This is a genomic window from Campylobacter concisus, from assembly GCF_003048445.1.
Taxonomy (GTDB): domain Bacteria; phylum Campylobacterota; class Campylobacteria; order Campylobacterales; family Campylobacteraceae; genus Campylobacter_A; species Campylobacter_A concisus_BF.
The window spans coordinates 55577-112357 of record NZ_PIQW01000007.1; the positions used below are offsets into that span (position 1 = coordinate 55577).

The 56781-nt window shown below is 40.1% G+C and carries 60 protein-coding genes (2 of these 60 only partly in view); 23 read left to right on the forward strand and 37 right to left on the reverse strand.

Going from position 1 to position 56781, the window contains the following annotated elements:
* A protein-coding gene (gene gmhB / locus CVT14_RS05440) for a D-glycero-beta-D-manno-heptose 1,7-bisphosphate 7-phosphatase (protein WP_413784377.1) crosses the window boundary here: on the reverse strand, positions 1-275 show its 5' portion. 298 nt of this gene lie to the left of the window's left edge; the window shows 275 of its 573 coding nt (coding positions 1-275); its start codon is at positions 273-275; the stop codon falls past the left edge of the window.
* Between the two features lie 35 nt (positions 276-310).
* Between gmhB and CVT14_RS05445 the strand changes: the two genes are divergently transcribed.
* The gene (locus tag CVT14_RS05445; protein WP_009294052.1) at positions 311-613 is read left to right on the forward strand and encodes a c-type cytochrome; all 303 of its coding nucleotides are present in this window, start codon (positions 311-313) and stop codon (positions 611-613) included.
* Positions 614-731: 118 nt separating this feature from the next.
* Here the strand turns inward: CVT14_RS05445 and CVT14_RS10835 are convergent, their stop codons facing one another.
* From CVT14_RS10835 to yajC, 14 genes are all read right to left on the reverse strand, one after another.
* Positions 732-1328: a hypothetical protein gene (locus CVT14_RS10835; RefSeq protein ID WP_021089574.1), complete on the reverse strand. Its 597-nt coding sequence runs from the start codon at positions 1326-1328 to the stop codon at positions 732-734.
* A 126-nt stretch (positions 1329-1454) separates the two neighbouring features.
* Positions 1455-2006: a serine O-acetyltransferase EpsC gene (epsC, locus tag CVT14_RS05455; RefSeq protein ID WP_009294053.1), complete on the reverse strand. Its 552-nt coding sequence runs from the start codon at positions 2004-2006 to the stop codon at positions 1455-1457.
* 4 nt (positions 2007-2010) lie between these two features.
* Entirely contained in the window at positions 2011-2916 is a 906-nt protein-coding gene (cysK, locus tag CVT14_RS05460) for a cysteine synthase A (protein WP_012139961.1), read from the reverse strand.
* Between the two features lie 93 nt (positions 2917-3009).
* Positions 3010-3678, reverse strand: coding sequence for an endonuclease III domain-containing protein (locus CVT14_RS05465; RefSeq protein WP_021089563.1), 669 nt, complete (start codon positions 3676-3678; stop codon positions 3010-3012).
* Positions 3675-4439, reverse strand: coding sequence for an ATP-binding protein (locus CVT14_RS05470; protein ID WP_021089571.1), 765 nt, complete (start codon positions 4437-4439; stop codon positions 3675-3677). Before CVT14_RS05470 ends, CVT14_RS05465 begins: the two co-directional genes overlap by 4 nt.
* The gene (mfd, locus tag CVT14_RS05475; RefSeq protein WP_021089594.1) at positions 4436-7381 is read right to left on the reverse strand and encodes a transcription-repair coupling factor; all 2946 of its coding nucleotides are present in this window, start codon (positions 7379-7381) and stop codon (positions 4436-4438) included. The genes CVT14_RS05470 and mfd overlap by 4 nt, the downstream gene beginning before the upstream one ends.
* On the reverse strand, positions 7362-8564 hold the full coding sequence (locus tag CVT14_RS05480; RefSeq protein WP_021089568.1) for a Mur ligase family protein: 1203 nt from the start codon (positions 8562-8564) through the stop codon (positions 7362-7364). Before CVT14_RS05480 ends, mfd begins: the two co-directional genes overlap by 20 nt.
* Positions 8561-10135, reverse strand: a complete 1575-nt coding sequence (locus CVT14_RS05485) for a GGDEF domain-containing protein (protein ID WP_021089566.1) — start codon at positions 10133-10135, stop codon at positions 8561-8563. The genes CVT14_RS05480 and CVT14_RS05485 overlap by 4 nt, the downstream gene beginning before the upstream one ends.
* Positions 10116-10655 carry an LPS assembly lipoprotein LptE gene (gene lptE / locus CVT14_RS05490; protein ID WP_021089555.1) on the reverse strand — a complete coding sequence of 180 codons (540 nt, stop codon included), beginning with the start codon at positions 10653-10655 and terminating at the stop codon, positions 10116-10118. Before lptE ends, CVT14_RS05485 begins: the two co-directional genes overlap by 20 nt.
* 3 nt (positions 10656-10658) lie before the next feature.
* Positions 10659-13124: a leucine--tRNA ligase gene (gene leuS / locus CVT14_RS05495; RefSeq protein ID WP_107849888.1), complete on the reverse strand. Its 2466-nt coding sequence runs from the start codon at positions 13122-13124 to the stop codon at positions 10659-10661.
* A gap of 8 nt (positions 13125-13132) precedes the next feature.
* Positions 13133-13471: a DUF6394 family protein gene (locus CVT14_RS05500; RefSeq protein WP_002942000.1), complete on the reverse strand. Its 339-nt coding sequence runs from the start codon at positions 13469-13471 to the stop codon at positions 13133-13135.
* A 9-nt stretch (positions 13472-13480) separates the two neighbouring features.
* A complete protein-coding gene (gene secF / locus CVT14_RS05505; protein ID WP_009294062.1) occupies positions 13481-14452 on the reverse strand; it encodes a protein translocase subunit SecF in 972 nt (323 codons plus the stop codon).
* Positions 14453-14454: 2 nt separating this feature from the next.
* Entirely contained in the window at positions 14455-16035 is a 1581-nt protein-coding gene (gene secD, locus CVT14_RS05510) for a protein translocase subunit SecD (protein WP_107849889.1), read from the reverse strand.
* On the reverse strand, positions 16035-16307 hold the full coding sequence (gene yajC / locus CVT14_RS05515) for a preprotein translocase subunit YajC (RefSeq protein WP_002941849.1): 273 nt from the start codon (positions 16305-16307) through the stop codon (positions 16035-16037). Before yajC ends, secD begins: the two co-directional genes overlap by 1 nt.
* Between yajC and CVT14_RS05520 the strand changes: the two genes are divergently transcribed.
* Positions 16283-17575 (forward strand): apolipoprotein N-acyltransferase, encoded by a 1293-nt coding sequence (locus CVT14_RS05520; protein ID WP_199907324.1) that lies wholly within the window; start codon positions 16283-16285, stop codon positions 17573-17575. The two genes, yajC and CVT14_RS05520, sit on opposite strands and share 25 nt — an antisense overlap.
* Before the next feature lie 43 nt (positions 17576-17618).
* On the opposite strand, the gene metK is transcribed toward CVT14_RS05520, so the two are convergent.
* On the reverse strand, positions 17619-18824 hold the full coding sequence (gene metK / locus CVT14_RS05525) for a methionine adenosyltransferase (protein WP_021084435.1): 1206 nt from the start codon (positions 18822-18824) through the stop codon (positions 17619-17621).
* A gap of 138 nt (positions 18825-18962) precedes the next feature.
* Between metK and sstT the strand changes: the two genes are divergently transcribed.
* The 13 genes from sstT (at position 18963) to CVT14_RS05590 (ending at position 30706) form a co-directional block, all read left to right on the forward strand.
* The gene (gene sstT, locus CVT14_RS05530) at positions 18963-20330 is read left to right on the forward strand and encodes a serine/threonine transporter SstT (RefSeq protein ID WP_413784376.1); all 1368 of its coding nucleotides are present in this window, start codon (positions 18963-18965) and stop codon (positions 20328-20330) included.
* Positions 20331-20418: 88 nt separating this feature from the next.
* Positions 20419-22140, forward strand: coding sequence for a M3 family oligoendopeptidase (locus CVT14_RS05535; protein WP_107849891.1), 1722 nt, complete (start codon positions 20419-20421; stop codon positions 22138-22140).
* A gap of 1 nt (position 22141) precedes the next feature.
* On the forward strand, positions 22142-22591 hold the full coding sequence (locus CVT14_RS05540) for a hypothetical protein (RefSeq protein ID WP_103601313.1): 450 nt from the start codon (positions 22142-22144) through the stop codon (positions 22589-22591).
* 51 nt (positions 22592-22642) lie between these two features.
* The gene (locus tag CVT14_RS05545) at positions 22643-24712 is read left to right on the forward strand and encodes an ATP-dependent helicase (protein WP_107849892.1); all 2070 of its coding nucleotides are present in this window, start codon (positions 22643-22645) and stop codon (positions 24710-24712) included.
* Positions 24709-25530, forward strand: a complete 822-nt coding sequence (truB, locus tag CVT14_RS05550) for a tRNA pseudouridine(55) synthase TruB (RefSeq protein ID WP_107849893.1) — start codon at positions 24709-24711, stop codon at positions 25528-25530. The genes CVT14_RS05545 and truB overlap by 4 nt, the downstream gene beginning before the upstream one ends.
* Positions 25524-25754: a carbon storage regulator CsrA gene (gene csrA / locus CVT14_RS05555; protein ID WP_002941828.1), complete on the forward strand. Its 231-nt coding sequence runs from the start codon at positions 25524-25526 to the stop codon at positions 25752-25754. The genes truB and csrA overlap by 7 nt, the downstream gene beginning before the upstream one ends.
* Positions 25751-26494 (forward strand): 4-(cytidine 5'-diphospho)-2-C-methyl-D-erythritol kinase, encoded by a 744-nt coding sequence (locus tag CVT14_RS05560; protein WP_107849894.1) that lies wholly within the window; start codon positions 25751-25753, stop codon positions 26492-26494. The genes csrA and CVT14_RS05560 overlap by 4 nt, the downstream gene beginning before the upstream one ends.
* Positions 26495-26508: 14 nt before the next feature.
* Complete coding sequence (smpB, locus tag CVT14_RS05565) at positions 26509-26961, forward strand: SsrA-binding protein SmpB (protein WP_035170093.1); 453 nt, start codon at positions 26509-26511, stop codon at positions 26959-26961.
* A gap of 8 nt (positions 26962-26969) precedes the next feature.
* Positions 26970-27566 carry a thioredoxin gene (locus CVT14_RS05570; RefSeq protein ID WP_012139980.1) on the forward strand — a complete coding sequence of 199 codons (597 nt, stop codon included), beginning with the start codon at positions 26970-26972 and terminating at the stop codon, positions 27564-27566.
* A 62-nt stretch (positions 27567-27628) separates the two neighbouring features.
* Complete coding sequence (gene flgB / locus CVT14_RS05575; RefSeq protein ID WP_107849895.1) at positions 27629-28063, forward strand: flagellar basal body rod protein FlgB; 435 nt, start codon at positions 27629-27631, stop codon at positions 28061-28063.
* A gap of 8 nt (positions 28064-28071) precedes the next feature.
* Positions 28072-28572, forward strand: a complete 501-nt coding sequence (flgC, locus tag CVT14_RS05580) for a flagellar basal body rod protein FlgC (RefSeq protein ID WP_009294076.1) — start codon at positions 28072-28074, stop codon at positions 28570-28572.
* Entirely contained in the window at positions 28572-28865 is a 294-nt protein-coding gene (gene fliE / locus CVT14_RS05585; protein ID WP_002941937.1) for a flagellar hook-basal body complex protein FliE, read from the forward strand. The genes flgC and fliE overlap by 1 nt, the downstream gene beginning before the upstream one ends.
* Before the next feature lie 8 nt (positions 28866-28873).
* Complete coding sequence (locus CVT14_RS05590; protein ID WP_012139982.1) at positions 28874-30706, forward strand: peptidoglycan D,D-transpeptidase FtsI family protein; 1833 nt, start codon at positions 28874-28876, stop codon at positions 30704-30706.
* A gap of 88 nt (positions 30707-30794) precedes the next feature.
* Here CVT14_RS05590 and CVT14_RS05595 read toward each other — a convergent pair whose 3' ends face one another.
* The 3 genes from CVT14_RS05595 to CVT14_RS05605 are packed head-to-tail and all read right to left on the reverse strand — an operon-like array spanning position 30795 to position 33126.
* The gene (locus tag CVT14_RS05595; RefSeq protein ID WP_009294079.1) at positions 30795-31256 is read right to left on the reverse strand and encodes a hypothetical protein; all 462 of its coding nucleotides are present in this window, start codon (positions 31254-31256) and stop codon (positions 30795-30797) included.
* A 47-nt stretch (positions 31257-31303) separates the two neighbouring features.
* Positions 31304-32257 carry a ferrochelatase gene (hemH, locus tag CVT14_RS05600; protein ID WP_107849896.1) on the reverse strand — a complete coding sequence of 318 codons (954 nt, stop codon included), beginning with the start codon at positions 32255-32257 and terminating at the stop codon, positions 31304-31306.
* Positions 32257-33126, reverse strand: a complete 870-nt coding sequence (locus CVT14_RS05605; RefSeq protein ID WP_103650620.1) for a Gfo/Idh/MocA family protein — start codon at positions 33124-33126, stop codon at positions 32257-32259. Before CVT14_RS05605 ends, hemH begins: the two co-directional genes overlap by 1 nt.
* Before the next feature lie 170 nt (positions 33127-33296).
* Here CVT14_RS05605 and alaS point away from each other — a divergent pair, with 170 nt between their 5' ends.
* From alaS to CVT14_RS05635, 6 genes are read left to right on the forward strand one after another with little or no spacing between them, the layout of a single operon-like run.
* The gene (gene alaS / locus CVT14_RS05610) at positions 33297-35855 is read left to right on the forward strand and encodes an alanine--tRNA ligase (protein ID WP_107849897.1); all 2559 of its coding nucleotides are present in this window, start codon (positions 33297-33299) and stop codon (positions 35853-35855) included.
* On the forward strand, positions 35852-36352 hold the full coding sequence (locus CVT14_RS05615) for a 3-isopropylmalate dehydratase (protein ID WP_107849898.1): 501 nt from the start codon (positions 35852-35854) through the stop codon (positions 36350-36352). Before alaS ends, CVT14_RS05615 begins: the two co-directional genes overlap by 4 nt.
* Entirely contained in the window at positions 36349-36891 is a 543-nt protein-coding gene (gene maf / locus CVT14_RS05620) for a septum formation inhibitor Maf (protein WP_107849899.1), read from the forward strand. The genes CVT14_RS05615 and maf overlap by 4 nt, the downstream gene beginning before the upstream one ends.
* Positions 36888-38816 carry a transglycosylase domain-containing protein gene (locus CVT14_RS05625; RefSeq protein ID WP_087580891.1) on the forward strand — a complete coding sequence of 643 codons (1929 nt, stop codon included), beginning with the start codon at positions 36888-36890 and terminating at the stop codon, positions 38814-38816. Before maf ends, CVT14_RS05625 begins: the two co-directional genes overlap by 4 nt.
* Positions 38817-38824: 8 nt before the next feature.
* Positions 38825-39139 carry a helix-hairpin-helix domain-containing protein gene (locus CVT14_RS05630; protein WP_107849900.1) on the forward strand — a complete coding sequence of 105 codons (315 nt, stop codon included), beginning with the start codon at positions 38825-38827 and terminating at the stop codon, positions 39137-39139.
* A gap of 57 nt (positions 39140-39196) precedes the next feature.
* Complete coding sequence (locus CVT14_RS05635; RefSeq protein ID WP_107849901.1) at positions 39197-40771, forward strand: phosphoethanolamine transferase; 1575 nt, start codon at positions 39197-39199, stop codon at positions 40769-40771.
* Positions 40772-40814: 43 nt separating this feature from the next.
* On the opposite strand, the gene glyS is transcribed toward CVT14_RS05635, so the two are convergent.
* The 16 genes from glyS to CVT14_RS05715 form a co-directional block, all read right to left on the reverse strand.
* Complete coding sequence (glyS, locus tag CVT14_RS05640) at positions 40815-42833, reverse strand: glycine--tRNA ligase subunit beta (RefSeq protein WP_107849902.1); 2019 nt, start codon at positions 42831-42833, stop codon at positions 40815-40817.
* Positions 42830-42982, reverse strand: coding sequence for a hypothetical protein (locus tag CVT14_RS10730; protein ID WP_162141910.1), 153 nt, complete (start codon positions 42980-42982; stop codon positions 42830-42832). The genes glyS and CVT14_RS10730 overlap by 4 nt, the downstream gene beginning before the upstream one ends.
* 3 nt (positions 42983-42985) lie before the next feature.
* The gene (locus CVT14_RS05645) at positions 42986-44368 is read right to left on the reverse strand and encodes an endonuclease/exonuclease/phosphatase family protein (RefSeq protein ID WP_107849903.1); all 1383 of its coding nucleotides are present in this window, start codon (positions 44366-44368) and stop codon (positions 42986-42988) included.
* Positions 44365-44844, reverse strand: coding sequence for a tRNA (cytidine(34)-2'-O)-methyltransferase (locus CVT14_RS05650; RefSeq protein WP_012139996.1), 480 nt, complete (start codon positions 44842-44844; stop codon positions 44365-44367). The genes CVT14_RS05645 and CVT14_RS05650 overlap by 4 nt, the downstream gene beginning before the upstream one ends.
* 74 nt (positions 44845-44918) lie before the next feature.
* Entirely contained in the window at positions 44919-46091 is a 1173-nt protein-coding gene (locus CVT14_RS05655; RefSeq protein WP_107849904.1) for a CCA tRNA nucleotidyltransferase, read from the reverse strand.
* On the reverse strand, positions 46051-46491 hold the full coding sequence (locus CVT14_RS05660) for a CiaD-like domain-containing protein (protein WP_199907325.1): 441 nt from the start codon (positions 46489-46491) through the stop codon (positions 46051-46053). Before CVT14_RS05660 ends, CVT14_RS05655 begins: the two co-directional genes overlap by 41 nt.
* Positions 46473-46718 (reverse strand): hypothetical protein, encoded by a 246-nt coding sequence (locus CVT14_RS05665; protein WP_002941772.1) that lies wholly within the window; start codon positions 46716-46718, stop codon positions 46473-46475. The genes CVT14_RS05660 and CVT14_RS05665 overlap by 19 nt, the downstream gene beginning before the upstream one ends.
* On the reverse strand, positions 46715-47782 hold the full coding sequence (gene leuB / locus CVT14_RS05670) for a 3-isopropylmalate dehydrogenase (RefSeq protein ID WP_107849906.1): 1068 nt from the start codon (positions 47780-47782) through the stop codon (positions 46715-46717). The genes CVT14_RS05665 and leuB overlap by 4 nt, the downstream gene beginning before the upstream one ends.
* Before the next feature lie 9 nt (positions 47783-47791).
* Positions 47792-48277 carry a 3-isopropylmalate dehydratase small subunit gene (locus CVT14_RS05675; RefSeq protein ID WP_107849907.1) on the reverse strand — a complete coding sequence of 162 codons (486 nt, stop codon included), beginning with the start codon at positions 48275-48277 and terminating at the stop codon, positions 47792-47794.
* Between the two features lie 98 nt (positions 48278-48375).
* Complete coding sequence (locus tag CVT14_RS05680) at positions 48376-49269, reverse strand: DUF4299 family protein (protein ID WP_107849908.1); 894 nt, start codon at positions 49267-49269, stop codon at positions 48376-48378.
* Between the two features lie 10 nt (positions 49270-49279).
* Positions 49280-49879 carry a LysE family translocator gene (locus CVT14_RS05685; protein ID WP_107849909.1) on the reverse strand — a complete coding sequence of 200 codons (600 nt, stop codon included), beginning with the start codon at positions 49877-49879 and terminating at the stop codon, positions 49280-49282.
* Between the two features lie 296 nt (positions 49880-50175).
* Positions 50176-50667, reverse strand: a complete 492-nt coding sequence (locus CVT14_RS05695) for a DUF1877 family protein (protein WP_107849911.1) — start codon at positions 50665-50667, stop codon at positions 50176-50178.
* Between the two features lie 83 nt (positions 50668-50750).
* Positions 50751-51797: a type II asparaginase gene (locus tag CVT14_RS05700; RefSeq protein WP_107849912.1), complete on the reverse strand. Its 1047-nt coding sequence runs from the start codon at positions 51795-51797 to the stop codon at positions 50751-50753.
* An 85-nt stretch (positions 51798-51882) separates the two neighbouring features.
* Positions 51883-52218 carry a branched-chain amino acid transporter permease gene (locus tag CVT14_RS05705; protein ID WP_002942137.1) on the reverse strand — a complete coding sequence of 112 codons (336 nt, stop codon included), beginning with the start codon at positions 52216-52218 and terminating at the stop codon, positions 51883-51885.
* Positions 52215-52877 (reverse strand): AzlC family ABC transporter permease, encoded by a 663-nt coding sequence (locus tag CVT14_RS05710; RefSeq protein ID WP_107849913.1) that lies wholly within the window; start codon positions 52875-52877, stop codon positions 52215-52217. The genes CVT14_RS05705 and CVT14_RS05710 overlap by 4 nt, the downstream gene beginning before the upstream one ends.
* A gap of 95 nt (positions 52878-52972) precedes the next feature.
* Complete coding sequence (locus tag CVT14_RS05715) at positions 52973-53824, reverse strand: MBL fold metallo-hydrolase (protein ID WP_087582419.1); 852 nt, start codon at positions 53822-53824, stop codon at positions 52973-52975.
* Between the two features lie 296 nt (positions 53825-54120).
* On the opposite strand from CVT14_RS05715, the gene CVT14_RS05720 reads away from it, so the two are divergent.
* Positions 54121-54864 carry a tetratricopeptide repeat protein gene (locus tag CVT14_RS05720; RefSeq protein ID WP_107849914.1) on the forward strand — a complete coding sequence of 248 codons (744 nt, stop codon included), beginning with the start codon at positions 54121-54123 and terminating at the stop codon, positions 54862-54864.
* A gap of 121 nt (positions 54865-54985) precedes the next feature.
* Here CVT14_RS05720 and flgG read toward each other — a convergent pair whose 3' ends face one another.
* Together flgG and CVT14_RS05735 are read right to left on the reverse strand one after the other, a co-directional pair.
* Positions 54986-55774: a flagellar basal-body rod protein FlgG gene (flgG, locus tag CVT14_RS05730; protein WP_002942100.1), complete on the reverse strand. Its 789-nt coding sequence runs from the start codon at positions 55772-55774 to the stop codon at positions 54986-54988.
* A 15-nt stretch (positions 55775-55789) separates the two neighbouring features.
* Positions 55790-56599: a flagellar hook-basal body protein gene (locus tag CVT14_RS05735; protein WP_103573002.1), complete on the reverse strand. Its 810-nt coding sequence runs from the start codon at positions 56597-56599 to the stop codon at positions 55790-55792.
* A gap of 150 nt (positions 56600-56749) precedes the next feature.
* Here CVT14_RS05735 and rpoD point away from each other — a divergent pair, with 150 nt between their 5' ends.
* Positions 56750-56781, forward strand: the 5' end (the start) of a protein-coding gene (gene rpoD / locus CVT14_RS05740; protein ID WP_087580910.1) for an RNA polymerase sigma factor RpoD. 1822 nt of this gene lie beyond the right edge of the window; the window shows 32 of its 1854 coding nt (coding positions 1-32); its start codon is at positions 56750-56752; the stop codon falls past the right edge of the window.

Below are 56781 nucleotides of genomic sequence, written 5' to 3' on the forward strand. Positions count from 1 at the left end.
AGAGCGTCAAACTGCTCCTGCGTGTAGTAGCCCCTGCCGATGCCTGATTGATTTGTCACGACAAAGAGCTTGTAGCCAGCCTTGGCAAATTCTTTTAGAGCGTCAAAAATGCCATCAATAAATTTAAAGTCTTTGATCTCGCAAACGTATCCAGCGTCTTCATTTATGACGCCATCTCGGTCTAAAAAAAGTGCTTTGTTGGCTGTTTCTTTTATCATTTGGTGATTATAGCCAAAATATTTTAACCCGCCCCTTGCAAATTTACATTTTTGTATTATAATGCCGGCACGTTTTTTAAAAAGGATGACAAATGAAAAAACTACTAATCGTTTCAAGTGTTGCAGCACTACTTTCAACTGCTGCTTTCGCTGCAGATGGCGCTACTATCTATAAAAAATGCGTTGCCTGTCATGGCGCTAAAGCTGAAAAAGTTTTCAATAACAAAGTTCCAGCTTTAACATCACTTGATGCAGCAGCTATCGAAGCAGCTCTAAAAGGCTACAAAACAGGAGCAAATAAATTTGGTCTTGGTGCTATGATGAAGCCTATCGCTACTCCAATGAGCGATGAAGATGCAAAAGCAGTAGCTGAATACATCCAAACTTTAAAATAATCACAGGGGCGCTCGCCCCTTTTTTTCTACAAATTTAAACTCACACCAAATTTCAAAAGCTCTTTTGGCAGATAGTCATCTAAATTACCGATTTTGTCGTTATCTATCTCTATTAAATTTAGATCATATTTTTATAAAGCTCTATCTTTTTCTCTTTTCTTTTTAGATATGCCTCGTCATCTTCCAAGCCCCAAAACTCAACATAGACCTTACCTTTTGGTATGTAAAAATCACAATAGACATCCTCTTTTATCGGCACTCTTTTTTCATAAGCCATGCCCTCAGCAAAAAGCCAGTTTGCTATAACTAGCTCTGCCCTACTTCTTACATAGTGACCGTCGTTTGTTCGGTATTCAGCCTTAAATTTCTCTCTAAAGTCTTCTTTTTGCTCTTTTTTGCTAGATTTTTCGCCAGCTTTTGTAATCTCGTCTATGAAATTTTCATTACAAAGTAGCCTCTCATCCCACCTAACGCTTGCCCTGCCCATGTAGAAATTTTGCATGCCGCCATAGTATCTGCCAACATCTGTCACGTTGTAGCCGTTGTCACATTTTTTTATAAAGCCTAAATTTAACAAAACCTCATTTACATCTTTTGCGTTTTTGCCAAATTTCTTTGCTATCTCTTTTGCACTAAACGTATCAGCTATATTTCTTTGATTAAATTTTACGTAAGATTTTTGGCGCAGCTTTTGTCTGATAAATTTTGTTATCAAATTTACTAAAATGACAAATATTATGATAGGTAGCGCAAAGCTAAAAACACTGGTAACATTATGGATAGTAAATTTGCCGTATCAAAAATTTGCTTTTTTATGGTGCAGTGGGAGTAAATTTAAATTTTAAATGATAAATTCTGGCTCAAATTTTGTCCCATTTACCCTGACAACTCTTGCAGGTATGCCAACTACGGTTGCGTTTGCTGGGACGTTTTTTAGCACGACCGAGTTTGCGCCGATCTTGGCATTTTCACCGATCGTTATAGCACCAAGTATCTTTGAGCCAGCGGCGATAGTCACGCCATTTTTAATGGTCGGATGGCGCTTGCCACACTCTTTGCCAGTGCCGCCAAGTGTCACTTGATGATACATCATCACATCATCACCGACCTCAGCTGTCTCGCCGATAACCACGCCCATGCCGTGATCTATGAAAAATCTCCTGCCGATCTTAGCGCCCGGGTGGATCTCGATACCTGTTAGAAATCTTGCGATTTGCGAGATGAGTCTAGCTAGAAAAAACCACTTTTTCTCATATAAAAAATGAGAAATTTTGTGAAATAAAACCGCATGGATGCCAGGAGTGTTTATAAGTATCGCCAAAAAGCAACAACTATGCACCGATGGGTCTTTTTCACGGACGGTTTGAACTAGCTCTTTTAGACTCTCCCACATAATTTTACGCTCCGTAAAGCTCTGTACTTAGGTATCTCTCGCCGTTATCTGGAGCTATGAAAAGCACTTTTTTGCCAGCGCCAAGTCTTTTAGCCACTCTTTTTGCAGCCACGTAAGAAGCGCCGCCACTTATGCCTATCATCAAGCCATCGCTCTTTGCGATCGCTCTAGCTGCGTTTAGTGCGTCATCGTTGCTTACTTTTTCTACTTCGCTAACTAGGCTCATATCCATTGTATTTGGTAAAAATCCAGCTCCGATGCCTTGAATTTTATGTGGTCCTGGGTTGCCGCCACTTAAAACCGGTGATGCCTCAGGCTCTACTGCGATGATCTTAGTGTCATAGCCTTTTTCTTTTAGAACTTTTGCCACGCCGCTTATCGTGCCGCCTGTACCAACGCCTGCTACAAAGGCATCAAGCTTGCTAAAATCAGCCACGATCTCAGCAGCTGTTGTTAGCTCGTGAGCTTGTGGGTTGTACTTGTTTTCAAACTGGCTTAGCATTACGTGATTTGGCTGAGAAGCTAGCTCAGTAGCTTTTGCGATCGCTGCTTTCATACCGCCAGCTGCAGGAGTTAGCTCAAGATGAGCACCATAAGCAGCAACGATCTTGCGTCTTTCGATGCTCATGCTCTCAGGCATGCAAAGGATCACTTTAAAGCCAAGTGCAGCACCGCACATAGCTACGCCGATACCTGTATTGCCACTTGTTGGCTCAACGATAGTGTCGCCATGTTTTAGCGTGCCATCAGCTAGCATTTTTGTGATCATATTAAATGCGATCCTATCTTTTACAGAGCCGCCTGGATTAAAAAACTCTAATTTTACGTAAATTTCAGCCTCGTCAGCACCTGTTTTAACCTTTACGATAGGTGTATTACCGATCGTTTTTACGATGTTATCGTAGATCATCACTCCTCCTAAAATAAATTTCTCGTAAATTTAGCATAGAATTTAAAATAAAACATAAAAAGTCCTAATTTGCGCTAAATTTAAAATAAAAATTTAGTTTTTAATGCTATCAAGCACCTCTTGTCCGCTTTGGCTTAAAATTTTGCCTTTAAAATTCTCTTTGCAAAACTCCAAAATAAGCGCATGATAGAGCTTTAAAACCTCAGTTTCGTCAAATTTCTCACTATCAAGAAATTTATAAATTTCATCATAATCAAGCGAGCTAAACCACTCAGCCGCCTCGTCGTAGCTCTCAAAAATGTAGTCAAAATATGCCATTATCCTAAGCGCATAAGCATCAACAACCATGTAAGGCTTGCCGCAAGCATAAGCAAGTATTGCATCGCAAGTCTCAGCACCAACGCCTTTTACGCTTATGAGCCACTCACGGCTTGCGTTTTCTTTAAAATTATCAAAGCTCTCAAATTCATTTTTTATAGCTAGGCAAAGCGTCTTTAGCCGTTTTGCCTTTGTGTTGTAAAAGCCACTTGGCTTTATAAGTGTGGCAAGCTCGCTGTTTTCAAGCGTGCAAATGCCTTGCAAGCTATCTTTGCTGGCTTTTTTTAGATTGGCAAGAGCTTTTTCTACGTTTTTCCAGTTGGTATTTTGCACCAAAATAGCGCCCAAAATAACCTCAAAAGTGCCCTCGCCTGGCCATTTTAGCTCGTCCAAATTTCTACTTTTGTGATTTAGCAGAGCTAAAAACAGATCAGTTGATCTCATTTTAAATTTTCTTTAAAAGTTAGATAAAACTGCTTTGCTGTCCTGCCACTTCTGCTAGCTCTAAGGGTAGCGAAATTTTTAGCAAGCGTGTGAAGCTCATCTTTGTCACCAGTGTAGTCTTTAAAGTAAAAATCAACCATTTTTAGGTACTCATCGTAGTTGCCTTGATAAAAGCTGATCCAAAGACCAAAGCGGTCTGAGAGCGAAATTTTCTCCTGAGCTGCGTCGCTGTAGTGGATTTCTCCGTCTATTAGCTCTGAGTTTTCATTTTCACTTTTAAACTCGCTTATTAGGTGGCGGCGGTTTGATGTGGCGTATAAAAGGACGTTTTTAGGCGGCTTTTGGATAGAGCCATCCATGATAGGTTTTAGAAATTTATACTCATTGCTGCCATTTTCAAAGCTTAGATCGTCGCAGAAAATGATAAATTTAAACTCACTCTTTCTAATCTCATCGATGATGTCGCCAAGGTATTTTAGATCCTCGCAGCCGATCTCAATGATGCGAAGTCCCTCTTTATAAAATTTAGTAAAAACAGCCCTTACAAGGCTTGACTTGCCACATCCTCTCTCACCCCAAAGAAGCACGTGATTTGCCTCGTCGCCCGCTATAAAATTTCTAGTATTTTTTAGCAAAATTTCTTTTTGCTTCTCTAGTCCATAAAGTGAGTCGATATCGACAAAATCGATATCCTCAACCGGCTTTAACATCCCTTTTGTGCTTTTATAAATCGCTGCGTACTTCATACCCCAATCTATCATCTCTTATCCTTTCTTAGATAGACCAAAATTTCAGCCAAAACATCGTCATCGTCCTTGCTGCGTGACTTTAGCCTGATCTTCTCGTCATCATTTTTTGTTATTAGTATATTTTGCTCGCTATTTGAAATCGTCTTTATGCCAGCTTTTAGAGCTAAAATTTTGATGATGATAAGGTCTAAAAACTGCTTTGTAAATGTATCTATCTTGCCAAATCTATCCTCAAGCTCGCTTTGTATCTCATAGACTTCGGCTACCTCTTTACACTTGCTAAGGCGCCTGTAAATTTCAAGCCTTAGCCTATCTTCTCTTATAAATTCTTGATTTAAAAAGGCGCTCACACTAAGTTTTAGATCGATCTTGTCAAGCTTTGCGGAGTCTTGATTAAGAAGCTTGTTTATCTCATCTTCTAGCATCTTTAGATATAGCGAGTAGCCGATAGCCTCGATGTGACCGCTTTGCGCCTCGCCGATGATGTTACCACCACCTCTTATCTCAAGGTCATGATAAGCTAGCACTGAGCCAGCACCCAAAAATGAGTTGCCCTCAAGTGCGACAAGTCGTTTTAGGGCGTCTTTGCTAATGGCATCTTTATCCTCAACCAAAAAGTAGCAATAAGCCTGCTTGTCGCTTCTACCCACGCGACCACGCAGCTGATGCAGGTCAGCCATGCCAAATTTATTAGCATTTTCTACGATTATGGTGTTTGCATTTGGCAGGTGGATGCCGCTTTCAACGATGCTGGTGCAAAGTAGTAAGTCATACTCGCCCCGCTCAAATTTCATCATCTCATCTTCAGCGACTTTTGCATTTATCTTTGAGTGAAGGATCAAAATTCTAAGCTTTGGCAAAATTTTCTTTAGCTCATTTGCTGTCTGCTCGATGTCTGCGATGTGGTTGTGGATGTAAAAGGTCTGCCCACCGCGTCTTAACTCACGCATGATCGCCTCTTTGACGACCTTTTCGTCCCACTCTCTCACGCTTGTTCTCACATCCAGCCTCGAGCTTGGTGGAGTGGCTAAAATGCTATATGTTTTTATCTTGCTAAGCGCCATATTTAGGCTTCTTGGTATAGGCGTGGCGCTCATACTTAAGATGTGCGAGTGCTGAGAAATTTCTTTTAGCTGCTCTTTTTGCTTGACGCCAAATTTATGCTCTTCATCAACCACTATAAGCCCTAAATTTTCAGCCTTTACGCTAAGAAGTGCATGCGTACCCACGCAAACTATGGGCTCATTTTCTTTTAGCGCTTTTTGCAGGTTTGATTTCTCTTTGGCACTTGAGAAGCGATCCAGCCTAAAGACCTTTATGCCAAATTTGCTAAATCTCTGGCTTAACGTCTTGTAGTGCTGCGAACTAAGAAGCGTCGTTGGCACAAAGAAAAATGCGCTAAAGCCTGATTTTATGCAGGTAAATATGGCATTCATCGCAACTTCAGTCTTGCCAAAGCCAACGTCGCCACTAAGCAGCCTATCCATCACCTTGCCGCTTTTTAGCTCATCTTTTATATCATTTACCGCTTTTTGCTGATCATTCGTGTATGAAAATCCAGCGTCTTGGACGAAATTTAGATAAGAGATATCCTCATTTTTTAAAATTTTACCTGCGATTAGCTCCCTTTTTGCCGCCATCGCCACGATCTTTGAGGCGATCGCGAAGAGTTTTTCTCTAACCTTCTCTTTTATCTTGGCAAAATTTGCCTTGCCTAAGCGATCAAGCACCGCCATAGAGCCATTTTGCGCGATGTAGCGATCTATCAAATTTAGATGCTCAACCGGCAAAAGAAGCTTGTCGTCATTTTGGTAGGCAATAACCACAAATTCCTTTGTCGCGCCCAAAACCTTGATCTTTTCAAGCCCCAAAAATCTGCCTATACCATAATCTTCATGCACGACGTAGTCATTTACTTTTAGCTCATCGACCACGAGACTTGAGCGCTTAACTCGCCTTTTTTTCTCAAATTTATTTAGAGAGACTACGATCTTGTCGCTTGAGGTTAAATTTACTACAAGGGGCGAAATTTCAAGCTTGACATTTGCAAAGCCATCAAGTTCATAGCCCTTAAAAAGCCCTTCATTTCTTGAAAGAACGGTTATGCTTTTGCTCTTATTTAGCTCAAAAAAGTCAAAATTTAAAGTGACTTCTAAGTCTTTATAGACCTTTGGCTCAGGCAAAATTTCAATACCCTTAAATTTATCTTCAGGCGCATCATAAATTTCAAAATCGATCTTTTTAACAAGCTTTGAGTCAAATTCTTTTAAGTAGTCACTAAAGCTATCTATCGCCCAAAATCCAAGCGAATTTAGATCGCTCACAAGGGCGTCGCTTTGCATATCCTCGATCTTTTGGCTAACTTTTTCAAACTCATCTTTGCTCAAATTTGCGATAAATGGCACGATCTCGGCTTCGCTTAGCTCATTTTTGTTGCTAATTTGCGTGGCGGTGTTGTAGTTTCTGATGCTCTCCACCTCATCGCCAAAGAGTAAAATTCTAACAGGATCATCCATATTTACGCCATAAATATCGATCACTTCGCCGCGTATGCTAAACTCGCCAACGCTCTCAACGATATCGACGCACTCATAGCCAAATCGTATGAGTAAGTCGGCAAATTCACTTAAATTTATATTATCCTTTAGCTTGATCGTTGAGCTCTCTAAGTTTTTTTGCGTTGGAAGTGGGTTTAAAAGCGTACTAAATGGGCTTATGATGATCTTTTTGCCATCAAATTTATAGTATTTACTAAGAACGGATGAAATTTCAAAGAGCTCTTCGTTAAAGCTTCTTAGATCATCGCCCTTTTTAGCTCTAAAATCAGGTAATTTAAATGCGCTAAAGCCAGCAAAACTAGCCGCATCAGCGCAGAGTGCCGCCTCTTTGTCATCTTCGCAGATGAGAATTTGTGGGGCATGTGTTAAAAGATACTCATAGACCTTTGCTTGCATAGTACTCTTTTAAAAAGGCTTCGGCTAGGTGAAACGAGCCAAATGCTAGGTAAATTTTGCCGTTTTTTGCCTCTTTTATATCGTTCATATCGCTTGACTCAAACTCTCTATGAGAAATTTCAAGCTCGTTTAGCGCCTTGTTTATGAGCTCTCCGCCAAGCTCCCTGCCCTCGCAGTGGTAGTGATAAAGTAGCACGTCCTCAATGACTGGCTTTAGAGCTGCCAAAGCTGCCTTGAAATCTTTATCTAAAAACGAGTTATAAACTAGCGTTAGTTTTTTGCCGCCAACCTCTTCTTGGCTAAATTTCTTAGCCACAGCCTTTGCGCCAAGCTCGTTGTGACCGACATCAACGTATAAATTTGAAGCGATCTTTTCGCATCTGCCTCGAAGCGATAAAGCGCCAAGCTTTTTGATCTCTATGCTGTTATCTAAAATTTTAGCCGCGGCGTAGGCTAGAGTTAAATTTGAGCGCAAAAACTCTGGGAGATTAAATTTATCTGCGTAGTTTGCGATCTCGTTTAAATTTTCTTTGGCTAAAATTTCTTTTGGAAAGCTCAGAGTTGCGCCTTTTTCACTTGCGATCTCTTTTGCGATAGCCACACTTATCTCGTTCATCTCATCATTTAAAATAGCTCTTTTGCCCATAGCTTCAAATTTCGTGCGTGAAATTTCTTCTAAGCTATTGCCTAATATCGCCGTGTGGTCAAAGCCGATCGGAGTAAAGATGCTTAGCTCTTTTTCAAAGACATTTGTCGCATCCAGCACGCCGCCCATGCCAGCCTCGCAGACAAAGTAGTCGCAACCCTCAAAAAGCACCGCAGAAAGTAGCGTCATATACTCAAAATAGCTCGTTTTTATCTTGTACTCATCACTCAAAAGAGCTTGCAAACACTCATGAGCTACCTCTAAAATTTCATCGCTAGCGACCTCACCATTTAGCCAAAATCGCTCGTTAAATTTAAATATATGTGGGCTTGTGTAGTGGCCTACTTTTGCGCCATTTTGGCTTAAAATTTGCGCTAAAAAGCGGCCCGTGCTACCCTTGCCATTTGTACCGATGATGTGGATTATCTTAAAAGGCTTTAGATGGCCTTTGATCGTATCGTAAGCCCTTATGATCCTACCATAGTCGATCTCTTTGTAGTAAAGTGGCTTGCCGTCAAGAAATTTCGCTAGGCTCATTTTTCCTCGATTATCTTTGGCATGACTTGGTTTCTGCCGCCCTCTTTTGAAAGATAGAGCATCTTATCAGCACCCTCAAGCGTCATCGTGTCACTTAAATTTGCACTTCTTGTCGCCACACCAGAGCTAATGGTAACTTTGATGCGCTCGTTTTTATAGATAAATTTGAAATTTTCGATCATGCTTCTTAGCTTCTCGCCAAATCTAACACCATCTTTTAGGCTCGTACTTGGTAGCAAAATGACAAATTCCTCGCCACCATATCTACCGACAAAATCAACCTTTCTAGCATTTTTCTTAAGCACTTGAGCCACGGCTGAAAGGATAACGTCGCCAGCTTCGTGTCCGTAGGTGTCATTTATCTTTTTAAAGAAATCAATATCAACAAAGCAGATCGAATAGTCCGTGCCGTAACGTTTATAAGCCTCTTCGATACGCTGAATTTCACTCATCAAAGCTCTTTTTGTAGCCACTTTTGTTAAAAAGTCCTCTTTGCTCTCAAGCTTAGCAGCTTCAAGCTCTTTTTCTAGGCTAATAACCCTGTTTTGAAGCTCAGAAATGGTCGCTTGCTTGCTGTTCATCTCAAGGCCAAGCTCCTTACTCTCGATCTCCAAGGCACCCGCGATCTCGATAAGCATACTTTTTACATGATCGATGCTATTTGCATTTAAATTTACATTTTTAAGATCATTTTTGATGCTTTGCACCTTGGCTGAACTACTTTTAGAGCTAGCTGCGATATCTGAAATCCTCTCGCCTATGCTTTGCAAGATGTTGTTTAATGAGCCAACTTTTTCGATGATCTCGGTTCTATCTTCTTCGATCCTGCGATCGACAAAGGTTTTTATCTTATCTTGAAATTCTTTGCTATTTAGGCTTTGTGGATTTTGCTTCAAAACGCTTCTAATGGTGCTAAGCTCTTCGCCAAGCTCTTTTGTGATAGAAGGCTCAAGCGCAAAATTTAAAAGCTCCACTAAAGTGTTTTCTTCTGCATTTTCATTTTTTTGAGATAAGAATTTCTCAAGCTCAGCGCTCATGGTTTTTAGATCGTCAAAGTCTCTCACGCCGTAATATTTCAAAAAGTCCAAAAATTCAGTATCGTAAGAGCTTACAAAGTCAAACCATTTAAGGCACATCTCTTCAAGATTTTTCTCATCATATCTTCTAGCAAGTAGCTGCATGCCCTGTTCCGCTAGAGCTTTTGCATCTTTGTTGTGAAGCATAGAGATGGCTTGGAGGATTCTTCTTGCAAAGGCGTTTAGTGACTTTAACTTTTTATCATCGACCACTTGGGCTGTGCCATTTTTAGCACCATGAGAGAGCCTAGCGGTCATAAAAGCTACAAACTCATCAACCGTTTTTATATGAAGGCTTATAGCTTGCGCTTTATAGTCATCACCAAGCCTTGAGATATATTTTTCTATCTTTTTGCTCTCTTCGGTAGTAAAGCCATATTTTTTAGAAATTTCATTATAAACTTCGGTGTAATTTTCTGGCGTTAGCATCAAATGGCGATCTTTTATCTCGCTCAAGGCTTCCTTGACTATTTGACTAACGGTTACTGCTGCCATTTTTATATCCTTTTACAGCTAAATTTGCGATGTACTCATCAAATGCCTCTTTTGAGGCCTCTTTTATAGCTTCATACTTTTGAGTATCGCTAATGACGCTATCTGCGTATCTTACGCTCTTTTGACGTCTTGCCACGCTAAAATCATACTCGCCAGTAGCAGGTATATCTACGACACGACCATCTTTAAATTTGGTTTTATAGTTTAGAGTTAAAAGAGCTTTATACGATGTGATATAGCCATATTCATCATAGATAATTGCCTCATAATTTAAGCTTTTTACCGAAACTATTATCGAAGTATCAGCGCTATCTTTGCTTGATAGTGATTTATGCAGCCTTGCGACCATGCCCTCTTTTACTGCATCTTTTATCCAGACACTATTTTTTGGCTCTTCTTTGCTGATGATAACATCAACATAAACTCTATCTCCAACCAAATCCTGCAAGATCTTTGAAACTGGTTTATAGCCACATCCGCAGATAAATATAGCAATAAAAAACGCTAAAAAATATCTCAAAATTTATCCTTTAATGACAAAATTTACTAATTTGCCTTTTATATAAATCTCTTTTAAAATTTCTTTTCCTTCAAGCCATTTAGCCACATTTTGCTTAGCTTGTTTTAAAATTTCACTCTCACTCTCGCTCGCTGCCACTTCAAACTCAGTCCTCTTCTTGCCATTTACCGTTATAGCAAGGCTTATACTATCTTTTACAAAAACCTCTTCTCTCATCTCAAGCTTTGTAAAATTCTTACGGCCAAATAGCTCTTCGCTAAGCTCATTTGCGATATGCGGCACGATAGGCTCTAGTAAATTTAAGATGATGAAAAAGCCTTCAGCATTTACATCGTCATTATCCTGCGCATTTATAGCGTTTAGTGCCTCCATACAAGCAGCGATTAAAGTGTTAAAAGCAAATGTATCGCCAAAAACCTCGGTTGATTTTTTAAGCGCTTCATAAATTTTAAGCCTTGCAAATTTCTCATCTTTATTTAGACTTTCATGATCTATCTCAGGTAGTTTATCTATCTTTTTGATAGTTTGCGCCTTCTCCCAAAGCCTATTTAAAAACCTAAATGCACCCTCAACTGCGCTGTCGTTCCACTCAAGCTCTTTTTGAGGAGGAGCGGCAAAAAGGATAAAAAGCCTTGCTGTATCGGCGCCGTATCTATTTATGATATCATCAGGGTCCACGACGTTGCCCTTGCTTTTACTCATCTTTTTGCCATCTTTTAAGACCATGCCTTGAGTTAGTAAATTTTCAAATGGCTCATCATCTCTTAGATAGCCAAGATCTCTTAAGACCTTTTGGAAAAATCTAGCGTATAAAAGGTGCAAGATCGCATGCTCGATACCGCCGATGTACTGATCTACGTTCATCCAATAATTCACGCTCTTTTCATCAAGTGCTTTTTGCTCCCAACTCTTCTCATCACTTGCAAATCTAGCAAAATACCAGCTGCTCTCTACGAATGTATCCATCGTATCAGTCTCTCTGATCGCGTCTTGGCCGCATTTTGGACACTTTGTAAATTTCCAAGTTGGATGTTTATCAAGTGGGTTGCCCTCGCCTGTGATTTCAACATCTTCTGGTAGCGCGATAGGTAAATTTTCCTCTTTTTCAGGCACTACGCCGCAGCATCTGCAGTGCACGACAGGTATCGGAGCACCCCAGTATCTTTGGCGAGAGATTCCCCAGTCTCTTAGTTTGTAGTTTGTGATCCTTTTGCCAAGGCCATCTTTTTCAAATTTATCTATTATAAAGCTTTTGGCATCCTCTGAACTAAGGCCGTTTATAAGCTCAGAATTTATAGAAATACCATACTCCGAATAGGCCTTAGAGCCGTCACTCTCACCCTCAAGCGGCTTTACGACTGGTTTTATAGGTAGATTAAATTTGCTTGCAAACTCGAAGTCTCTTTGGTCATGCGCAGGGACAGCCATGATAGCGCCACTGCCATAGTCAGCTAGGATGAAATTTGCAACCCAAACTGGGATCTTTTCATTAGTGAGTGGATGAACGACGTAAATTCCTAAAAATTCTCCATCTTTATCGCTTGCTTGACGCTCTCTTGGGCTTTGATTAAGTATTGCTTTTATCTTTGCCTTCTTGCTTTCATCAAATTTATCACTTTCAAGAAGCGCTTTTACGATAGGATGCTCTGGCGCAAGAGCTGTGTAGCTAACGCCGTAAATCGTATCAGGTCTTGTTGTAAAGACCTCAAAGCCGTCAAATTTACCACCCAAAGTCTCTTTTGATGCCTCATCAAGGCCAAATTTAAACTCCAAGCCGTAGCTTCTACCAATCCAGTTTTCTTGCATTGTGATGACTTGATTTGGCCATTTGCCTTCAAGAAGTTTTAGATCCTCAAGTAGCTCGCTAGCGTATTTTGTGATGTTGAAGTAGTATCCTGGAAGCTCTTTTTGCACAACATCATTACCGCATCTCCAGCATTTGCCGTCTTCAACCTGCTCGTTTGCAAGCACAGTTTGATCGTACTCACACCAATTTACGATGGCATTTTTTCTATAAACAAGCCCTTTTTCAAACATCTTTATAAAAAAGCTTTGCTCCCACTTTGTATAAAGTGGGTCAGATGTGGCTAAAATTCTCTTTTTAGAAAATGAAAAGCCAAGGCTTGCAAGCTCCTTTTTCATATAGTCGATGTTTTCGCAAGTCCAAATTTTAGGGTGAATTTTATGTTTTATGGCTGCGTTTTCAGCTGGCATACCAAAGCTATCAAAACCGATAGGATGAAGCACGTTAAAACCACTTTTTCTATATGATCTAGCCAGCGCATCGCCGATAGAGTAGTTTCTCACATGCCCCATGTGTATGCGTCCGCTTGGATATGGAAACATACTTAGGATATATTTTTTTGGCAAGCTTAGATCATCTTTTGGTTCAAATTCTTCATTTTTATCCCAAATTTCTTGCCATTTCTTTTCTATCTTTAAAGGCTCATATTTTCTCTTCTCAGCCATTTTTTCTCCTAAAATTCTTCTTGTGATTTGCTTGATTCTATTAGTACCAAGGCTAGTGAAAATATATTTGCAATGACTGCGCCAATAGCTAAAGAATAGCTAAGCGTTGCATTTTCAGATACTTGCAAAATAACAAAAGCTGGTATAAGGTGCAAATCAGCAACCAGCGAGCTAGCAAAAAGCTCAGCTGATAGTAAATTTTTAACGCCAATCTTAAGTAGCGTAGAAACTAAATTTATACTAGCTGCCACAAAAAGGGCGATCTCGTTTTTATCATATAAAAACTCCGCCGTAGTCGTAAGACTCATCAACGCAAAAAATATGTAGATAACTTTTCCCCAGTTCATTATCCCTCCTTACACAACGCCTTTTTCAAACATAGCACGCTCTTTATCACGCTCTTTTTTGATCCTTTGCTTCTCAGCCTCTCTAGCTCTAAAATGCTCGATGCTAAATTTAAACCAGATAAGAAACGGTGATGAGATGTAGATCGAGCTGATCGTTCCTATAACTATACCAACGATAAGAATAAATGAAAATCCATGTATCATATCTCCGCCAAACAAAAATAGCACAACAACAGTCATCATCGTAGTGGCTGAAGTTAGGATAGTTCTTGAAAGTGTGGCTGAGACTGACTCGTTGATAACGCCCTCGATATCAGTCCTCTTGCTCTCTTTGATGCCTTCTCTGATCCTGTCAAAAATGATGATCGTATCGTTTAGCGAGTAGCCAAGCACCGTTAAAACAGCAGCTAGTGTGTCTAAATTTACATCAATATCAAATAGCGAAATAGCACCGACTGTTATAACTATATCGTGAATTTCAGTTGCGATCGCAGCTAGCGCAAATCTCCACTCAAATCTAAATGTGATATAAAGAAGCACTCCAATTAGTGAAATTCCAAGAGCCATCAAGCCCTTTTGCCTAAGCTCATCACCAACCTTTGGACCAACGATATCAACACGTCTTACTTCAAAATTTCCAGTATCTTTTAAAATTTGCTTTATCTCAGTACCGATGTCACCAGTTAAATTTGAGCTTGATCCTGAAAATCTAATAACTGCCTCATCTTCGCTTCCAAACTCGGTAACAGAGGCGTTTTTAAGCACTTCATTTGTGCCAAAAGCGTCACGAATTTTATCAAGTGGTGCTTTGGTGTCGTATTTTAGCTGTATAAGCGTGCCACCAGAGAAGTCGATGCCGTAGTTTAGACCCTTTGTTGCGAGCAAAAAGATCGAGCCAACAAATAAAAATATAGAAAGTGCCAATGAAACAAATCTAAACCGCATAAAATCATAAACTTTTGCCTTAGTAAAAATTTGCATCCCTAGCTCCTTTTATAACCAAACCAAAGTCTGGTATTTCCGCTTTTTTCTATCTTGTCCATGACTGCATCAAACATGCCATGTGTGCCTAAAATGGCCGTTAGCATCGAAGCCATGATACCTATGGCCATAGTCACAGCAAAGCCTTTAACTGGACCAGTGCCATAAGCATAAAGCACCGCAACTGTGATGATAGTAGTCAAGTTTGAGTCGATGATCGCACTCATAGCGTGCTCATATCCCTTTTGAACAGCTGTTCTTATCGCCACGCCTTCACGTAAAAGCTCGCGGATACGCTCATTTATGATGACGTTTGCATCAACAGCCATACCGATAGTTAGCACGATACCAGCCATACCTGGCAGAGTAAGCGTCGCTCCAAAAAGCGCCATTACAGCTACTAATATAACGACGTCTGCAACTAGCGCGATATTTGCAAAAATTCCAGAAATTCCATAATAAACTAGCATAAATAGCACGACTAAAATAGATCCAGCAGCAAGAGCAACCATGCTTTGATTGATGCTCTCTTGGCCTAAAGATGGGCCAACACTTCTTTTTTCTAGCATCTTCACAGGTGCTAAAAGTGCGCCACTTCTAAGTGCGATCGCTACGTCGTGAGCTTCATCAAGGGTAAAACCACCGCTGATCTGGCCGCTGCCGCCACCTATTCTTTCGTTTATAACTGGAGCTGAATAGACCTTGCCGTCAAGCACGATAGCAAGCCTTTTACCCACATTTGTGCCAGTAAAATCACCAAAAATTCTAGCGCCTTCTGAATTTAGTGTAAAATTTATGATCGGTAGGTTGTTTTGCTGAGAGAATGCGACCTTTGCATCAGTTAGCATCGAGCCATCAAGCACTGGGATATTTTTAACGACGTATTTTACGCGATCATTTTTAGCATCTTTAAAGATTACATCACCATAGCTTTCGGCCTCAGCCTCGCTCATGGTATTAGCCTGATCTTGTCTTTTATCATCAACTGCCATAAGCTGCAAGTGAGCAGCCTTTGCAATAAGATCTCTCGCTCTTTGCTCATCTTCTTCAGTCTTTATACCAGGAAGTTCGACTAGGATATTGTCTTTACCTTGTCTAGCGACTGTTGGCTCAGCTAGACCAAACTGATCAAGTCTGTTTCTAATGGTCTCAACAGCTTGCGAGATCGCATACTCTATCGTATCAAGCCTCTCTTGCTCTGTTAGAGTGATGTGATAGTTTAGACCATCTTTTTTTATATCAAGCCCTTTTATCTCAGCAAGTGCCTTATCAACTTTTGGAGCCTCGTCACTATCAAGCAGTGCAAAATCAACACTATCTTCTTTTATCTTAAATTTATCAATAAGCACATCTTCTTTTTTAGCATAATAATTTATGCTTCCAGCGATTGACTTGATCTTAGAGTGGATGGCTTCGTTAGTTTCAACACCAAGAAGCATATGAAGACCGCCTTGAAGGTCAAGTCCTAATGAAATTTTAGCTCCACTTTGAGTCTGAAAAAAAGATGGCACCGAAAAGCCAAAACCAAAAATCAGGGCTAATATTAAGATAATCAGCCTATATGTAACTCTTGCGTTACGCATTATTTATCTTCGATCTTTTTAGCTACAAACTCGCGTGCTATACGAACGATTACATCATCGTTAAGTTTAACTTTGATAAAATCATTTTCGGCTTTAATCACTTCGCATATAAGTCCGCCATTAGTTACTATCTTATCGCCTTTGTCAAGAGCTGCAAGCATTGCTGCGTGGGCTTTTTGTTGTTTTTGTTGAGGTCTGATAACCAAAAAGTAAAATATGGCGAAAAGCACAACAAGAGGTAGTAATGATGTTAAAAAATCAGCGTTTTGCATGGATTTCCTTATTTGTAAGATTTTTAAACGGACATTTTAGCACTAAAATTATAATAAAAGCCTTTGTCGGTGCTTTTTTGATTTCTAATTTCATTTTTTTAGCTATGGCTGAAAATCAAATTTTAAATTTCATCTCACCTTTTCTCACGCTAGCTGGAATTTTCGTCATAATAAATTTAAGCAGGGCTGGCTTTTTTGCAGCTGGCTTTTTCACTGGGATTTTGTGGTTTTACTGGATCGGCTTTAGTTTTATCTACTATGAGCTTGTCTGGCTTATCCCATTTGTCATCCTCTTTGTAGCCCTTGTTTATGGGCTTTTGTTTTGGATAGCCTCTTTTCCAAGCTTTGTAGCGCTAAGAGCTGTTTTGTTATTTTTAATAAGCTACGTGCATCCATTTGGCTTTAACTGGTTTAACCTTGAGGCAACGCTTGTTTTAGGCGCTTTTGAGCCAAATACTAGAGGGCTTATATTTATATTTTTAGCAGCCATTTCTTTGAGTTTAAAAGGTAAAATTTTAAAATTTATCCTAGCTTTTATCTGTCTGATCGCCGCTTTGCAGTTTAAAAGTAGCGAGGCAAAGACTCTGCCATTTGACGTGGAGCTAGTAAATACCAATGTCGCTCAAAGAGTGCGCTGGGATAAAAGCTTGCGCATGAAATTTACAAATGAAAATTTAGACATGATAAATAGCGCCATCGCCGAGCAAAAACGTCTCATCGTGCTTCCAGAGAGTGCGTTTCCATTATTTATGACAAATGAGCCGCTACTTGTTGATGAGTTAAAAGAGCTTTCAAAACAGATAACTATCGTAGCTGGCGCGCTTGCTTATGAAAATAAGCAAATTTATAACTCTGCATTTTTGTTTCAAAATGGCACTCTAAGGCGAATGGATAAGAAATTTTTAGTGCCATTTGGAGAAGAAATTCCTCTGCCAAATTTCATGCAAGATGCAGTAAATAAGCTATTTTTTGGCGGAGCTAGTGACTTTAAAAAGGCTGAAAATTTTAGCGACTACGAGATAGATGGGGTTAAAATCAGAAACGCCATCTGCTATGAAGCGACAAGAGAGGAGCTTTATAAGGGCGAATTTGACGTGGTCGTAGCTATCACAAACAACGGCTGGTTTGTGCCAAGTAGCGAGCCTGTGCTTCAAAAAGTGCTTATAAAACACCTTGCTACAAAGTATAATAAAGCGATCTATCACAGCGTAAATGGCTCAAAAAGCGAGATCATTTTGCCTAAAAAAGCGTTTTGGGATGAGTTTTAAAAGGGAGATTTAAAGTGGCTTTTAGATAAAGCCACTTTTTTGATTATTTTTTTAGTAAAGCTTTGAAAGTATCAACCGCATCAAGCTTTTCCCAAGGGTATTTTGCATTTCCCACTTGACCTTTTGCAGCTACTTTTGCGTATAAAAATGTCTCTTTGCTTGGTTTATCAAGACCAAATTTATTTGTTATCCAGCGAGGTGTTAGAGAAAAATGCTCGCTTACAAAATTTGAAAGCATATCGTCATTTACGCCGTTTGCGTGAGTTCCCATAGTATCAACACTAACTGAAGTTGGCTTTGCAACACCGATTGCGTAGCTTATCTGAACGATGCATTTTTTAGCAAGGCCAGCTGCGACTATGTTTTTAGCTATCCAGCGCGCTGCGTAAAGTCCGCTGCGATCAACCTTTGTGTAGTCCTTACTTGACTGAGCACCACCGCCTATTGGGCTATATCCGCCAAAGCTATCGACGATTAGTTTTCTGCCTGTTAGGCCGCTATCGTGAAGTGAGCTGTGATTTACATATCTACCTGTTGGATTTATATAGATGATCGTCTTTTCTTTATTATATAGCTCTTTTGGAAGGCCAGTTTCATCTATTAAATTTTGTATTAGTGCGCGAAGCTCTTCTATCTTCATGCTCTCCACGCAAGGAGCAGATACGACGATAGTGTGGATGCTTTGAGGTTTGCAGTTTTCAAAGTTGTCTTTACTACCGTAATCAATCGTAACTTGAGTTTTTATATCAACACCAAGTTTATCAGGGTTTGCTTTGGCAAATTTATATACTTTTTCACAAAGCATTCTTGCGTAAGTTATAGCTGCTGGCATAAATTCTTTCGCTTCGCAGCTTGCAAAGCCAAACATGATGCCTTGATCTCCCGCTCCGATCTCACCGTCACTTTGATCAACGCCTTGATTTATATCTGGACTTTGTTGATTTAAGCAGACTTTGACCTCGATATCATCTGGATGCAAGCACTGCTCTTTTGTAAAGTTACTCTTTCCGTCATATCCAATATGCGCAAGAGCGTCTTTTACGATCTTTTCGTAGTCTTTATAAGAGAGTTTTACCTTTGAGTTTATCTCTCCGCCTATTACTATATTTTTTCCAGCTACAAAAACTTCGCTTGCGACGCGTCCATTTGGATCTTGCGTTAAGATAGTATCAACAATGCTATCAGCGATGATATCAGCGCATTTATCTGGATGACCTGGACTTACAACTTCAGAAGTAAATAGATACATTTTCGTCCTTTTCCTTGGTTAAATTTTCGTGCAATTGTAACAAATCCATATAAAAAACGAATTAATCTTTTTAAATTTCTTTATATTTAAAAATCATTTAGCTAAAATCAACAAAAAACTAATTTATTAAGGTGTCAAATGAATATGTTTAAAAACATTGCAAGAAGATACGCCGATGGAAATTTGATCGTTCAAATTTTAGTTGGTATCATCCTAGGTGCCCTAGTTGGCTTTTACACACATTATCAAGCAGCCCCTTACAACCAACTCTCAGCTAAAATTCAAACCATCCAAAAAGAGAGTGGCTTAAGCGTAGATGAAGTCATAAAAACTCGCCTTAGCCAAGATGAAGCAAAACAGTTTGATGAGGTCAAAGCAAAGGCTAGTTCGGCTGATTCTATCGCTGTTTCAGCCTCAGTTTTAGGAGATTTGTTTAAAGGCGCTCTAAAAGCGATCGCACCTATTCTTGTATTTGTTTTAGTTGCAACCTCTATCATTTTAAAAGATTTTGGTCATACAAAAGGCATGCAAAAGATAGTCACGCTCTACCTTGTTGGCACCTTTTTAGCAGCTGTTGTGGCGGTAATTGCAAGCTTTTTATTTCCTATCGAGATACCGCTAAAAGGTCTGCAAAGCGCTGATATGTCAGCACCTCAAGGCATCACAAACGTGCTAAAAGACCTTATCTATAAAATGGTCGAAAATCCGATAACCGCCCTAGCAAACGGCAACTATATAGGCATCATCACTTGGGCGATAGGCGGCGGCATCGCTATGAGATATGCTACACCTGAGACCAAAAAGGTATTTAAAGATATAAGCGACGGCGTAACTCACATCGTTAAATTTATCATTAGACTTGCGCCGTTTGGTATCTTTGGCATGGTTGCTATTAGCATTCATGATACTGGATTTGAGGCACTTGCAGGATATCTAAAACTGATCTTAGTTCTTGTTGGAGCGATGCTTGTTGTGGCATTTATCGTCTATCCAGCGATGGTTTTTGCACTAACTAAGAAAAATCCTTATCCACTTGTGATGATCTGCTTAAAAGAGAGCGCGATTTCAGCGTTTTTTACAAGAAGCTCAGCTGCAAATATCCCTGTAAATATGGCGCTTTGCAAAAAGCTTGGACTAAAAGAGGAGCTCTACTCGATCTCTATCCCACTTGGCGCCACCATAAACATGGGCGGTGCGGCAGTTACCATTAGCATCCTAGCGCTTACTGCGGTAAATTCTATCCCATCTATCACAGTTACATTTGGCGATGCGCTTCTTCTTTGCTTCATCTCAGCTCTTGGTGCGTGCGGCGCATCTGGCGTGGCTGGCGGCTCACTGCTTCTAGTGCCATTAGCGTGCGGACTTTTTGGTATCGGCAATGACATCGCTATGCAATTTGTCACAGTTGGCTTTACGATAGGCGTCATCCAAGACTCAGTTGAAACTGCGCTAAATAGCTCATCAGACGTGCTTTTTACAGCCGTAGCCTCAGAGACTTCAGAATAATCCTCAGTAAAATTTCAGCTAAATTTTGGCTGAAATTTTACTTTTATCCATTTTTTTGTAAAATGTCCCAAAAATTTAAAGGATAAATATGCAAATTTGGGACCTAAAAGCACTTTTTGCAAACGAAAAAGAGTGTGAGCAAAACGCACTAAATTTACAAAAAGAGTGTGAGAAATTTAAAGATAAATACCTTGAAATTTATGAAAATTTAAAAAGAGACGAGTTTTTAAAAGCTTTTTCTGAATATGAAAGCTTGATAGCTAAAATTTCAAAGGTAATGACTTACGCTTTTTTAAATTTCGCCAAAGACACAAGCAAGGGCGCATTTTACGCAAAGATCGATGAGATAACGACAAAAGCAAATGAAAATTTGATATTTTTTGAGATCAAATTTAATGAGTTTAGCCCTAAAAAACAAGAAGAGATCATCAAAAGCTCCAAAAAATATGGCTACTATCTAAGCAACCTCGCCAAAGCAAAACCGCACCAGCTAAGCGTTGCAGAAGAAAGAGTCTTGCTTCGCACGGCAAGCACCGGAGCTGAGGGCTTTTCAAGGCTTTTTGATGAGAGCATGAGCAAGATGAGGTTTAAATTTAAAGGCGAGCTTTTAAATGAAGAAGAGATTTTAGCCAAGCTTCATGAGAGCGACCAAAGCGTGCGAAAACTAGCGGCTAAAAGCCTTTCAAAAGAGCTTAGCAAGCACCAGCACCTCCTTGGCTACATATATAATATGATAAAAACTGATCTAAAAACGAGCTGCGAGCTGCGAAATTTCAAGCTACCTGAAGAGCCAAGACACCTTGAAAATCAAATCAGTAAAAAAAGCGTTGATTCGCTAATTACTGTAACTGAGAAAAATTTTGACCTAGTCTCTAAATTTTACGAGCGAAAAAGAGAAATTTTAGGCCTTAAAAAGCTTTATGACTACGATAGATACGCGCCTCTTAGCAGCGAGGGGGAGTATAAATTTGATGAGTGCAAAAAGATAGTTTTAAAGGCATTTTCAAATTTCTCAAGCGAATTTGGCAAGATCGCCAAAAGCGCCTTTAATGACGGCTGGATCGACGTTTATCCAGCGCCAAACAAGCGAGGTGGAGCATTTTCTCACTCAGGATCAAGCGACACGCACCCTTATGTTTTGCTAAATCACACAAACCAGCGAAGAGACCTTTTTACGCTAGCTCACGAGCTTGGCCACGCCGTGCATCAAAAGCTCTCATATAGTGTAAGCTACCTAAACTCGGACACTCCGCTAACCACGGCTGAGACGGCTTCAGTCTTTTGCGAGATGCTAGTTTTTGACCACATAAAAGATGGCCTTAGCAAAAAAGAGAAAATTTCACTGCTCGCTGGCAAGATCGAGGATATATTTGCCACGCTTTACCGCCAGATAAATTTCACCACCTTTGAAAGGGCTGTGCATGCACATGAGGGCGAGATCAGCCTAGATGAGCTAAATAGAATTTGGCTTCGTGAGAGCAAAAAGATGTTTGGCAAAAGCGTCACGCTAAATGACTACTACAAAATTTGGTGGAGCTACATCCCACACTTCATCCACACGCCATTTTACTGCTACGCTTACTCTTACGCGCAGCTTCTTGTGCTTGCTCTTTTTGGGCTTTACAAAAGTGGCAAATGCAAAAATTTTGTCGAAATTTACACCGAGTTTTTGAGCCTTGGTGGGAGCCTTAGCCCAAGGGAGCTTGTGGGTAAATTTGGCTTTGATATAGATGATAAAAACTTCTGGCAGATAGGCATAAACGAGGTCAAAAAACTAGTAGATGAGTTTTTAGAAATTTCAAAGGATTAAGATGTTAGACGAAATTTTAGACGACGAGAAATTTGCGCTTTTGATGAAGATGCACGTCTATGAGTGCATTGATTTTTTACTTGAAAAGGGGCTAAATTTCTCAGTTATGGCAAATTTACCGCTAGTTAGCTTTGAGCCTAGCTTGCCAGATGAGATAAGCAGCAGCTTTAGCATGCCAGTCATTATGTTCTCACTTGGTGGCTACACGCTTGAGAGTGCTAGGCTAACGCAAGATGAGCTTAGCTTTGAGGCTGGCTTTGGTAGTGAAAATTTTGCCTCAGTGGTATCGTTTCCACTTGGCGCGGTGGTTCAAATTTTGGTTGAAAATAGCCCGATCCTTGTAAATTTCTCCATTTATAAGCCAAAAGAGAAGCAAGTCGATCACGCTAAAAAATCAGCCTCAGTCTTTTTGCAAAACCCAAAAAATAAAGATATATTTAAGAAAAAATAGTAATTTTAAGCATTTTTGGCTAAAATCAAAAGAAAATTTAAAAAGCGAAAAATGGAAAATTTACTATCAAATTTAAACGAAGCCCAGCGCGAAGCAGCCACCCACATAGATGGTGCGATGCTCATATTAGCAGGAGCTGGCAGTGGCAAGACAAAGACTATCACAACTAGGCTTGCCTATCTCATCGGCGAGGTCGGCATAGACGCGGCAAACACGCTAACTCTTACTTTTACAAACAAAGCCGCCAACGAGATGCGCAGCAGAGCCATGGCGATGCTAAGCCAAAGCGGCAAAAACTACTCGCCGCTTCTTTGCACATTTCACAAATTTGGACTTTTGTTTTTAAAGCTCTACATAGAAAAGCTTGGCAGAAAAAACAACTTCGTCATCATCGACACAGACGACAAAAAACGCATCATCAAAAGCTTTGAAAGCCCAGTCGCTACGGCTATTTTGTCAAGTGAAATTTCAAATTATAAAAACTCACTTTTAAGCGTCGAAGAGGTCTATAAAAACGCAAATTTCTCTTCATTTGACAAGAGCAAGGACAACTTTTACAAGCAAGCAGCGCAAATTTATGAAAAATACGAGGACTATTTAAAGGCAAACAACCTTGTTGATTTTGACGATTTGCTAGGGCTTACATATAAAATTTTAGATGAAAACGAAGAGCTTGCGAGAGAAATTTCAAACCGATACAAATACATAATGGTCGATGAGTATCAAGATACAAACGACCTTCAGTATAAGCTCCTAAAAAAACTCTGTCTATGCCACGAAAACATCTGCGTCGTAGGCGATGATGATCAAAGTATTTATGGCTGGCGCGGTGCGAAGATAGATAATATCTTAAATTTCAAAGATCAATTTAGCAACGTAAAGATCATCAGACTTGAGAAAAACTACCGCTCGAGTGAAGCGATACTAAAGGCTGCAAACGAGCTAATAGATCATAACCGCAACCGCCTTGGCAAGAAGCTTGTAGGCACAAAGGGCGAAGGCGAGGCTGTAAATTTGATAGAGAGCTTTGATGAGAGCGTCGAGGCTGGCAAGATCGCAAAGAATATAAAAGAGCTTTTAAGCAAAGGCGTGCAAGCAAAAGATATCGCAATCTTATACCGCATAAACGCGCTCTCTCGCTCACTTGAAGATGGACTAAACAAAGAGCAGATCGCCTATAAAATGGTTGGCGGCGTTAAATTTTACGAAAGAGCCGAGATTAAAGATATCATAAGCTACCTAAGGCTGATAAATAATCCAAACGATGACTTCTCAATAAGACGTATCATCAACCGCCCAAAGCGAGGACTTGGTAAAGTGAGCCTTGACAAGCTCGAAAAGATGGCATTTGAGGGCAAAATTTCAATTTTCGAGGCAATCTCAAACATCTCTGATAACGACGAAGCCTTTAGTAAAAAGGTAAAATCCGCACTTCTTGAGTTTGCAAACAACCTAAAAGAGCTTCAAGAAAGCAGCTCGGTTTTTGACCTCATAGATAAATTTGAAGCTAAATTTGGCGTGAAAAAATACTACGAGAGCTTGCCAGATGGCGCTGAGAGAGCGGCAAACATCGACGAGTTTTACGCTGTTTTAAAAGATCAGATCAAGCAAAATCCAAGCTTTGATCTAGAGGAGTTTTTAAACGAGATCACGCTAACAAGCGAGCAAGACGGCATCAGCGACGAGGCTATTAGTATCATGAGCGTGCATGCTAGCAAGGGACTTGAGTTTGAACACCTTTTTGTGATCGGTCTTGAAGAGGGATTTTTCCCGCTCATTGGCGACGGTAGCGACATCGAGGAGGAGCGCAGGCTCGCTTACGTGGCGATAACAAGGGCGAAAAGGACACTTAGTCTAAGCTTTGCAAATTCGCGCTTTTACAAAGGTCAGCGCACAAGGCTAAATAAGAGTAGATTTTTAAGCGAGAGCGGTATCACGCATGGCTCGCTAGTTATCGAACAGAGCAATGAATTTAAAAAAGGCGACCTTGTTAAACATAAAATTTTTGGTATCGGCAGAGTAAGCGCGGTTAGCAAGATCAAAAAAGAGTTTAAACTGACTATAAATTTTGGCGGCAATGTAAGAGAGATCATGTCAAGCTTCGTGGAAAAGGCCGTATGAACGCCATTTTCGTGGCAAACAAGCCTGCTGGCATGAGCTCAAACCACTTTTTAGGGCGACTAAAGAGAAAGTATGGCGTTAAAAAGGCTGGATTTTCAGGCACGCTTGATCCATTTGCGAGTGGCTGTCTGATAGTCGCTTTTGGCTCGTATACGAAATTTTTTAGATTTTTAGACAAAAGTCCAAAGGTCTATGAGGCGACGATCTGGCTTGGGGCGAGCAGTCCAAGCATGGATAATGAAAATATCACTGAAATTTCAAATGTAAAAGAGCTAAATTTAGAAAAACTTGAAGCTATAAGAGCCGAACTAACTGGCAAGATAAGCTATGTCCCACCAAAATTTAGCGCCAAACATGTAAATGGCACAAGAGCTTACAAGCTAGCTAGAAGCGGCGAAGAATTTGAGCTAAAGGCAGAGATAATGGAAATTTATGAGAGTGAAATTTTAAATTATTCACACCCTTTTTTGACACTTCGTTTAAGTGTAAGTGAGGGGAGTTACATCCGCTCTTATGCAGAAATTTTTGGGCAAAAAGTTGGTTATAATGTAACTTTAAGCTCATTAAAGAGGGTAAGCGAGGGTAAATTTCGCTATGAAAATGAAAAATTTTTAAATATTTGCAATTTTTTAGATATTGAGCAAAACACGTATTTTGGGGATATTAACAACATACTTGACGGCAAGAAATTAAAAATTAACGATTTTGAAACACAAACACAAGGAATTTATTTGCTAAATTATGATAAATTTATGAGCGTAATCCAAATCATGGATGATACTATAAATTACACTTTAAACAAGGTAGAAAAATGTTAATCTTAGCAAGAAAAGAAAACGAAGAAATTTTACTAGGTAACGACATAAAAGTCGTCGTAGTAAGTATCTCAAAAAGCACCGTTAAGCTTGGTATCGAGGCTCCGCGCAACACAATGATACTAAGAAGCGAGCTGGCAAACGATATCAAAAACGAAAATATCCACGCCACCAAAAAAGCAAGCGAAGCCGATATCCACGAGCTTGCGAAAAAAATCGAGAAATGAAAAGCTTTGCAAAGATCAACGTATTTTTGAAGGTAGTTGGCACCAGAGGCAACTACCACGAAATTTTGTCACGTTTTGTTCTTTGCGAGCAGCTTTTTGATGAAATTTATTTTGAAAGGTCAAATTCTTTTGCTATCGAATGCGACAACAAAGAGATAAAAGAAAACATCATCCAAAAAGCGATAATCGAGCTAAAAAAGGCTGGCTTTTTAAACGAGCTAGATGAGTTTTTTAGCTCTCATAAAATCATCATCAACAAACAAATCCCAATAGGTGCTGGTCTAGGAGGGGGCAGTTCAAACGCCGCCACCTTTTTACTTATGGTAAATGACGAGCTAAATTTAAATATAAAACACGAAAATTTGATGCAAATAGCCTCTAAAATCGGCGCTGACGTGGCCTTCTTTGTAAGTGGCTACAAGGCAGCAAATGTAAGCGGCATAGGCGAGATCATAGAAGAATTTGACGATGAAGTACCAAATTTAAATATCTTCACACCAAATGTTTTTTGCTCCACACCGATGGTTTATCAAGAATTTAGAAGCAATTTCTTACAATACATAGACGTTAATGCTGCAAAAAAGATGCAAAATTTAAAGAGCAAAGAGCTACTTGAAATTTATAAAAACGAGGAGCTAAATGATCTTTTTGCCCCATGCTTTAAGCTCTATCCACAGATGAACGAGTTTAGGGATAAATTTCTAAGCGGCAGCGGCAGTAGCGTATTTAGCGTAAATTAAAAGGTAAAATTTTGATAAAAGATCTAGCGAAAAACAAGAAAGCTTTGCACGACTTTAGCATACTTGAGACCTTTGAAGCTGGCATCGTGCTAAAAGGCAGCGAGGTCAAGGCTCTAAGGGCTGGCAGAGCAAATTTAAAAGATAGCTTTGTGCGCGTCATAAAGGGCGAGCTTTTTTTACTAAACGCCCATATCAGCTATCTTGAGACTACACACAGCGCATTTCGTCCAAATGAACGAGCAGCCAGAAAACTTTTGATGCATAGAAAGCAGATCGATAAAATTTTCGGTCAAGTATCACAAGATGGGCTTGCTCTAGTTGTTTTAGCACTTTATCTAAGCGACAAAAATATCGTAAAAGCAAGGCTAGCCCTTGCAAAAGGTAAAAATTTACACGACAAGCGAGAGACTTTAAAAAGGCGCGAGGCGGACAAAGAGGCAAGAGCTGCCATAAAAAGATATGTTTAAGGGATAAGATGAAGAATTTACTTGTTTTAATAATCGCTTTATTTGCTTTTTTTGGGTGCGGAGATGATGAAAGCAGCAGTGCAAATTTTAAAGAATTTAGCCCAAATGAAGAGGTTAAACTTGTAGATGTGAGCGGCAAAGAGCTTACTTTGGTTAGAAAAGATCACGGCTTTGCTATCAAAAATGATGAAAATAAGGTTTTAATGATCGACATTTTTGGCACATTTTGCCCGCCTTGCCAAAAAGAGGCGGCTGAACTTACAAAATATCAGCTTGAAAACAAAGATAAATTTACACTAATCGGACTAACCCACTTTGAAAATGTCACAAATGAGTATGTTTTGCATGAATTTATGCAAAAATTTAATGCCTACTACTTCATAACAAACGACCAAAAGATAAATGACAGGCTTGCCGAGCAAATCGTAAGAGATATCGAATACAAACATGAGATCGCACTACCTTTTAAAGTAGTGATAAAAAACGGCGAATATCAAATTTTAACAGACGTAGATAGCGGACAATACGGGGTAAAATACTATCTTGGCGGCATAAAAGTCACAAAAATGAAAGAAGATTTGGCAAAAATTTATGAAACAAAATAAATTTGCCTTATATTTGGAACATCATTTGCTTATAAAAATGTGAAAATTTATAAGGATTTTAAATGTTTGTTTTAGATAGATCAAAATCTAGCCCATTAGTCGAATCAGCCCTTGCAGGCAGAGAACTACGCCAAAAGCTCATCTCTGGCAACCTTGCTAATGTTGATACGCCATTTTACAAGGCTAGAGACGTAAGATTTGAAGATGTTTTAAGAGAAAAAGCAAATGAAATTTATAACGTTTCAGAGAGCAAAAAACTAAATTTAGCTAAAACAAACGAAGCGCACATGGCTGCAGTTGATTTTCCAAAAAGCGACACAGCTCAAATTTTCTTGCGTGATGGTCACATGGCTAGAAATGACACAAACACGGTTGATCTTGATGTTGAGACAACAGAAATGGGCAAAAACACAGTTATGATAAACGCCCTTGATGGCGCCTACAAGGCTCAGGGCAATATCTTTAAAAGCGTAATAGACGCAAGTGCTAAGAACTAGGAGAGATGATGTCATACTTAAATGATTTTGATATTAGCGGATACGGACTAAGCGCGCAACGCTTCAGAATGAACGTCATCAGCTCAAACATCGCAAACGCTCAAACCACAAGAACGGCTGAGGGCGGCCCTTACAGAAGGCAAGAAGTCATCTTTAAAGAGATGAACTTTGATAAAATTTTAAACGATCAACTTAAAAACTCACAAAGTCTGCTCGAGTATGAAAATCCACTCGACGACCCAAGCTCACCCAAAAACGCTCACCCTGCCCTAACTAGCGTGATCGTAGATAAAGTGGTGCGCGATGACAAGGATTTTCAACTAAAATACGACCCAAGCCACCCGGACGCAAATGCAAATGGCTACGTCGCATTTCCAAATATAAACCCAGTCATCGAGATGGCTGACTTGCTCGAGGCGACAAGGGCTTATCAAGCAAATGTAGCGTCATTTCAAAACGCAAAAACAATAGCACAAAGTGCGATATCACTTATTTCAGGACAAGCATAATGATAAATAGTATAAATTTAGATAAGTTAAATAAAAACGAAAATTCAAACAAAATAGCAAAAGCAGGCGAAGAAGGCGGCTTTGAAAACGCATTAAACGACTCTTTAAAAGAGCTAAACAAGGTTCAAATAAATGCTGATAAAGCCATCGCTGATCTTGCAACTGGCGAAGTAAAAGACTTGCACCAAGCAGCTATCGCCATAGGCAAAGCAGAGACTAGCATGAAGCTTATGCTAGAAATTCGCAACAAAGCGCTAAGCGCATACAAAGAAATTTCAAGAACGCAAATTTAAGCCATTGAATGAATTCCAGAAAATCAAAAATAACCATACTTTTTTTATTAATTACTTTTGGAATTTCAATCTTTGTGCTTGTTATATTTTATAGAGCGAGCATCGAGCGAAAGCTTCCTAAGCTTCAAACAAGCGACGTAAATACCGCCATCCGCGGCAATATCGTCACAAAAGACGGCTTTAGCATCTCATCAAGCCAAAAACTCTACAAAGTGATGCTTGACACCAGAAATATCGATCCAAATAAAAAAGAGATGTTTATCAAGCTCTACTCGCTTTACAGCGGTGACGATCCAAACAAAGTAAGAAAGATCATAAACGGCACAAAAGGTCTTGTCACGCTCTCTTACAGCATCGATGCAAAGGGTGCTACTTATCTTCAGGAGCTTTCAAGAAAGTTAAACCGCAAAGGCATTTTAATCTCTTATCTTGACCCAAAAACTGGCCTTGCCTCTTTTCAAGGCATGCGCGTGATGGAGAGTGGTCAAAACCGCAAATTTATGTCAAAAGACGCCCTGACACCAGCTATCGGCTACGTGAGTAAAACAGAGAGTGACGCACTTACCAAAAGTAAAGGCGTAAAAGGGCTTGAGAGATACTACGAGGACTACCTAGCTCCGATACAAAACGCCAAAATCCTTGGTCCGCGCGATATCGGCAACAATATAATTTTAACCAGCGATTCAAATTTAGCAACAAGAGTCGATGGCTATAACGCAGTGCTTTCTATACCGCTTAAATTTCAGACCAAACTAGAGCAAATCTTAGATGAAAAGCGCGAATTTCTAGACGCAAAAGAGCTAATCATCTGCATAATGAATAGCAAAAATGGCGAAATTCTAGCACTAGCTTCTAGCTCAAGGTATGATCCTTCAAACATAAGAAAGCAAGATTACAGCGCGCTAAATTCAAGCGCAAGCGAGTATGCATACGAGGTTGGATCGGTTTTTAAGCCATTTATCTTCTCCATACTACTTCAAGAAAAAAAGGTAAATCCTTTTGAACTAGTAAATACCTACAACGGACGCTATCAGCTAGGCAAAAGGATCATCAAGGACACCCACCCAGAGCCTTTTATGAGTGCTGAAGACATCATCGTGCACAGCTCGAACATAGGTATGATCCAGCTAGTAGATAGACTAAATGGCCCACAAATTTATCAGGGACTTTTAAATTTTGGCTTTTCAAGAAAGACTGGCATCGACCTGCCATACGAGCAAGTGGGTATGATGCCAACGGTTACAAAGCTAAACTCATCGACCTATAAAGCGACAGTTAGCTACGGATACGGTCTTCAAGCGACATTTATGCAGCTTTTGAAAGCTTATAACACCTTTAACAACAAAGGCATCGAGGTGACGCCACACATGGTGGCATATCTTGAGCGAAACGGCAAGCGCTACGATCTGCCAAAAGCAGAGCCAGCACAGGTCATCTCGCAAGAGACCGCAAAGATAATGAAGAGAATTTTGATAAAAACAGTTGAAAAAGGTACTGGTTTAAAGGCATTTACGCCAGGTCTTGAGATAGGCGGTAAAACTGGCACCGCGCACATCGCTTCTGGCAAAGGCGGATATAGCAACACCTATAATGGCTCCTTTTTTGGCTTCGTAAATGACACAAGAGGCAACAGCTACACCATAGGCGTTTTGGCAAGAGATCCTAAAAAACCTTACTACTACTTTGGTGCGCAAAGTGCGTTGCCGACATTCAAAAAGGCCGTTGATCTAATGGTTGAAGATGGCTATTTATTCCCAGATCCTAATGTCATAGCTGAGTTTGAAGCTAAAAAAGATAAGCTTAAAAACGACAAAGCAAAGCAAAAACCGGCTTTAGATTAAATTTAATTTCTAAGATATAAATATTAAATTTCGAATTTAGAGTTTAAAGTAGAAATTTGGATCTAGGCAAGCAGCCTAAATCCAGAATTTATGCAAGTCCAAGTTCATTTAAGACAGAGCTTAAATTTACAGAATTATTTGTATTTTTGCCAAGGCTATTTTGCTTCTCAAGCAGTGTTTGGCTCGTAAGTGCCATGTTTAGCTCTTTGCGGTAGTCACTTAAAATTTTATCCATGATTTTAAGTAGCTCATTTTTTTGATCCTGCGTTTTGGTCGGATCATTTATGCTTAAAAGCTCAGTTAGCTCCTCTTTTTTCTGAGCTATCTTCTCTTCTATCTTGTTTGAATTTAGCTCATTCATAAAGCCAGCAGCACCGATTTCTGTAAGCCTTTTCTTAAACTGCTCAAGCTTGTCTGAAACCTTTGCCTCGCTTGTGATCTTATCAAGCGTTAGACTTAAAATTTCATCAAAACTATTTTTTTTATCTTTAGCTTTGCTTGAGCCTGACTGCAACAAATAATCGATAATATCGTTATTTTGAACCTTCATACATCTCCTTTTAAATTTGAGATGCTTTTTATAAGCAAGATTTATTCCTAAAGGCTAAATTCTCTAGCACTTTTTGATTTTTCTAGGATAAAGCTAGCAAATTCATCGCTAAAATTTGGACACTCTACCACTTTATAAAAACTAAAGCTTAGCTCTTTTGCAAGCTTAGCGTACTCGATAACTAGCTCAAAAATGGTCTCAGAGTTATCTATGCAAAAAGATAGCGGATAGATAAGCGCTTTTTTATTTTCGCACTTTGCCAAAGCCTCATTTAGCGATGGCTCTAGCCATTTAACTGGGCCAAGACGCGACTGATAAGCAAGGCTCACATCTTTAAAATTTAACCCCTGCTCTTTTAACATTTTGCTTAAAATTTGCACATGTTCGTTTATATGTTTTTCGTAGATATCGCCCTTTTCTATGATCTTGCGAGGCAAAGAGTGAGCTGAAAAGATGAGACTAACATCGCTTATATCGGTATCTTTTACCGCTTCACAGATGTGAGAGATAATGATCTTATTGTAAGCGTCATCATCATAAAATGGCTCGCAAAGTGAAATTTTAGCTTTTAGATCAAGCTCCTCTTTTGCCTTTTTAAAATCAGCTAAGCTCGAGGTTATCGTAGTTTGTGAGTGATGAGGATAGAGCGGCAAAAGCACTATCTTATCAAATTTTTCATACTTTTTAAGCACATCTTTTACAAATGGCGAAGTGTAGTTCATTGCAAAATCAACCGCGTCAAATTCGCTTTTAAGGCTTGAAATTTTCTCACAAAGCTTAGCTGTAAGCTCGCAAAGTGGCGACTTTCCGCCTATTTGCTCGTAGTTGTGCTTCGCGGTTTTTAGCCTGCCTTTTGTGATCATGAAAGCTACAAATTTTCTTAAAAATTTATTTTTTATACCCAAAATATATGGGTCATTAAACATATTTGTTAAGAAAATTTCGACATCATCTAGGCTGTTTGCACCACCCATATTTAAAAGCAAAAGAGCTTTTTTCATCAAAATAGTTCTCTTATTTTTATCGCGTCATCGATGTTTGAAAGTTCGCTACTCTCGCCACTTTGGCAAAGATCGTAAAAGGCCTCGTATTGCGCTTTTAACTCGCTATTATTTGTATCTATCTTTAAATTCATCTGTCCATTTTCGCTCACTTGATGAAGTTTGTGATCGATGAGATCGCCAAAATAGACGCCATTTTTCGCATTTACCTCTATCTTAAAGCGCTCTAGTGAGCCACAAAATGAGTCAGTGATATGCACTAGAATTTGATTTTTACTTTTAAAGCTTATCGCCGCGTTATCGGCACTTTTGGCATTTGTCTTGTTTGTTTGAGTGTAGTAAAAGTCACTGACTTCAGAATTTATAATATTTTTTGCTAGGTCGATGTCAGAAACTGAGAGCTCATTTATGATATTTCCGTCGCAAAGTGGCTTAAAATGAGCAATAGAAATGCTATAAATTTCATCTTCTTTTAAAAGTGCTTTTTTAAGTGACAAGATAGTTGGATTAAAACGCTCTGAAATTCCTGTGCAAACCCTAGTTTTGTTTGTTTTAGCGGCATATTTTATCTCTTTAAGATCGGCGATACTTTTAAAAACTGGGCGTGAGATGAGGATATTTTGGCAATATTTTGCACACTGGCAAAATGCCTCCACCATCTCCTCTCTTGGCGAGCAAAGCACGACTGCTTGAGGCTGGGCAACCTCTATAAATTCTTTAAAATCAGTATAAAAATCAGCTCTGCAAAACTCATCAACATTGTCTTTGTCAAAAATGCCACAAATTTCAAACTCGTTTGAGCGTCTAAGCTCTAAATAATGTTTTTTACCTGTGCTGCAATAGCCGATAATGCCGATTTTTAGCTTCACATTCACCCTTTAAAACTTTAGAAATTTTTAATTATTTTATTTACAAATCGCTTTTAAATAGATAAAACAAGAGATAGTTTTCAAAATATCACTATTTTTTCTCTTTTTAGAATTTCGCAAACGAATTTTGGCTAAAATCAAGCAAAATTTTAAAACTAACGAGGATAAAAATGCAAAATTTAGATATAAGAAAGGCATATCTTGATTTTTTTAAATCAAAAGGTCACGAAGTAGTAGCTTCTGCACCACTTGTGCCAAACGATGCAACACTACTTTTCACAAATGCTGGCATGGTGCCATTTAAGAGCATTTTCACAGGCGAAGTGCCACGCCCAACACCACCTATCCGCACTAGCTGTCAGACCTGCATAAGAGCTGGAGGCAAGCACAACGACCTTGATAACGTCGGCTACACAGCGCGCCACCACACATTTTTTGAGATGCTTGGCAACTTTAGCTTTGGCGAATACTTCAAAAAAGAGGCAATCTCTTACGCTTGGGAATTTGTCACAGAAGTGCTAAAACTACCAAAAGATAAGCTTTATGTAACCGTTCACGAAAGCGACGATGAGGCGTTTGAAATTTGGAGCACTCACATTGCAAAAGAGAGAATTTACCGCTTTGGCGACCACGATAACTTCTGGCAAATGGGTGATACTGGACCATGCGGCCCTTGCAGTGAAATTTTTTACGATCAAGGCGCTGAGCACTTTAATACACCTGAAGACTACATGGGTGGCGATGGTGATAGATTCTTAGAGATATGGAACCTTGTTTTCATGCAGTATGAAAGAAGTGCGGACGGCAAGCTAAGCCCACTACCAAAGCCAAGCATCGATACAGGTATGGGACTTGAGCGCGTTACTGCTATCTTGCAAGGCAAATTTAGCAACTACGACAGCACACTTTTTATGCCACTCATCAATGAAGTAGCAAATCTTTGTGGCAAGCCATACGTCTATGAAAGTGGTGCTAGCTACCGCGTCATAAGCGATCACATCCGCTCGGTCACATTTTTGCTAGCTCAAGGCACGACATTTGATAAAGAAGGCCGTGGCTACGTGCTTCGCCGCATCTTACGCCGTGCGATCCGCCATGGATATTTACTAGGCATAAAAGAGCCATTTATGTATAAGCTTGTCGATAAAGTTTGCGAGCTCATGGGCGGACACTACACCTATCTAAACGATAAAAAAGCGGCTGTAAAAGAGCAGATCAAGCTTGAAGAAGAGAGATTTTTAGCGACTATCGCTAGTGGTTTGGAGCTATTTGAGAGTGAGCTTAAAAATACAAAAGAAATTTTTAGCGGAGAGGCTGCATTTAAGCTCTATGACACATTTGGCTTCCCACTTGATCTAACAGCTGATATGCTTAGAGAAAAGGGCTTAAAAGTCGATGAGGCAAGGTTTGATGAGCTTATGAGTGAGCAAAAAGCACGTGCAAAAGCTGCTTGGAAAGGCAGTGGTGACAAGAGCGCGAAGGGCGATTTTAAAGAGCTACTTGAGAAATTTGGAGAGAATAAATTTGTAGGCTACGAAGAGCTTAAGAGTAAAAGTAAAATTCTAGCCCTACTTGATGAAGAATTTAAAAACGTTGATAGCTTAGACGCTGGCAAAGAGGGCTGGGTGATGTTTGACGTCACTCCATTTTACGCTCAAAGTGGCGGTCAGTGCGGCGACAGCGGTAAGATAGTAGGCAAAGCAGATGTACTTGATACTGAGAAATTTCATGGGCTAAATTTATCTTTAGTAAAGACTAGCGCAGCGATAAAAGTTGGCGACGAAGTAGAGCTTGAAGTGGGCAGTGATAGAGCGGAGACTGCACGCCATCACAGCGCTACACACTTGCTTCACGCAGCCCTTAGAAGCGTGCTTGGCACGCACATCGCTCAAGCTGGCTCAAATGTCGAGGCAGATAGGCTAAGATTTGACTTCTCTCATCCAAAGGCGCTTACTGGCGAAGAAATTTCAAAGGTCGAAAACCTTGTAAATGAGTGGATCTTAGACGGTGCAAATGCAAAAACGCAGGTTATGGAGCTTGAAGAGGCTAAAAAAAGCGGAGCGATCGCACTATTTAATGAAAAATATGCCGACAAAGTAAGAGTTGTGAGCTTTGGTGACGTCAGCAAAGAGCTTTGCGGTGGCACACACGTAAAAAATATAGATGAGATCGGATCGTTTTTTATCACAAAAGAGAGTGGTGTAAGTGCTGGTGTTAGGCGTATAGAGGCTGTTTGCTCAAGGGCTGCGCTAAATTTAGCAAGGTCATTTAGAGCTGAGCTTGAAGAGCTAAAAGATGAGCTAAAAAGCACCGAGCCACTAAATGCCGTTAAAAAGCTAAAAGGCGAGATAAAAGGCTTAAAAGATAAGCTAAAAAACGCTAAAAGTTCTGAGGAGCTAGCCTTTATAAATGTAAATGGCACCAAGCTTTGTGTGGCACACATCGATGGTGGCGACATAAAAACTTTGATAGATGAGTTTAAAAATGGGCACGAAAAGGCTGCTATTTTACTGATCCAAACAGATGAAGAGGGTAAAATTTCGCTTGCAGCGGGTGTGAAAAATGCTCCACTAAAAGCTGGCGCTTGGGTTAAATTTGCAGCACAAATTCTAGGTGGCAATGGCGGCGGAAAAGACGACTTTGCAACAGCTGGAGGCAAAAACGCTCTAGCCATCGAAGACGCCATAAAAAGCTCACTTGAGTATGCAAGGCAAGCTTTAGAAAAATGATTCATCAAGAGATCGCTTTTTTTAAATTTGATCAACTAATCATCTTCTTGCACATTAGTTTCGTAGCTCTTTTTATAGGGCTACAAGCTGGTTTAGTGCTTACTGGAAGCTATTTTATAAAAAATAAATTTGAAGATAAAGAGCGCTATCACATCTTGCTTCACATCATAAGACGCTTTGGACTAGCTATCTTTGCACTAGTTCTTGGCATCGCACTAACTAGCCTGATAATGATCTTTTTCTTTGATGATGGCAAAATGCAAAATCCGATGGCAAGTGCGATAGCAGCGACTAAATGGGCGATAGAGCTATTTTTACTCTTAAATTTAAGCTACATCTTTTATAGATACAAAAAGGCTTTAAAAACTCTAAGATCGCACGAGATGATCGAGCTAAACGAGAGCCTAATCGTCATCATCTACTACTTCACGCCACTAAATTTACTAGCCTCGCTTGCGGCTGTCTATCTTGGCGTGAGCTATATGGGCTTTTTATGATCACACTTGCTTCTAGCTCGCCAACAAGGGCAAATTTACTAAAAAATGCCGGGATAGAATTTAAACAAATTTCTTGCAGCTTTGATGAGAGCATGGTAGCAAAAGAGCTAAAACCTGAAATTTACGTCCAAAATGTCGTAAAAACTAAAAAAGAGCAGTTTTTAAAGACAAATGGCAAGCTTTTAAATTTACTCTTTGCAGATAGCTGCGTGGCTTGTGGGGATAAAATTTTAGGCAAGGCAAAGGACGAAAACGAGGCACTTGCTATGCTAAATTTACAAAGTGGCAATGAGTGTAGCGTCTATACGGCGATGATATTTTTAGGCGAATTTGAGCTTATAAATGTGAGCAAGACCACATATAAATTTGCTAAATTTAGCGAGCAAGATCTAAAAAGCTACCTAGAAAGTGGCGAGTGGCGAGGCAAAGCTGGAGCCATGACGATAGAAAATTTTAATAAAAAATACATCATCTCCCAGCACGGCAAAACAAGCACGGCAATGGGGCTAAATTTAAAAATATTAAAGGCATTTTTATGAAATATATCTTGGCATTTATCTTTGTAGTTGCCATCGCACTTGGTGGAGCGTTTTTATACTTTTATTCGCAGGTGAGATTTGACGCTTATACCATCATCGACTACAAGCCAAAGCTTGCGACACAAATTTTTGATAGAAACAATGAGCTTATCGCAAATATCTTTGAAGAAAACAGGATTTACGTAAAGTATAACGACATCCCGCCACGTGTCATCGAAGCGCTCGTGGCTATCGAGGATACGAGCTACTTTGAGCATGGCGGTATAAACGTAGAAGCCATGGCAAGAGCGGCTATAAAAGACATCAAAGCTAGAAAGCTAGTAGAAGGCGCATCTACGCTAACTCAGCAGCTCATAAAAAACCTAGCCCTAAGCCGCGAGAAGAAATTTACAAGAAAGATAAAAGAGGTCGTGCTTGCTATGAAGCTTGAAAGCGAGCTTAGCAAAGAGGACATCATCGAAAGATACCTAAATCACGTATATTTCGGGCACGGCTACTACGGCATCAAAACAGCTGCGGAGGGATACTTTAGAAAAGAACTAAATGAGCTAAGCATAAAAGAGATAGCGATGCTAGTTGGCATGCCAAAAGCGCCAAGCACCTATGATCCTACAAAGCACCTTGACCTCTCACTTAGCCGTGCAAACAGGGTACTTGAAAGGATGTATAGCATCGGCTGGATAAACGAAGATGAGTACCGCAAGGGCGTGCTTGAAGAGCCAGCAGTCTTTGACGATACGCTAACACGCAATAAAGCTCCTTACGTGGTCGATGAGATCATAAAAGAGGCTTCAAAGAAATTTGACGATATAAAAACTGGCGGCTACAAGATACAAAGCACAGTCGATCTAAACGTGCAAAAGATCGCTCAGGACGCTCTAGTCTATGGCTACAATGAAATTTTAAAAAGAGATAAAAAGGCAAATCCAGAGATGTTAAATGGCGCTATCGTCGTCACTCATCCACAAAGCGGACAAATTTTAGCGCTAATTGGCGGCATCGACTACGCAAAAAGTAGCTACAACCGCGCTACCCAAAGCAAGCGTCAGCCAGGATCTAGCATTAAGCCATTTATCTACCAAATAGCCCTTGATAGCGGCTACTCAGTCGTCTCTCAAGTAGCTGATATCGCTAAGACGTTTGACATGGGCAACGGCAAAGAGTGGACGCCAAAGAACTATAGCGGCGGCTTTCAAGGCTACATCACGATAAAATCAGCCTTAACCCAGTCTCGCAACCTCGCAACCATAAATTTACTAAACGATCTTGGTCTTAGCTCGGTTCGCAAACAGCTTACAGATATGGGCTTTAACGACATCCCTGAAAATTTATCAATCGCACTTGGTAGCTTTGGAATTTCGCCACTTGACTTTGCAAAATTTTACTCGATGTTTCCAAACGATGGCGAAGTGGTTGAGCCTACGCTCATTAAGCATATAGAAAATAGCTTTGGCGCGTCGATGGACTATGAGCCTCAAAAGAAGCAGGTACTAAAACCTGAGCAGGCATTTTTGATGACTACCTTGCTTCAAAACGTCGTAAACAACGGCACCGGACGCAACGCAAAGGTAAATGGCATCCAGATCGCTGGCAAAACTGGCACGTCGAACAACAGCATCGATGCTTGGTTTTGCGGCTATTCGCCTGATATCGAGGCGATCATCTGGTACGGAAACGACGATAACAGCCCTATGAAAAAGGTCGAGGGCGGCAGCAGGACAGCTGCACCTGTCTTTAAGAAATTTATGGAGGGCTACATCAAGCTCTACCCTACCCTAAGACGCGCGTTTGAGCAGCCTGATGGCGTCTATAAAGGATACTACAACGGCGCTGATGAGTACTACACAAACGACTCGCCGTTGCCGCAAAATACGCCAACAAATGACATCATTCAAGATCAAGAAAACGATGGATTATTATTTTAGGAGATAAGATGAAAAAATTAAAAATTTTACTTTGCCTAGCGCTTGCAAGCCTTGCATACGGCGCTGATCTAAACACAGCTAGTAAGAGTGAGCTAATGAGTCTTGGGCTAAACAAAAGCCAGGCACTAAATGTCATAAAATATAGAAAAGCTCATAAATTTACAAGTGTCGAAGAGCTTGAGAAGGTTCAAGGCATCGGCTTTAACGACATGCAAAAGGTCAAAGAAAAACTTAGCGTAAAAGATAGCCAAAAGGCGAAAAAGGCTGAGCCTGAAAAGAAGTCAAAAAGCAAAAAGCTAAAAAATAAGAAAAAGAAAAAATAGATTTAGTTTAAAAATTTAAATTTTTAAAAAAATGCTTTAAGTGAAAGGAATCTTTAAATGATTAATATCAATAAATTTGGAGAAGTAAGTTTTTTTAAATTTTTAACTTTATTTATAATATATATGCTTTTTGTAAATCATATATTTTTATATAAAGGCGTTTTTTTAGGATTTTTAGAAACAAACTCGCTTTCTTTTTCTACCTTATTTTTCGCAATTATGTGCATATTTCTTGCGTCACTTTTTGCAAGCGTATTTTGCATTGTATTTCTGCCTTATTTATTAAAACCCTTTGCTATTTTTGTAATTATTGTTAGCTCGATTTGTTCTTATTTTATGTCAAATTACGGCGTTATCATAAACAAAGAGATGTTACTAAACGTCCTTCATACTGATAACAAAGAAGCTTTTAGTTATTTAAGCATAAATTTAGTATTATGGTTTGTCTTTGCAACTATTTTGCCATGCATTTATGTTGTTTTCGTAAAAATCAATTATGGTAGCTTTAAAAATAGTCTAAAAATTAGATTAAAGATTATCGCTTTTTCGATCGTTACTATCGCTATTATTTTTTCACTAACTTCAAAAATTTTCATACCATTTTTTAGAGAACACATTTACTTAAAGACAGTCTTACTTCCATCTTATCCAGTATATTCTGCCATAAAGCTGGCTCAAATTTTGCTTCAAAAACCACTCCCTTTTACCTACGTGGCAGATGACGCAACGCTTACTAACGATAAAAAGAAAATTTTAGTTTTGATAGTTGGAGAGACGCAAAGGAGCAAAAACTACTCGCTAAATGGCTACGCTAAAAACGATACAAACAAATTCACCAAGCAAAAAGATGTGGTAAGTTTTACAAATTTTTACTCATGTGGGACTGCGACAGAAACTAGTGTGCCTTGCCTATTTTCAGACTTAAAGCGAGAAAATTTTAGCAACCGCGAAGCTAAAGCTCGTGAAAATTTAGTTGATATCATCAATAAACTTGGCATAAAAACATACTTTTTTGGCAACAATAGTGGCGGCTGCAAGGGCGTTTGTGACAATCTTGATCAAAACCACACCTCAGAGCACAGAGCAGCTGGCTTTGATGAAGTGATATTTGATGAGGCAAAAAAGGTCATAAAAGATGCAAATTCCACTACATTTATCGTGCTACATTTGCAAGGCTCACATGGACCTATCTACTACAAAGGCTATCCAAGCAAATTTAAAGAATTTACCCCAACATGCGACACTGCCGAGCTAAACAAATGCACGCCAGATGAGATAGCAAACACCTATGACAACACTATTTTATATGAGGACTATCTGCAAAGCGAGCTGATAAACGCTCTTGAAGCAAGAAAAGATAAATTTGAGGTTGTCATGTTCTTTTTCTCAGATCACGGAGAGAGTCTAGGCGAAAATGGCATATATTTACATGGCCTGCCTTACTCCATCGCTCCAGATGAGCAAAAACACATCCCAGCCATCGTCTTTTCAAGCGATAGCGAGCTCTTAAAAAGGCTAAAAGCTAGAAAAGACGAAAGTCTTTCTCATGATTTTGTCTTTAGCTCAGTTCTTGGATATTTTGGGGTAAAAACTAAGGCTTACGAGCCAGAATTTGATATCTTTAGGGAGTAAAAATTTAAAGCCAGCCTAGGCAAAGCCCGAAGCTGGCGCAAATTTAAAAGCTGATCTCTTTTATATCGGCTACTTTTAGTATCTCGCTATAAATTTGACCGATGATCGCGACGCGGTTATTTCGCACCTTCTCATTTTCAACGTTTATCATAACTTTGTCAAAAAACTCATCTATCTGCGGTTTTAGAGCAAATAGCGCTTTTAGCCTTGGCTCGTATGCTAGGCTCTTATCAACCGCCTTAAATGCGTCATTTAAGGCCTTTTCAGCATCTATCTCAAAGAGGCTCTCATCGACCTTGCTAAATTTATCATCTTTTATAATGTTTGCAAGGCGCTTAAATGTCGAGAAATTCTCCCTAAAATTTGGCTCACTTGAAATTTTAGCAAGTGCCTCTATCATCTTAGTTAGCTCCAAGATGTCCTTTTCGCCGCTTTTTATGCACGCTTTTACGATAGAAGCGTTTGCGTCAAAGAAGGTGTAGAGCCTATCAAGGATGAAATTTATAAGTACTTCAACGTCAAATTTCTTATAATCTTTTGCGATATCTTCTAAAATTTCTTTTACGTTAAATTTCAAATTATGCGCCAAAACGATCTTTATAACGCCATTTGCCGCGCGTCTTAGAGCGTATGGATCTTTCGTGCCGCTTGGGATTTTGCCGATGCTAAAGAGCCCCATTAGCGTATCAAGCTTATTTGAAAGTGCCACAACCGAGCTAAAGACCTTGCTTGGGCACTGCGCCTCCTCGCCATCTGGCAGATACTGCTCTTTTATGGCTAAAACGACGTTTTCATCCTCATTTTTAGCCTTTGCGTAGTAAGCGCCCATGATGCCTTGAAGCTCGGTAAATTCATAAACCATCTGCGTTGTAAGATCAGCCTTGCTTAGCATCACAGCTCGCTCTAGCTTGGCCGCGTACTCGCCAGCTTCTTTTTTAAGTAGCTCACCATAGTTGCTAGCAAGTTTTTTAGCCACTTTTAGCTCTCTAAGCTCTTTTTCATAGATACTTCCAAGCTCTTTTAGGTAGGTTATATTTTTTAGTTTCTCTGGGCTAAATTCTGCCTTAAGGTCGCTTTGCCAAAAGAACATCGCGTCGCTCAGCCTTGCTCTTAGCACCTTTTCGTTGCCCTTGATGATGAGCGAGTAATCTTTTGTGATGGCGTTGCTAACGACAACGAAGCCATTTGCGAGCTTGCCGTCCTTAAAAACTGGGAAGTAGCGCTGATTTTCTTTCATAGAAGTGATGATGACCTCGCTTGGCACCTCCAAAAACTCCTCTTCAAACGAGCCAAGAAGCGCTGTTGGATACTCAGTGATCGCCACGACTTCAGCCAGCAAGTCTTTATCGATCTCGATCTTTAGCCCACTTTTTTGGCTGATCTTTTCAAACTCATCAAGGATTATCTTTTCTCTCTCGTCCGCTTCAAGCACGACACCACGGCTCTTTGAGCCATCAAAATACTCTTTTATATTTGAAATTTTTATCTTGTCGTAGCTAACGCTTCTGTGAGGATATGTAGAGTTACTGCTCTCTACGCCAAATTTATTAAATTTAATGACCTCATCGCCGAGCAAACACAAAAACGATCTTATCGGTCGGATAAACTCAAACTCGCCATTGCCCCAGCGCATAGACTTGCCAAAATTTAGACTCTTTAAAAACTCCTCAACCATATCGCCCATTATCTTAGCGACTGGTTCGCCCTTTACCTCTTTTTCGTAGTAAAGCACCTCTTTGCCGTCTATCTCTTTAAATTTAAGCTCGCTCTCATCTATGCCACATTTATTTGCAAAGCTAAGAGCAGCCTTTGTAAAAGCTCCGTCTTTTAGCGCTATTTGCTTTGGTGCGCCAACAAAACTAGCCACGCTATCTGGCTGAGCCTGCGGGAATTTCTCATGGAAAAAGACCAAACGACGCGGCGTGTAGTAAAATTTAAACTCGCTTTTGATGTTGTATTTTTCAAGCACAGCCTGCCATTTAGCATTGATGTTTGGCAGCTCCCTTAAAAATGGTATCGCTGGAAGCTCCTCGACTCCGATCTCTAGTAACAACTCTTTCATATCTCACTCTTTTTATTAAAATTTTCTCTTTTTTCTCTTATCATCTCTCTTGCTTTCTCCTTCTCTTGCGCCTGCAAAATGACGCCTCTTATCATAAATATCACAAATAAAACAAACGCTGCGATCATAAAAATATCTAAAATTTGCACCATCTACTCCACAACGATCTCTTTTTCGTTTTTATAAATTTTCACCCTCGCTAGCTCAAAGCTATACTCGCCATCTTTTAGCCTTTTTTTGCTATAAACTCTAATCTTGCCATGCGGTGTATGCAAGTAGCCACTCTCTAGCCTGCCTGAAATTTTAGCGATCACATCGCCACTTCTTGCAATATTTAGCTTTGAGCTATCAAGTAAATTTTCGCTTACATCTTTTGTGCCATGCTCATTTATGATCTCATAAGAGCTTACTTCAAGCGCCTCTTTGTAAAATTTCACTCGCCTGACCAAGATGTCAAGCTCATCGCCCACGCCGACGCTATTTTTAGGATCAAAAACGTAAATTCCACGGCGATTTTTTGAGATGATAAAGCCATGCTTATCTTTTAAGATGACAACAGCTTTTTCAACTAGCGCTGGCACATCCTCAGGATGTTCAAAAAGCGTCTCTATGTCAGCTTTTTTATAGTTTTGATCATCTGCTTTTTTAGCTTCTTTTTTTAAATTTTCATTTGATTTAGCAGGACTTGATTTGGTTGAGATTTTAAATTTAAGCGCAAAGTGGTCTGAGTAAAGATCACTCTTTGCAAAGCCATGCTCATCAAGCACAAAGCTTGGCTTAAAGACTTCAAAACTGCCATCAATGTAGCTTAGATCGCCATTTGCCATAAAGCTAGGCGAGAGCAAAACGTGGTCAATGGCTCGCTTTTTGCCATGGACTGCATGAGAGTATCTATCTTTTGGGGCTAAAAAGCTATAAAGATCATAAAATCCACGAGTTGCGATGATATCATTTAAGATGGATTTTTGCCCATAAGGTGAGTTAAAATCGCCCAAAACTATGACATTTTGCTCGTTACCTAGAGCAGCTCTTAGCGTTCTTTCGGCCTTTTTTTGCATATTTATGCCGTTTTTGTAAGCTGGGAAATGATTAACAAAAACGCTAAATTTCTTACCCTCCACCTCAAAAACGACCTTTAAAATGTTTCTAGTTTTTACATTTGGCACTTCAAAAATTTCACTGCCACCTGGCTTTATCTTTGATATGAGAGCTAGCCCAACTGGAGAGTTTTTTGCCTTGCTAAAGGCTATAAATTTATACTCACTGCCATCAACCAAAGCCTTTAAAATCTGCTCGTTTTCAACCTCTTCAAGTGCGATGATGTCGGTATTTATAGCGTCTATGACCTGCCTTGTTCTTTTTAGTTTTGAGCTAGCCGCCTCGCAGTCCCACTTTGAAGTGCTAGATTTAAAGTCAGGATATTCGCTGCCATCGTCCTTGCAGTCAAATAAATTTTGCACGTTATAAGTTGCGATGCTTATCTCGCTTGCAAACGCCATCAAAACGGCAAAGACTAGTGCAAAGAGCGCTCTCAAACCTCGCTCCTAAAGTCAAATTTAGAGATGTTTTGTCTGATCGCCTCATACGCGATGATACCAGCACTCATGGCTAAATTTAAGCTCCTGCCCTCTTTTCCCATCGGGATCGTTATGGCATTTTTAAAATTTATATCCATAAATTCTCTTGGCAGCCCAGTGCTCTCTCCACCAAAAAATATAAAATCTCCTGGCTCAAATTTAGCGTCGTAGTAAAGTCTGTTTGTCTTAGTCGTAGCAAAGAAAAATCGCTCTTTGTGGCTTAAATTTGCCTCCAAAAACTCATCTAGGCTCTCCCAAATTTTTGGATCTAAAATTTTCCAATAATCAAGCCCAGCACGTCTAACAGCCTTTTCGCTCAGATCAAAGACAGTTGGCTTAACGATGTGCAGCTTTAAATTTGCATTTACACACATTCTGCCGATAGCTCCGGTGTTTTGCGGTATCTGAGGATGGACTAGGACTATGTTAAACATAAGTTTTTCTTGCCTTAAAAAGTGTTATAAACTGGCTCATTTTAGCCAAAATGGGCTTTTAAGAGTTTTAAAGATTAAGATTTTCTAAATTTGCGCTTGGCTAGATAGTTTGAAATTTCAAGCTCCTGTCTGCGTTTTATCTCAGCTGCTATCATCTCGTTTTTAAAGCCAGCCGCCAAGATCTCTCTCACATCTATCTTTGGCTCAAATTTACTCTCATAGACCCCAAGCTCTTTTGCACGTTCTATGCGCTCTTTATTATAAGCTCCAAGCCACGATTTTACAGGCATATTTAGAGCGATTTGTAGTAGCTCGCTATCGCTTGGCATAGCATTAAAAAATGGCTCTTTTAAGATAGAAAAGTAGCTCTTTGGCAGGCGCATTTTTTCTAAAATTTCCTTTGCATCAAGCTCAAATTTGCCAAAAAGCATATATAAAAATAGCCGCTCATCATTTACGAAATTTCTGGCGCTCTTTAGCTCAGCTAAGAACTGATCATTTTCACAAATTTGCACGCCAAAAATTTGCTCAAAAAGTGAAAGTTTAAAAAGATAAAACGCCCCTTTTTCAAGATGCTCTGAGCGAAAAAATTTAATAAGCTCGGTATTTATCCTATCCTTGCTTAGATGCGCTAGATCAAGCGTTTTCATAAGCTCTAGCGTCTCATCATCTATGCTAAAATCAAGTCTCGCGCTAAACTGCACGCCACGTAGCACCCTTAGCGGATCTTCTTTAAATTTCTCACCATCGATGTGCCTTAGCGTCTTGCTCTCAAGGTCCTTTTTGCCGCCATGAAAGTCTAAAATTTCACCGTTAAAGATGTTCATCATCATGGCATTTACTGTAAAATCACGCCTAAGACTTGCAAGGCTAGGATCGTTTATGTAGCTTACAGCAAAGTCTTTGTGCGAATTTCCGGTCTTGCTCTCGCTTCGTGGCAAGCCAAGATCGTAGTTTTTGTATTTGTAGATGAAGTAGCTTTTGCCAACACCGCTAGCTTTTATGCTAGTCATTAGCCCATCAAATTTAAGAGGCTCTATGTCATAAACTTCGATGTCATAGTCATAAATTTCTCGCCCCAAAAGCGCGTCTCTTACGCAGCCGCCGACTAGATATACACGCTTGCTAAATGGGGCAAATAGCGATCTAAAAAAGTCTAGTTCGCTATTTTTGTAAATTTCTGTCCCAGTTTTTACCTCAAATTTATTATTTTGAGAGATTTTGGAGTCTATTTTCGATGTTTGCAAGGGTAAATTCTAAAAATTTAGTCGTTAGCTCGAGCCTTTGGCTAAGATCTTGCTCGCTAGTTTGCTTAAGCCCTTCAAAAAGCACCTCGATGCGTTCAGCAAGGTTTGCTAAGAAAATTTCCTCCTCGCTTATCTCCCTGCTCTTTGGTGAAATTTGTGCCGCCTTTGGCTCTGGCTCGCTTTGCACACTTGACACGCTTAGCACGCTTGCCTCTACTTTTGGCTCTTCAAGCGCATGCTCTTCTTCAGATTCTATTGCCAAAAGCTCTTTTTTTAGATTCTCCCTTTCGAGCTCTTCTTGCTTTTTGTTTTGCAGTGCCTCTATCTTTTCAAGCTCGGCACTAACCTCACTAATAGCCATCCTAGCGATATCATCAAGCTTCATAATCTTATCAACCACCTTTTAAATTCATTTATCTCTTCGTCACTTTTCATCCTGATAAAAAACTCTTTCATCTGCTCATTTTTTATCACGCGCTCCTTGCGAAGTCCGCTAAGTCGGTTTATCGCGCTAAGGGCGTCCTTATTTGATGGGTCTTGTTTTAAGATGTTCTTGTAAATTTCAAGCGCGTCATCTTTTAGCCCTTGAGCCTCGTAGATCAGTGCTTCAGTGATTGTGTTTTTCATTTTTTGATAAATCCTGCTATCACATCGCCTATCTCGCTTGTTGAGCAAACCTCAACTGCGTTAAAAGCGGCGATATCTTTTGTTCTATATCCCTTTGCAAGCGCTGTTTTTACGGCACTTTCTATCGCGTCCGCTGCCTCGCTCTCGCCAAATGCGTATCTTAGCATCATCGCTGCACTTAAAATAGTCGCGATTGGATTTGCTACGCCCTGCCCTGCGATGTCTGGCGCTGAACCGTGGATAGGCTCATAAATTCCAACTTTACCGCCCATACTAGCACTTGGTAAAAGTCCTATCGAGCCACAAACCATGCTCGCTTCGTCGCTTAAGATGTCGCCAAATAAATTTTCAGTAAGTATGACGTCAAAATTTGCTGGCGCTCTTACTAGCTGCATCGCTGCGTTATCGACATACATAAAACTAAGCTCTACTTCAGGATAGCCTTTTGCCACCTCGCTAGTCACCTCGCGCCAAAGCTGGCTTGTCTCAAGGACATTTGCCTTATCGACCATGCAGACCTTTTTCTTGCGAAGCATAGCCGTCTCAAAGGCGATCTTTGCGATGCGCTCGATCTCAAATTTAGAATAAACCATCGTATTAAACGCTCTATCTTCGCCTTTTTCACGTGGCTGTCCAAAATAAAGCCCACCAGTTAGCTCACGAACCACGACAAAATCAACGCTCTTTAGTACCTCTGGCTTTAGCGTGCTAGCATCCACTAGCTCGTCAAAGATGATGGCTGGGCGTAAATTTGCATAAGCTTCTAGCTCTTTTCTGATCTTTAAAAGCCCGCTCTCTGGTCTTAGGTGTCTTGGCAGGCTGTCCCATTTCTCGCCGCCGATCGCTCCAAAAAGCACAGCGTCGCTACTAAGTGCTGAGCTTAGCGTCTCATCTGGCAGTGGCTCGCCAAAAACGTCGTAGGCTGCGCCACCCATGAGCTTGTAATCATACTCAAATTTGATACCAAACTCAGCACTTACGACGTCTAAAACCTTTATCGCCTCGTCGATGATCTCAGGGCCGATGCCATCGCCTTTTATAACGCAAATTTTATAGTTTTTCATCGCCGCCCCTTAGTTCATCTTCGCTTTTGCGTACTCAATAAGGCCGCCAGCGTTTAAAAGCTCTTGCATAAATGGCGGGATAGCGTTAAATTTATACTCTTTTTTTGTGCTTTCATTTATGATGACGCCGTTATCTACGTCGATCTTTAACGTATCGCCCTCGTTTATCTCATCACTCTCTTTTATCTCAAGTATCAAAAGCCCTGTGTTAAAGCTATTTCTGTAAAAAATCCTCGCAAAGCTCTTAGCCACAACAGCTGCTATGCCAGCCTCTTTTAGCGCTAATGGGGCGTGCTCTCTTGAGCTGCCGCAGCCAAAATTTTCGCCAGCTACGATGATGTCGCCTTTTGCTATTTTTGAGCTAAATTTAGGATCAGCGTCTTCCATGATATGTTTTGCTAGTTCTTTTTCATCTGAAGTGTTTAAATATCTTGCGGCGATGATAATGTCAGTGTCGATGTTATCGCCAAATTTCCAAACTTTGCCTTGTTTCATTTTTAACCTTTAGTTTTGTAAATTTGGGCTGATTTTAACCAAAAGAAGCTAAATAAATAATCAAAAAGCCAAATTTAGTGCGCCTAAAAGCCCTAAATTTAAGCCTTTGCCCTTTGTAAAATCTCTCTCATCTCATCTTCACTGAGTGGCTCAACAAGCACGTTTGCAGCGTCGATGAAGTGGTATTTTTCTTTTGGTAAATTTGCCATGAAAGCTCCATACTCACACTCATCAAACACGTGCGCGTCACTATCATCCACGCCCACAACTAGCGTAAGCACCCAGCGTGAGACCTTGCGATCCCCAAGCGCCTCTTGTGCCTGCCACGACGGAGATGGAGCATAAGGCAAGATGGTCGGTAAATTTTCACTAAGCGTATATGCGCCAAAGATTTCGTTGCCGTCTTTGTCTTGATAGAGGTGCTCTTTTGCGCTGTATGCGTCAAGATACTGCACCTGTCTCATCATCTCATCAAATTTAGCCGCAGGGCTGGCACTAGCAAAAATTTCATCTACCATAACCGCGTCAAACGCCACGTCTCGCTCCACGCCAGAGATGTAAAGCGTTTGATTTTTCTCTTTTATATCTTTTAACGCTTCAAGCCCCCACATGATGTCAGCCTCGTAGTCAAATTTTAAAATTTGCTCGCTATCATAAATTTTTTCGTTGTCGCACTCTATTTTTGAGCCAGTTTGGGCCGAGAGCTTTGAGAGTAGCTCAAGTGCGATCTGCCAGTCGCCGACGCCACTTGGAGTATAAACACGCACGATATACTCGCCATCTTCGTAGTTTAGCTCAAAGCCACGAACGCTCTTTTGCCACACGCCTGCTATCATCACGTCAGCGCCAAGCTCATTTGCGCTTGGCTCCTCTTGCGCGCTGTTAAAAAAGAAAAGCCCCTCAACAAGAGCCGAAATTTCACGCTCACTAAGCGCCCTTGCATATCCGCCAAGCAGCTTCTTTTTGTTTTTTACACTAAATGTCAAACTCATAAATTCTCCTTTATCTAAATAGTAAAAGCACGCCGATCGTGCAGACGATGATGGCAGTGCAAATTTCAAGTAGTCTTAGGTGCGTTTGTAAAAATTTCTTTAGCATAGCTCCGCCAAGTGCATAGATATTTAGCGCACAAAACTCGATGAAAACTAGCGTTACGGTGATAACGCACATGCGAGTGAGACTAAATGGGGCGTCTTTGTCCAAAAATGTAGGCAGCAAGGCTGAGAAAAATATCCACGCCTTTGGGTTTGAGACGCTAACGATGAGGCCGTTTATAAACATCTGCTTTTTGCTTGGCAAATTTGAGACATTTGTGATGCTAAGCTCGCCCTTGCCAAAAAAGAGCATCACGCCAAGATAGAGCATATAAAGGCCTGCGATGATATTTAGCGCCTTAAATGCGTACTCAAAATGATGTAGCACCACTCCCACGCCAAGCATGCAGCTAAACGAGACAAAAGCGATCGCTAAAAGCTGCCCAGCCATCACGAAAAACGAGTGTTTGTAGCCAAGGCTCATGCCAACGCTCATGGCATAGGTCATGTTGATACCTGGCATCATGGAGATCGGGAAAATCGTGACAAAAAAGAGCAAGAAATTCATGAAGCGCCTTAAAAATTTAGTGAAATGCTAAATCAAAATCTATAAATTTATGATAAAAGAGCGCTTTATTGGCAAATTTAGCCTGCTTTTGGACGTGAGAAATTTGGCTTTTGGTGCTAGGAATATAAATTTAATAAATTTAGCGCAAAAACAAGGGCGATTTTGTGTGTATTTCACAGCCTATATGGCAAATTTAGCTTTTGATATAAAGGCACTCTATAAATTTATTTGCCTTCAAAGCTAGCTAAATTTAAACCACAAAATAGCCCCACTAAAAAATTTATAAATTTAGAAATTTAGGCTATTACTATCAGCACGCCAAGCCCATTACTCGCGGCTTTTTGATAAAAATTTAAAAGCCCGGCAAAATGCTCTTTTAGCTTTTCTTTTATTTCTTCAAATTCGCTCTCGCACCCAAAAATATCAGGATATGTCTTTGAACTAGCAAATTCTTTCAAATTTATCTTTGCTAAAAGTGCGTTGATATCAACATTTTTCAACATCTCAGCCACCTCTTTTACATCCGAAGCGTTAGCATAAGAGATCATCTCACTTAGCTCTTCGTTTAGCGCACTACGCCCAAAAATAGCCCAACTAAAAGGTTCTTTTGAGCTAAAAATATCGCCAGCCTTAAGCCTCTCCTGAAAATTTGTGCCAGTTAGCATCTTACACATCGCGTCCCACATCTTGTCCATATCGTATTCGTCCAAAAGCTCGCCGACGTCGCCATTTTTGATCTTTTCTATATCATCTTGCGAGTAGGCGTAGTAGTGCGCGCTAATACCCATTTTAGAGCCTTAAATTTAATGTGAATTTAAAAAAAGAGAGGGCGGAGCTATAAATTTAATAGTTCCGCCACGAGAATTTAAGCTTAGTGAGTTAAGAAATACTCTTGAATTTTAGCTTTGTCGCTTGTTTTTGTAAGAGCAAGCATCAAAAGCACCCTAGCTTTTTGAGCGTTGAGATTGTCGCTTGTTAAAAAGCCGTATTTTGCGTCATCGACTTCGCCGTTCATAGTTGTCTCGCCACTTCCCACGCGTGAGTCACGAACTACCACTACGCCAGCTTTTGAAGCCTCGCCAAGAGCCTCTAACACGCTAAAATAAGGGTTGCCATTGCCAAGACCAGCGCTAACTATACCTTTTGCGCCGTTTTTAACAGCTACATTTACAAAGTCAGGATTGTCATTTGCGTGAGAGTAGATGATATCAACTCTTGGAAGCTCTTTTACGCCAGTTAGGTCAAATGCTGAGCTTGCTGTGTGTTTTCTGAGCGGATTCATATAGTATTTTACGTTGCCATAAAAGACTGTGCCGATCTTGCCGCTGTTTGGTGATTTAAATGTATCAACGCCTGTTGTGTTAGTTTTTGTCACCTCACGAGCCGCGTGAATTTCATCATTCATAACAACTACAACGCCCTTGCCTACGCTATCTTTGCTGATAGCTACATTTACAGCGTTAAATAAATTTAGTGGGCCATCAGCACTTAGTGAGCCGCTATTTCTCATCGCACCTACAAGCACGACTGGCTTGTCGCTTTTAACGACTAAATTTAAGAAGTAAGCTGTCTCCTCCATAGTGTCTGTGCCGTGAGTAACGACGATACCATCAGCTTTGCCGCTATTTAGAAGTTCATTTATTCTATTTGCAAGCTTAAGCCAAACTTCGTTGTTCATATCTTGTGAGCCGATATTTGAAATTTGCTCACCTTTTATGGTAGCAATCTTGTTGATATCTGGCACGGCTGCGATAAGTTTATCGACCGTAACAGTTCCAGAAGTATAGCTTGAGTCAAGCGAACCTGAGCCGCTTCCTGCTATCGTTCCACCAGTAGCTAGGATGTAGATGGTTGGCTTAGCAACCGCTAAAGTAGCACCTAAAATCATGAGTAACACCGCCTTAAAGATTAAACGCATTTTAGCTCCTTTGCATTGAAATTTGCTAGAGCATTATAACGTCCTTTATTTAAAAAATTTATTAATTTTCAAAATTTATATTTATTTAAAAAATTCTTATCAAAAGCATATAAATTCCAGTTGAAACGACTATGCTAAGAAGGGCATTTTTGAATTTCAAATGCACCAAAACAGCCGTAAAAACCGCCACTATCTCGCTTAAGCCGTATGGAAACTCGCTAAATTTCGTATCTTTTAGCCCGTAGCAGACCAAAACGACCATTATCATCATACCCATGTGCTTTTCAATGGCGTCTAAATAAGGGTTTGGCTTATAGTTTCTTAACGCATAAAACGGCGTTGCCCTCGTTATAAAAGTAGCCAAGGCGCTTAAAAGCACCGCCACAAAAAGCACCATCTCGCTTGAGCTTACACTTATCAAATTTTATCCTTAAACAAAAGCAAAAATACAAAACAAAGCGCCATCGAGCCAACAAGCACAAATTTAGCTGGAAAGAGGCTCACTCCAAGCACGCCAAAAAAGACCGCCGCAAAGAGCACGCGGTAGTTTTTATCATTTTTAAACATCTCGATGACGACCACTATAAAAAGCGCTGTTAAGCTAAACTCAAGCCCCCTTGTATCGGCCTTGATAAAGTCACCAAGTATCGCTCCAAGAAGCGTCCCAGCCGCCCAGTATGACCAAGAAAGCACATTTAGCCAGGTAAAGACAAAGCTTCGATCACTAGCCTCTTTTAGCCCCAAATTTTTAAATATCGCAAAGGTCTCATCTGTTAGCAAAGCGATGTTTAAGAGCTTAAATTTGATCCCGCTATACTCTTTTAAAAGTGAAATCCCATAAAAAGTGTGGCGCAAATTTACAAGATAGCTCACGATAAATACCTCAACGTAGCTCGTGCCCACGCTAAAGAGCGAGAGCATCATAAACTGCGCTGCGCCGCCGTATGCTAGCGTACTAAGCGCCACAGCGATAAATGCGCTAACGCCCATGCTTTTTGCCAGCACGCCAAAGGCGACACCAAGCGGGAAATAGCCCATAAAGATAGGAATAGATAGTTTAAAAACGTAGTTAAATGTCAAATTTTACCTTCATAAAAAAGCCGAAATGTTAGCAAAAATTTAAAAATTTTAAGATAAGGGCTAGAAATTCTAGCCTTGTAGGGTAAAATTTGAGATTAAAATTTGATGATCTCGCCGTCATTTGGGATAGTGATCTTGCTCTCTATACCTTCTTTTTTAACAAATTCACGAAGATCCTTACGGCTTACACTTGTGTGATTTACGGCGTCCATATGCACTGCAATGATAGTCGCGCCATTAAGCACTTTTGCAGCGTGAGCTACGTCGGCTTTGCCCATTATGATACCGTTGTCAGGAAATGCTAGCACGCGAGCGTCGCCCGTATTCATCACGACCACACTAGGATTAAATTTGTTTAGAGCCTTATTTACGTCCGCAGTCCAAAGTGTATCGCCCATGACGTAAAGCGTTTTGTGCCCCTTTGCCTCAAACACGACGCCCATCGCATCGCCCGAAATAGCAGCAAACTGCTTGTTTTCATACATCTCTGCTGTGCCGTGAGCGCCGCCTGCTTTATATAGTTTCACTCCTTTAAATTCAGCCGATTCGTCTAGCACTCTTACGTCTTTAAAGCCTTGCTTTTTGATTAGCGCCGCATCATCGTTATGCTGAGCAAAGATAACGATATTTTTAGGTAAAATTTCAGCCGCGACCTCATCCCAGTGATCAGGATGCGTGTGCGTAACGATGATCGCATCGACGCCCTTATACACCTCTTTTGCATCCATAGGAAGTTCTATCAAAGGATTTCTAAGGTGTGAGTTTAGCGTCCCCTCAAAGCCAGGATATTTACCCTTTGGTGCAAGATACGGGTCGAGCAAAAAGTTCACTCCCGCGTAGTTTATCTTTGCGGTAGCGTTTCTGATATGCTGAAAGCTGTCTTGTGCGTTTGCCACGCCAAATCCCAAAAATAGGGCGACTAAAAATAAAATTTTGTTTATTTTCATTATTTCTCCTTGTAAAATTTACTAACTAAAAATACCAAAAAAGGCTAAAAATATATTTAAAAGAGTTGAATTTCTGCACTTTGGGATTTTACGATTTTGATTTTATGGTTTGCAGGTTTTTTGGCAACGTACATAAGCCACCTACGATTGAAGGATGTTTAGCTTTAAAATTAAAGAATAAAAAGCTGTAGCGATCTTATAACTCAAATTTAACCATAAACGATAATGAGAAATATGTTTACTATAAATTTAAAGCTTTTTATCTAAACTTATTTAAATTTTTAAAAAGGCAGGCAATGAAAAAGATCGTTTTACTTTTATCTTCTGCGGCTCTTTTGTGGAGTGCAAATTTAGACCAAAAATCGCTTGAGACAAAGTGCGAAAAGGCTGATACCGCAAGCTGCTACGAGCTTGGAGCTATCTATCAAGAGAGCAAAAACTACCAAAAAGCGGGCGAGTTTTACAAAAAAGCTTGCGAGCTAAAACACGCAAGTGCTTGCAGTAGTGTAGGCGTACTCTACGACATGGACTATATAAAAGATGTAAATAACAAAAATGCAGCCAAATTTTACCAAAAAGGCTGCGAGCTAAATGACGGCTTTGGCTGCGCAAGGCTTGGCTTTGTCTATACGCTAGATAAAAACTATCAAAAGTCAAAAGAGCTATTTTTAAGAGCTTGCGAGCTAAAAGATGGCGACGGATACTACGGACTTGGGCTTTTATACTATGACGGAAATGGCGTAGAGCAAGATGCCAAAAAGGCAAAAGAGCTCTTTGAAAAAAGCTGCGATCTGGGTCATGCTGCTGGCTGCAATAGCCTTGGCATGATGCTTCATAGCGGAAAATATGTAGAAAAAGATCAAAAAAGAGCTAGCAAACTCTTCATAAAAGCTTGCGAAATGGGCTTTGCAGATGCTTGCCATAACCTTGGGGTTATCTATTTTGAAGCAAAAGGAGATAAAAATTTAGCTAAAAAATACTTTGGCAAGTCCTGCGAGCTAGGCAACGACGAAGACTGCCAAATTTACAATGCTCTATAAATTTAATGCACCTGACTTTTTGGACCCTTGCCCTTTGGGGTCCTGTCCGAAAAGTAAAAAACATCAAGCGTAAAAGCAATGAGTATAAGTCCAACAATAGCCAAAGTCGCGTCCATATCACCTACCTTTTAAGTCCATTTACTATCTCTAACATCGAGTCACTCGTAGTTATCGCCTTTGAGTTTGCCTCGTATGCGCGCTGACCTGTGATAAGATCAGTCATCTCTTCAACAAGCTGAACGTTACTCATCTCGACAAAGCCTTGTCTAATGGTGCCAAGTCCGTCAAGGCCAGCCACACCTACCACCACGTCGCCACTAGCACTTGTTTGGAGGTAGTTATTATCGCCCATTGAGTGAAGGCCGGCTGGGTTTATGAAATTTGCTAGCTCGATCTGACCTATCTGAGCCATGTCTGTTTCGCCAGCCTGAAGCACTGAGACGGTGCCGTCTGTGCCTATTGAAATTTGCGTCGCATTTGCAGGGACTGTGATCTGAGGGATGAGCTGGTAGCCGTCGCTATTTACGATCGTGCCGTTTGCATCAAGCTTAAATGCGCCGTTTCTAGTATAAGCCGTCGTGCCGTCAGGGAGCTGAATTTGAAAAAAGCCGTTGCCAGCTATGACCATATCTAGGTTGTTGCTAGTCTCTTTAAAGTAGCCCTGAGAGAAAATTTTATTTATTGCTGTTGGGCGCACGCCAAGACCTACTTCGATGCCTGTCGGGCTTGTGGTAGTCTGGCTCGTAGCCGTGCCTGCGTACTCCATGACTTGATACATAAGATCGGCAAATTCAGCCCTATTTTTCTTATATCCATAGGTATTTACGTTTGCAATGTTGTGTGAGGTTACGTCTATCTGCGTCTGCTCGGCGATCATGCCAGTGGCCGCAGTGTAAAGTGATCTCATCATAGTTTTATCCTTTTATTAAGCTTTTAGGGCTAGTTTTTGAACAGCATCTTGGTTAAGGTCAGTCATGTGGCTTGTCATAACCTTTTGATACATATCAACTAAGCGTTGGGTTTCTATTAGACCCACCATTTCTAAGACTGGATTTACATTTGACATCTGAGCGTAGCCTTGCATCACGCTATCAGCCTCGTCAAGCTCGGTTATGTCGTCAAAATTTCTACTCTCAAAGAGATTGTCTCCGACTTTTTTTAGATCTCTTATCTCTCTTGGCTGAGCGATGTAAAATTTAGAAAATTGATTGTTATTTGAGTATAAATTTCCATTTTTATCAGAGGTTAAGACCTCGCCTTGTGGCACTTGGATGCCTCTTTGACCAGGATTTTGCGCTTCATAGCCACTTGGTAGCACCCTGTAGCCCTCTTTTGTGACGATGTAGCCGTCGCCGTCAAGACTAAAAGAGCCATTTTTGCTAAGTTTTACGCCATTTGGAGTATCGACTAAGAAAAAGGCATCGTCTCTTTTTATCGCAAAGTCAAGTGTGTTTGAGCTGTATTTAAAGCCGCCAGCGCTAAAGTCGGTGTATTCTTCGCTCACTTGTGGCACACGATCAAGCGTTCTATTTAGAAATTTAGCTCCGTCTTTTGTGTGATTTTTAAGCGGGAGCTCATCTTGCGTCTCTTTAAAAATTCTCGCAAAATCGCCGATGACTACGTCGTTTCGTTTGTAGCCGATCGTATTTACATTTGCAAGGTTGTTTGAGATGACATTTAGTCTGTTAAACTGCGTTACCATGCCAGCAGTGGCTTGATAATAACCATTTTGCATAAATTTTCCTAATCAAAATTTGATTTTTTAGAATTACTAAGCAATCATCGTTCCAACTTTCTTTTTATACACTTTTTAAAAATTTTGGGTATAATCCACTTTCTTTTAACCAACACTTAAATCACAATGATACGATTTGAAAGGAAATTTATGAGCGCCGCAAAAGACTCTTTTTCTCAGAT

What these genes read in the sequence shown, in the direction of transcription:
- CVT14_RS05445 (WP_009294052.1), top strand. Translation starts at nt 311, where the DNA reads ATGAAAAAACTACTAATCGTTTCAAGTGTTGCAGCACTACTTTCAACT.
- epsC (WP_009294053.1), bottom strand. Translation starts at nt 2,006, where the DNA reads ATGTGGGAGAGTCTAAAAGAGCTAGTTCAAACCGTCCGTGAAAAAGAC.
- cysK (WP_012139961.1), bottom strand. Translation starts at nt 2,916, where the DNA reads ATGATCTACGATAACATCGTAAAAACGATCGGTAATACACCTATCGTA.
- CVT14_RS05465 (WP_021089563.1), bottom strand. Translation starts at nt 3,678, where the DNA reads ATGAGATCAACTGATCTGTTTTTAGCTCTGCTAAATCACAAAAGTAGA.
- CVT14_RS05470 (WP_021089571.1), bottom strand. Translation starts at nt 4,439, where the DNA reads ATGATAGATTGGGGTATGAAGTACGCAGCGATTTATAAAAGCACAAAA.
- mfd (WP_021089594.1), bottom strand. Translation starts at nt 7,381, where the DNA reads ATGCAAGCAAAGGTCTATGAGTATCTTTTAACACATGCCCCACAAATT.
- CVT14_RS05480 (WP_021089568.1), bottom strand. Translation starts at nt 8,564, where the DNA reads ATGAGCCTAGCGAAATTTCTTGACGGCAAGCCACTTTACTACAAAGAG.
- CVT14_RS05485 (WP_021089566.1), bottom strand. Translation starts at nt 10,135, where the DNA reads ATGGCAGCAGTAACCGTTAGTCAAATAGTCAAGGAAGCCTTGAGCGAG.
- leuS (WP_107849888.1), bottom strand. Translation starts at nt 13,124, where the DNA reads ATGGCTGAGAAGAGAAAATATGAGCCTTTAAAGATAGAAAAGAAATGG.
- CVT14_RS05500 (WP_002942000.1), bottom strand. Translation starts at nt 13,471, where the DNA reads ATGAACTGGGGAAAAGTTATCTACATATTTTTTGCGTTGATGAGTCTT.
- secF (WP_009294062.1), bottom strand. Translation starts at nt 14,452, where the DNA reads ATGCAAATTTTTACTAAGGCAAAAGTTTATGATTTTATGCGGTTTAGA.
- secD (WP_107849889.1), bottom strand. Translation starts at nt 16,035, where the DNA reads ATGCGTAACGCAAGAGTTACATATAGGCTGATTATCTTAATATTAGCC.
- CVT14_RS05520 (WP_199907324.1), top strand. Translation starts at nt 16,283, where the DNA reads ATGTTAAAAAATCAGCGTTTTGCATGGATTTCCTTATTTGTAAGATTT.
- yajC (WP_002941849.1), bottom strand. Translation starts at nt 16,307, where the DNA reads ATGCAAAACGCTGATTTTTTAACATCATTACTACCTCTTGTTGTGCTT.
- metK (WP_021084435.1), bottom strand. Translation starts at nt 18,824, where the DNA reads ATGTATCTATTTACTTCTGAAGTTGTAAGTCCAGGTCATCCAGATAAA.
- sstT (WP_413784376.1), top strand. Translation starts at nt 18,963, where the DNA reads ATGAATATGTTTAAAAACATTGCAAGAAGATACGCCGATGGAAATTTG.
- CVT14_RS05535 (WP_107849891.1), top strand. Translation starts at nt 20,419, where the DNA reads ATGCAAATTTGGGACCTAAAAGCACTTTTTGCAAACGAAAAAGAGTGT.
- CVT14_RS05540 (WP_103601313.1), top strand. Translation starts at nt 22,142, where the DNA reads ATGTTAGACGAAATTTTAGACGACGAGAAATTTGCGCTTTTGATGAAG.
- CVT14_RS05545 (WP_107849892.1), top strand. Translation starts at nt 22,643, where the DNA reads ATGGAAAATTTACTATCAAATTTAAACGAAGCCCAGCGCGAAGCAGCC.
- truB (WP_107849893.1), top strand. Translation starts at nt 24,709, where the DNA reads ATGAACGCCATTTTCGTGGCAAACAAGCCTGCTGGCATGAGCTCAAAC.
- csrA (WP_002941828.1), top strand. Translation starts at nt 25,524, where the DNA reads ATGTTAATCTTAGCAAGAAAAGAAAACGAAGAAATTTTACTAGGTAAC.
- CVT14_RS05560 (WP_107849894.1), top strand. Translation starts at nt 25,751, where the DNA reads ATGAAAAGCTTTGCAAAGATCAACGTATTTTTGAAGGTAGTTGGCACC.
- CVT14_RS05570 (WP_012139980.1), top strand. Translation starts at nt 26,970, where the DNA reads ATGAAGAATTTACTTGTTTTAATAATCGCTTTATTTGCTTTTTTTGGG.
- flgB (WP_107849895.1), top strand. Translation starts at nt 27,629, where the DNA reads ATGTTTGTTTTAGATAGATCAAAATCTAGCCCATTAGTCGAATCAGCC.
- flgC (WP_009294076.1), top strand. Translation starts at nt 28,072, where the DNA reads ATGTCATACTTAAATGATTTTGATATTAGCGGATACGGACTAAGCGCG.
- fliE (WP_002941937.1), top strand. Translation starts at nt 28,572, where the DNA reads ATGATAAATAGTATAAATTTAGATAAGTTAAATAAAAACGAAAATTCA.
- CVT14_RS05590 (WP_012139982.1), top strand. Translation starts at nt 28,874, where the DNA reads ATGAATTCCAGAAAATCAAAAATAACCATACTTTTTTTATTAATTACT.
- CVT14_RS05595 (WP_009294079.1), bottom strand. Translation starts at nt 31,256, where the DNA reads ATGAAGGTTCAAAATAACGATATTATCGATTATTTGTTGCAGTCAGGC.
- hemH (WP_107849896.1), bottom strand. Translation starts at nt 32,257, where the DNA reads ATGAAAAAAGCTCTTTTGCTTTTAAATATGGGTGGTGCAAACAGCCTA.
- alaS (WP_107849897.1), top strand. Translation starts at nt 33,297, where the DNA reads ATGCAAAATTTAGATATAAGAAAGGCATATCTTGATTTTTTTAAATCA.
- CVT14_RS05615 (WP_107849898.1), top strand. Translation starts at nt 35,852, where the DNA reads ATGATTCATCAAGAGATCGCTTTTTTTAAATTTGATCAACTAATCATC.
- maf (WP_107849899.1), top strand. Translation starts at nt 36,349, where the DNA reads ATGATCACACTTGCTTCTAGCTCGCCAACAAGGGCAAATTTACTAAAA.
- CVT14_RS05625 (WP_087580891.1), top strand. Translation starts at nt 36,888, where the DNA reads ATGAAATATATCTTGGCATTTATCTTTGTAGTTGCCATCGCACTTGGT.
- CVT14_RS05630 (WP_107849900.1), top strand. Translation starts at nt 38,825, where the DNA reads ATGAAAAAATTAAAAATTTTACTTTGCCTAGCGCTTGCAAGCCTTGCA.
- CVT14_RS05635 (WP_107849901.1), top strand. Translation starts at nt 39,197, where the DNA reads ATGATTAATATCAATAAATTTGGAGAAGTAAGTTTTTTTAAATTTTTA.
- glyS (WP_107849902.1), bottom strand. Translation starts at nt 42,833, where the DNA reads ATGAAAGAGTTGTTACTAGAGATCGGAGTCGAGGAGCTTCCAGCGATA.
- CVT14_RS05650 (WP_012139996.1), bottom strand. Translation starts at nt 44,844, where the DNA reads ATGTTTAACATAGTCCTAGTCCATCCTCAGATACCGCAAAACACCGGA.
- CVT14_RS05665 (WP_002941772.1), bottom strand. Translation starts at nt 46,718, where the DNA reads ATGAAAAACACAATCACTGAAGCACTGATCTACGAGGCTCAAGGGCTA.
- leuB (WP_107849906.1), bottom strand. Translation starts at nt 47,782, where the DNA reads ATGAAAAACTATAAAATTTGCGTTATAAAAGGCGATGGCATCGGCCCT.
- CVT14_RS05675 (WP_107849907.1), bottom strand. Translation starts at nt 48,277, where the DNA reads ATGAAACAAGGCAAAGTTTGGAAATTTGGCGATAACATCGACACTGAC.
- CVT14_RS05680 (WP_107849908.1), bottom strand. Translation starts at nt 49,269, where the DNA reads ATGAGTTTGACATTTAGTGTAAAAAACAAAAAGAAGCTGCTTGGCGGA.
- CVT14_RS05685 (WP_107849909.1), bottom strand. Translation starts at nt 49,879, where the DNA reads ATGAATTTCTTGCTCTTTTTTGTCACGATTTTCCCGATCTCCATGATG.
- CVT14_RS05695 (WP_107849911.1), bottom strand. Translation starts at nt 50,667, where the DNA reads ATGGGTATTAGCGCGCACTACTACGCCTACTCGCAAGATGATATAGAA.
- CVT14_RS05700 (WP_107849912.1), bottom strand. Translation starts at nt 51,797, where the DNA reads ATGCGTTTAATCTTTAAGGCGGTGTTACTCATGATTTTAGGTGCTACT.
- CVT14_RS05715 (WP_087582419.1), bottom strand. Translation starts at nt 53,824, where the DNA reads ATGAAAATAAACAAAATTTTATTTTTAGTCGCCCTATTTTTGGGATTT.
- CVT14_RS05720 (WP_107849914.1), top strand. Translation starts at nt 54,121, where the DNA reads ATGAAAAAGATCGTTTTACTTTTATCTTCTGCGGCTCTTTTGTGGAGT.
- flgG (WP_002942100.1), bottom strand. Translation starts at nt 55,774, where the DNA reads ATGATGAGATCACTTTACACTGCGGCCACTGGCATGATCGCCGAGCAG.
- CVT14_RS05735 (WP_103573002.1), bottom strand. Translation starts at nt 56,599, where the DNA reads ATGCAAAATGGTTATTATCAAGCCACTGCTGGCATGGTAACGCAGTTT.